Genomic DNA, 57,671 nt, shown 5'->3' on the forward strand with positions numbered 1-57,671 from the left:
GGAAAAACATATCTAACTCTAAAATTGTTACCTGTTGTAAAATTGTAATAGTTCGGCGGAACATTCTCATAAACTGTTCCTATTCCATCATATCCTGGAGGTCCTGGAGGCCCTTCTGGTCCTTCACAGCTAGAAAATGCAATTAAACCGATAACTGCAAATAAGGTAAGTATCTTTTTCATAATTATTTTTTTTAAGGATTATACTATAAAGGTATTCCAAAAATTAAACCAAAAAAAAGAAAAACATGATTTTCCTCTAACTTTTTTTAAATCTCATCTACATTTGCTGAATCATCTTACTCGTAAAACACTCTTAATTAAGAATAAACAAAAAAATAATTTTCAAAAAAAAGCACCCGATTTTAACGGGTGCTTTAAATAAGATTTATGAATTAATTTAATTACCGGCAGAAATGATTTTTTTAGTACTACTGCCTTTGTTAGTTGTAATTTGTAAAATATAAACTTGGAATTTACCTACGTAGAAATCAATATTAAAGTTATATTCTTTTCCAAAATAAGAATCTGTATCTGTTTTTGAAGATAACAGTTTTCCTGATAGATCAAACAATTCAATTTTTACATTGGTAGCATAATCAAAGTTATAACGAATCGTAATGTAATTTTTGAATGGAACAGGATAAGCATCAAAACCAGGTTTTTTACTTTCTTTTGCGCTACTGTCCACTACAGTCGTTTCCTGAGCAGTAGGTGCCTGAGTAACTATTGACTCTTGAGTAGCGACACAAGCAAGTGGCTGAATACTATATCCTATTGCGATTCTACATTCGTCAAATGCATTATTTATCAAATCTACTAAGCTTGCAATATCAGAAAGAGAAACTCCATAAGTGTTTCCTCCACCTAATGCTTGATTAGCCAAGTTAAACAAATCACCAACTGTTTTATCTCCTCCTAGTTTACTAACGACATTATTCGGAATAGTGTAATATTTGTATTCATTACTTACTGTTCCGTCAGGATTACAAGAACGTACTTTTGGAGTTTTAGATCCGCAACCGCCTTCAGGTTGGGCAACTGCCAATATACCTGCCTGCAATTTAAATTTACTCAATTCACTATCAATACCTAAATTAAGTCCTAAGGTAATGGTTTGAGCCAATAAGGTATTATCAATTTTTCCTTTTTTAAGATATGATGCAGGTAATGCGCTTATATGAGGATCTCCATTTGCCAATTTTTTACTTGCACCTCCTCCTGGTAAAACTGCTATAACAGCATCAATATCAGCTTGATTATTAGATACTAAAACAGATTTACCAACTAAACCAATTGTCATTGTTCCTCCTGGATAAGCACTTAATGCTTTCGCAATAAGAGCTTTGGTTGTGTAAGATTGTCCTCCTACACAGGCCATACCTCCAACATTTCCGTAAGCTCCTTGAGTATAAGTACAAATTGGTGTTGTACACGGAGTGATCAAAAATGTAGATACTTTTTTAATCGTTTCACAATTGTTAGAAACAACGTATTCAATAACTAATGCTGTTCCAATCTGAGGTTTCACAAATTGAGATAAATCTGTAGCCTGAACATTTCCAGCACATCCTCCCGTAAATTTAAATCCGGCAATCCAAGCTGCAAATGCACCATCTGGATCCTCACCGCAAACAACTGTTTTATTTGGAGGACTTAAAACATTAAGCAAGTTTACTTTAGTAATAGTAAAGTCTCGGCTGATTGTAGTTTCATAACATTTATCAGTTACTTTATAGCTAACTGTTGTTGTTCCACCCTCACATAATTTTGGTGCAACCGGACTGCCTTGAATAGCTCCTTTCGCATCACAACCGCCGCTTACTTTAAAGCCTGCTTTGAAGGTTTCAAAAGCAGCATCCAATGCAGCCTGATCAGCGTAGATACAAGCAGAAGCGCTTACTGCAGCAGGAGCCTCTGGTGTTACAGCTGCAGGAACGGTAATGGTAAAGTCTCTAGTGATTGTAGTTGTATAACATTTATCAGTAATCATATAACTTACACTGGTAGTTCCGCCCTGACATAAGTTTGGCGCTGTCGGATTACCTACAAATGAACCTTTGGCATCACAACCACCACTTACGCTAAAGCCTTGTTTGAAGATTTCAAAGGCAGCATTTATAGCAGCTTGGTCAGCATAAGCGCAAGCGGAAGCGCTAAACGGATCTGGCGATACAGGAACCACTGCTGAAGGAGCAGTAATCGTGAAGTCTCGGCTGATGGTTGTCTCATAGCATTTATCAGTTACTTTATAGGTAACTGTTGCTGTTCCGCCATCGCATAGTTTCGGAGCTGTCGGACTGCCTTGGATTTCCCCTTTCGCATCGCAGCCGCCGCTTACGCTAAAGCCTTGTTTGAATGTCTCAAAAGCTGCGTCCAATGCTGCCTGATCGGCATAAGCACAAGCGGAAGCACTAAACGGATCTGGCGATACAGGAACCACTGCTGAAGGAGCGGTAATGGTGAAGTTTCTGCTGATGGTTGTCTCATAGCATTTATCTGTGATTTTGTAACTTACACTAGTGGTTCCGCCCTGACATAAGTTTGGCGCTATTGGACTGCCAACAAACTCGCCTTTCGCATCACAGCCGCCGCTTACGCTAAAGCCTGCTTTGAAGGTTTCGAAAGCTGCGTCCAATGTTGCCTGATCGGCATACACGCAAGCGGAAGCGCTAAACGGATCTGGCGATACAGGAACCACTGCTGAAGGAGCGGTAATCGTGAAGTCTCGGCTGATGGTTGTCTCATAGCATTTGTCACTCACTTTATAGGTAACTGTCACTGTTCCGCCGTCGCATAGTTTCGGCGCTACGGGACTACCTTGGATCTCCCCTTTAGCATCGCAGCCGCCACTTACGCTAAAGCCTTGTTTGAAAGTCTCGAAAGCAGCATCCAATGCAGACTGATCGGCATACGCGCAAGCGGAAGCGCTAAACGGATCTGGCGATACAGGAACCACTGCTGAAGGAGCGGTAATCGTGAAGTCTCGGCTGATGGTTGTCTCATAGCATTTATCAGTCACTTTATAGGTAACTGTCACTGTTCCGCCGTCGCATAGTTTCGGAGCTACGGGACTGCCTTGGATTTCCCCTTTCGCATCGCAGCCGCCGCTTACGCTAAAGCCTTGTTTGAATGTTTCGAAAGCTGCGTCCAATGCAGTCTGATCGGCATACGCACAAGCGGAAGCGCTAAACGGATCTGGAGATAAAGGAACCACTGCTGAAGGCGCAGTAATGGTGAAATCTCGGTTGATTGTAGTAGTGTAGCATTTATCAGTAATCATGTAGTTTACACTTGTAGTTCCGCCCTGACATAAGTTTGGCGCTGTCGGACTGCCAACAAACTCACCTTTCGCATCACAGCCGCCGCTTACGCTAAAGCCTGCTTTGAAGGTTTCGAAAGCTGCGTCCAATGCTGCCTGATCGGCATACGCGCAAGCGGAAGCGCTAAACGGATCTGGCGATACAGGAACCACTGCTGAAGGAGCGGTAATGGTGAAGTCTCTGCTGATGGTTTCTTCATAGCATTTGTCGCTCACTTTATATGTAACTGTCACTGTTCCGCCATCGCATAGTTTCGGAGCTGTCGGACTGCCTTGGATTTCCCCTTTCGCATCGCAGCCGCCGCTTACGCTAAAGCCTGATTTGAAGGTTTCGAAAGCTGCGTCCAATGCTGCCTGATCGGCATACGCACAAGCAGAAGCGCTAAACGGATCTGGAGATAAAGGAACCACTGCTGAAGGAGCGGTAATGGTGAAGTCTCTGCTGATGGTTGTCTCATAGCATTTATCGGTCACTTTAAAGGTAACTGTCACTGTTCCGCCATCGCATAAGTTTGGCGCTATTGGACTGCCCACAAATTCACCTTTCGCATCACAGCCGCCGCTCACTTTAAAACCAGCTTTGAAGGCCTCAAATGCGGCATCCAATGCGGCTTGGTCTGCATACGCGCAGGCTGAAGCGCTGACTGTGGTCGGAGCTTCTGTACTTACAGCTACAGGAGCCGTAATTGTAAAGTCTCGGCTGATGGTGGTCTCGTAGCATTTGTCGGCAACTTTATAGGTAACTGTCACTATTCCGCCGTCGCATAGTTTCGGAGCTGTCGGACTGCCTTGAATCTCCCCTTTCGCATCACAGCCGCCGCTTACACTAAAGCCTGCTTTGAAGGTTTCGAAAGCTGCGTCCAATGCTGCCTGATCGGCATACGTGCAAGCGGAAGCGCTAAACGGATCTGGCGATACAGGAACCACTGCTGAAGGAGCAGTAATCGTGAAGTCTCTGCTGATGGTTTCTTCATAGCATTTGTCGCTCACTTTATAGGTAACTGTCACTGTTCCTCCGTCGCATAGTTTCGGAGCTGTCGGACTGCCTTGAATCTCCCCTTTCGCATCACAGCCGCCGCTTACACTAAAGCCTGCTTTGAAGGTTTCGAAAGCTGCGTCCAATGCTGCCTGATCGGCATACGTGCAAGCGGAAGCGCTAAACGGATCTGGCGATACAGGAACCACTGCTGAAGGAGCAGTAATCGTGAAGTCTCTGCTGATGGTTTCTTCATAGCATTTGTCGCTCACTTTATAGGTAACTGTCACTGTTCCTCCGTCGCATAGTTTCGGAGCTGTCGGACTGCCTTGGATTTCCCCTTTCGCATCGCAGCCGCCGCTTACGCTAAAGCCTTGTTTGAATGTCTCGAAAGCTGCATCCAATGCTGCCTGATCGGCATACGTGCAAGCGGAAGCGCTAAACGGATCTGGCGATACAGGAACCACTGCTGAAGGAGCAGTAATCGTGAAGTCTCGGCTGATGGTTGTCTCATAGCATTTATCAGTTACTTTATAGGTAACTGTTGCTGTTCCGCCATCGCATAGTTTCGGAGCTGTCGGACTGCCTTGGATTTCCCCTTTCGCATCGCAGCCGCCGCTTACGCTAAAGCCTTGTTTGAATGTCTCAAAAGCTGCGTCCAATGCTGCCTGATCGGCATAAGCACAAGCGGAAGCACTAAACGGATCTGGCGATACAGGAACCACTGCTGAAGGAGCGGTAATGGTGAAGTTTCTGCTGATGGTTGTAGTGTAGCATTTATCAGTAATCATGTAGCTTACACTTGTAGTTCCGCCCTGACATAAGTTTGGCGCTGTGGGATTACCAACAAACTCACCTTTCGCATCACAGCCGCCGCTTACGCTAAAGCCTGCTTTGAAGGTTTCGAAAGCTGCGTCCAATGTTGCCTGATCGGCATACACGCAAGCGGAAGCGCTAAACGGATCTGGCGATACAGGAACCACTGCTGAAGGAGCGGTAATGGTGAAGTCTCGGCTGATGGTTGTCTCATAGCATTTGTCACTCACTTTATAGGTAACTGTCACTGTTCCGCCGTCGCATAGTTTCGGCGCTACGGGACTACCTTGGATCTCCCCTTTAGCATCGCAGCCGCCGCTTACGCTAAAGCCTGCTTTGAAGGTCTCAAAAGCTGCGTCCAATGCTGCCTGATCGGCATACGCGCAAGCGGAAGCGCTAAACGGATCTGGCGATACAGGAACCACTGCTGAAGGAGCGGTAATGGTGAAGTCTCTGCTGATGGTTGTCTCATAGCATTTATCGGTCACTTTATAGGTAACTGTCACTGTTCCGCCGTCGCAAAGTTTCGGAGCTGTCGGACTGCCTTGTATCTCCCCTTTTGCATCACAGCCACCGCTTACGCTAAAGCCTTGTTTGAATGTTTCGAAAGCTGCGTCCAATGCTGCCTGATCGGCATACGCGCAAGCGGAAGCGCTAAACGGATCTGGAGATACGGGAACCACTGCTGAAGGAGCGGTAATCGTGAAGTCTCTGCTGATGGTTTCTTCATAGCATTTGTCGCTCACTTTATAGGTAACTGTCACTGTTCCTCCGTCGCATAGTTTCGGAGCTGTCGGACTGCCTTGGATCTCCCCTTTCGCATCGCAGCCGCCGCTTACGCTAAAGCCCGCTTTGAAAGTCTCGAAAGCTGCGTCCAATGCTGCCTGATCGGCATACGTGCAAGCGGAAGCATTCACTGCGGTAGGAGCTTCTGCGCTTACCGCCGCAGGAGCCGTAATGGTGAAAGTCGCAGAACATGATTTCTGTAATCCGCAAGAATCAGTAACATTATAATTTACGGTTACAGTTCCTCCGCATAAAGCTGGAGGAGTCAAATTCTCTAACCCTGTAATTGTTAAAGTTCCATTACCTCCTGAAGCTGTAAAGCTTTGTTTAAAAGCATCAAAAGCAGTATTAACCGCGGCTTGATCGGCATAAAAGCAAGAACTTTTTATATTATCTTCAGGACAAGTTATATTAATAGGCGTTGGCGGAGTACTTGTCACAACTACGTCATCTGCTTTTTTACATCCGTTTACAGGATCGGTAACTGTTAATGTATATGTTCCTGCCTTATCAATTGTTGGTGTGAGCGTTGTACCGCCCGATACAATGTTTCCGTCCAATGTACTCCATAAATAGGTCGCATTAGGCGTACTTGATGAGCCAGATAATTTTATTGATGTTATTAAACACGTTAAAACTTTATCTTCTCCCGCATTAACATTTGGCGGTTCTTTATTTTCAAGGACTGTGACCGTTTTTTTAGCAAAACAGCCTTCTAAATTTGTATAAGCATATACCGTATAAACTCCCTTAACCGATACAACAGGAGCATTTCCTGGTATAAAAGGGCCATCGGCTATGCCATCAGGTGAAGGTCCGTACCATTTTATAGTGGCATTGGGTGGAGTTGGTGTTGCTGTTAAAGTAGCTGTTGGATTATTACAAGTCAATGGATTGCTAACATTACCTACTACAGCTACATCTGTAATATTTCCAAATAAATAAGGCCCCGAAAAATCTTTTAATTCTGCCGTAAATGAAGATGACGATCTTGTTTTTACTATCAGACTACCTAATAAATTTGAACAAGGACTTTGGTTAACATTTCGGCTATCCAAGCCTAACGCTGTCAAATTAAGTCCGAACTCTGTAAACTGCAAAGCCTTATAATTATCTTGAAAATTGGCTTGCGAACCTTCTAAAGTTCCCCAAGGCGGACCTAATGTTGCAGCCGTTACATTAACAACTGCAAAAACATTGGTAAGTATCCCTCCTCCTTTTGCTTTTATTTCGGCATATCCGTAAGGAGGTGCACCATTGCCTTGGTCAAAAACACCAGTAAGATCAAATGGTCTGTTAGGTCTTGAGTTAAAATTAGCAATATCGGCACTAGACATCCAGACTCTTACACTACCCAGTGGTTTTGTACCACCATTTTCAAAATCGATAGCAACAAGTACGTCACCAGGAACAAGTATTTTTCCTGTAGCATCAAAAGTCCATGCAGTGTGTCCTGCTTGACTACCTGTACCAACTAATGCACTACCGTTGAAGCTAACTTCTGTTCTAAAAAATTCAAAATCAAAATGTGAGTTCCCATCAGAAGAAATTTTAGATGCTCCTCCATAGCCCCATAAAATTCCATTAGGATTAATTGCTAATGCGGCTGGAGATAAGTCTCTCCTTAAATAGCCGTAAACATCAACAATATCATCCTTTTGAGGGATACTACCTGAACCTAAAGCCCAAGTAGTCGGGTTATCACCGTTCTTGTTGGAATTTCCAGAAAAAGTATTAGAGTCGTTGTTACTTTGCGTTGAATTTCCGTCCCGCCCGTAAACAGCATCAATCCACAAAAAATTACCAACCATGGTATTTTTGGGTTTCGACATTCTTTTTTCGAATGTAAAATTATTATTAGCTTGGATTGATGTTTTCAGTCCCGCCGCATTAGTCTGATCTATAACATTTTGACCGGTTCCATTTGCAAAAGCAGAGCTAAAAAACCAGTCATCATAGATGCCCGAAACCGTTGGGGGAACTAAAAATTGCTCTTTGTTTGCATAAACGTCAGCATCAATACCAAAATTAGCCTGTACAGCCGCTCCAGATATAGCTTGTGAATGCAAGGAAGGATGGATAGCAAATAGCATAAAAAGTACCATCACATAAAATTGATACTTTTTGTGCACAATAATTTTCGTCAAATTAAAATTTGGAAAAATTAAATCGATAAAAGAACAACGAAAGATTTTACAAAATTCATGTAAAATCATGATGTGATAAAGAATAGTTTTTTTCATAATAATAGTATTTAGAATACCATTACATTAGCAAAAAACCAGATAGTCTGCAGATTTGGTAATTACATGTAAATAATAAACCATCTTCAAAAGTTATGAAGCACAAAATCTAAAACTCTTATAAAAAGACTTGACCCTCAGAAATTAATCTGACATTGACGATCAGGGGGGATAAACATTTGTTAAAATTAGTTAATAACCTAAATGCTCTCAATTAAAAACGAGTAAAATCGATATCATTCAAAAATAATCGATGAACGGAAAATAATAAGAAAGAAAAGTAGTACGAAGCACTTTTTCAAATAAAAAAAAGACCTTTCATTTTTCAAAAACAAAAGGTCTTTTTTGTCAATTTCCTAAAAACATATTAGCCAAACAACACAATAACACGCATGTTGATTAAAAAATATGAATTTCGCAATTACTTTGTTTTAGTTTTAAACAATATTTTACTAAAAAATAATGCATGATACGGAAGCGAGTTTTCCCAATAATCCCATGTATGAGCTCCTGGACGTTCTGTATAATCGTGGTCGACTTTGTTATAAACTAATCTTCTGTGTAACTCTCTATTGGGTTCAATTAAAAAATCATCTACACCGCAATCTATTATTAATGGTAACTTGTTCGCTTTTAGTTTATCTGCCATTCTTAAAACAGAATTTTGCTCGTACAATTCAGTATTTCCGCTTTTATCGCCAAAAACAGGCTGCATTAATTTGACAATTTGAGCAGACGAATCTCTGTTAAGCATTGTACTCATATCTACGGCACCGCTCATACTTCCAGCTGCACAAAACAAATCGGGATGTCTGGCTGATAAATACAAAGCGCCATGACCGCCCATTGAAAGCCCCGTGATTACTCTTCCGCCTTTATTGGCAATTGTTCGGTACGTTTTATCTACTTTCTGAATTACTTCCTGCGTAATAAAAGTCTCAAACTGACTTTCTTTATTTACAGGACTATCAATATAAAAACTAAACGTCTCACCTTCTGGCATTACGATTATCATATTATATTGATCTGCAAGATTGTGAACCAGTTTTTTGTTTGGAGTATTTTTTAGCCAGTCGCTAAAATGTCCGTATGCGCCATGCAACAGATACATAACTGGAAAAGTGGTTTTGCTTTTAGCATAAGAATTGGGCAAAACTACCGCTGCTTTATAGGTTTTTCCCATTGCAGTGCTGGCAACTTGAAGTGTGTCTACTTTTGCAGCGTATGTCATGGTGGTAAGACAAAGCAAAAATGCAGACAATAGCATTTTAAATTTCTTCATTTTAATATTTTTTTTCTGATTAGGGTTTGTAAATATACCTTTTTTCAGAATAAAATATATGAAAAATCCGACCTCTTCTTGCACTTAAAAAAGATAGCCACGAATTCACGAATTTTATTAATATTAATTCGTGACTCGAGCGACAGCGAACAGGCGAAGCAATTCCTGGCTAAAAAAATTTAACTAAAAAAATCAGCTAATTATTATCTTATGCTCATGACGGTATTGCGAGGCGCTTTTACCGGTGTATTGTTTAAACGATTTGCTGAAGTGGCTGAAATTATTAAAACCGCTTTCGTAACAAACCTCATTAATACTCATAGGCTGTTCTGCCAAAAGCTTTGAAGCATGCACTAAACGATATTCATTTACAAACTCAGTAAATGTTTTGTTTGAAATTTTCTTGAAATAACGACAAAAAGAAGGCGTAGTCATACTCACCAAACTCGAAACCTCGTCTATAGAAATAGATTCCTGAAAATGATCTTTCACAAAGTTGAAAACCACATTCATACGATCATTATCCTGAGTCTGAAGTTCCATCGTAAATCCGTCAGCATTTAAAATGGTATATTCTTCAGCTGATTCTAGTTCGTCTAAAACAGTCAAAAGAGTCATTAATCTTTGAAATGGCGGTTCATTTTCCATCATTTCAATTTTTTCTCCAATACGTTTTTTCGTTTCACCGCCAAAAGCGATACCACCTTTAGCTTGTTTTAATATATTCTGAACTTTTTTCATTTCGGGAGCAACAAAAAAATCGCTTCCTAAAAATTCAGGTTTTATATGAATAACAGTTTCATTTGTATTTCCTGTCTGCTCATTTGTAAAACCGCAATGCGGTAAATTAGCTCCTATTAAAAGTAAACTACCATTGGTATAATAAGAAACATGGCTTCCTATTTGTCTTTTTCCAGCCCCGCCATTTATATAAACCAATTCAATTTCTGGATGATAGTGCCATAAATGAGCTTTGCTATTGGTCTTTTCGGCGTGTTTAGTGTAGGTAAAAGAACTTCCGTATGAGTTAGTTATCACTTCTAGAGCTGGGGCAATAGTCTTCATGATAATTTCTTTAAAAAATAATAGCAAATTTAACAAAATCACCTAAAATAATTTAAATTTTAACCTACAACGGTTTCGTAAATGCGAATTTTACATTAAAATAACGTTCTTAACACTGAAAAATTTATATCAAAATCGGCATTTTTTTAAGGTCTTATTTTTTTTCTCTACTTTTTTTTTATTTATCCCATTTAAAACCTGATTTTATACCAATATGTTAAAAATTGTAAGAAAGATGGAAATTTTAAGAAGTATTAAGTTTTCGAAAAACTTTGAAGAATAACAATCAAATTAACAAAAACATAAGATTTAAATCAAATTTTAACCTATAACGGTTTCGTAAATGAGAATATAGCATATAAATTGGAAAATATAGATGTTAAAATAACACACATGCTGCTATAACTTTGCCTCAGAGAAATGAACGAAAAAAATTTAATACTATAGAATATGAAAAAGATTATGAAATTAAGTTTAGTATGTGCAGTACTTCTAACAGGAATGAGTACTTATGCAATTGATGGAAATGAAACGTTAAATCTTCATGTATTAAAAGGAAATGGCAAGGTAATTGCTTTTGGAATTAATCAATTACAAAAAGCAGTTATTAGTATATATGATGATAATGATGAATTAATCTATACTGAAACCGCTTCTGGTAAAGACGGAATCTTAAGAACTTTCAGTTTAGAACAGTTTCCAGAAGGAAAATATATTTTAGAAGTTGCTGACAGCTTCAAAAAAGTAAAATACGATATTACTGTTAACGCTAATAGTTCTGTTTTGTCTTCAAAAGGAACAGTTTCTGTTAACTAAGAAAATATAAACGTTAAGTGCAATTCTTCACGGCACTTAAAACTTTATACTCTAATACAGTATAAAAAGTGAGGTTAGATAGTTAGTAAGTTAAAAACTTTCAAAAGTTTTAAAAACGGCTCTTTGTGGTTACTGAGCCGTTTTTTTTTGCTTTATACTTTCTTAACAGTAAAGTTTTTTTTTACCGCAAAGACACAATCCCGATAGCTATCGGGAACGCAAAGTTCGCAAAGTTTTTTTCGATAAAGCTTTGCGAACTTTGCGTTTGTATTCACAATCGTAAGTAAAAATCTTTGCGCCCTTTACGGTTAAACACATCATCCAAAAAAACTTAGATTCTTAGTATCTCAGAACCTTAGCATCTTTCAAAACTTCCTACATTTTTTAAAGAAACCGTTATGATATTGTAAATTAAAAACCATCAAAAACGTTGAAAAATAATAACCAAATCAACCAAAACAGTAAAAAATAAATCAAATTTTAACATATAACGGTTTCGTAAATGAGAATATAGCATCGAAATTGGCAAATATAGTATTGTTTTTTTACTTACAACTGAAGTAATTTAGCATCAGAGAATTAGAACTATTAATTTAAAAACTAAATACCATGAAAAAGATTGTTAGATTGAGTTTAGTAGCAGCGTTGCTTTTCACAGGAATAAGCACTTATGCAATTGATGGAACAGCAGATTTTAACCTGCACGTTATTAAAGCTAATGGCAAAATGATCACTTTTGGCCTTAACCAAACACAAAAAGCCTATTTAGCTATTTATGACAAAGACGGATCTCTAATTTATTCTGAAACCGCTTCAGGTAAAGATGGAATTTTAAGAACTTTCAGCTTAGAAGAATTTCCAGAAGGAACTTACTTCTTAGAAGTAGAAAACGATGCAAAAAAAGCAAAATACGAAATCACAATAACTGACGATTCTTCTGTTTTATCTCAAAAAGCAGTTTCTTTGGTTTATAAAGCAGGTTTCGCTAAAAATACAAGCGTGGCAGCACGCTAAAAAAGTTTATGCTTTTCATAAGTATAAAGTGAGGTTAGATAGTTAGTAAGTTTAAAAACTTTCAAAAGTTTTAAAACAGCTCTTTGTGGTTACTGAGCTGTTTTTTTTTTACAACAAGATTTTTTACCGCAAAGACACAATCCCGATAGCTATCGGGAACGCAAAGTTCACAAAGTTTTTCACAAAGCTTTGTGAACTTTTCGTTTTTATAAACTTCTCGTGTAATAATTCTTAGCGTGCTTTGCGCTAAATCCTAGCACTCTTTGCGGTTAAATTCATATTGTTTTTTGTAAATAAATCCTTAAACCATTGTAAATTTAAAAACAAGCAAAACATTAAAAAATAATAACCGAATTAACAAAAACGTTAAAAATAATTCAAGATTTAACCTATAACGGTTTCGTAAATGAGAATATAGCATAGAAATCAGAAAATACAGTTGTGCTTTTTCATGTAATACATAAGTAATTTAGCATCAGAGAATTAGAACTATTAATTTAAAACCTAAGTACCATGAAAAAGATTGCAAAATTGAGTTTAGTAGCAGCGTTGCTTTTCACAGGAATAAGCACTTACGCAATTGATGGAAATGGAGAATTTAATCTTCATGTATTAAAAGCTAATGGCAAACTGATCACTTTCGCTCTTAACAAAGTACAGAAAGCCAATTTAGCTATTTATGACAATGACGGAACTTTAATCTATTCTGAAACTGCATCTGGAAAAGATGGAATTTTAAGAACTTTCAGTTTAGAGCAATTTCCTGAGGGAACTTATTACTTAGAAGTAGAAGACAATGTGAAAAAAGCAAAATATGAAATTACAATAGATGATACTGCGTCATTATCCAGAACTGCAATTTCTTCAGTTTACAAAGCTGGTTTTGCCAAAAATTCAAGTGTTGCTGCGCGCTAAGAATTTATACGCCCCAAAAAGGTATAAATTGAGGTTAAAAAAATTAAAAATTACGTTTTAAGAAACAGCTCTTGGTGGTTATGGAGCTGTTTTTTTGTTTTATAATAAATCCAAAATTGCAAAGCAAAACCATTTTCTGAAAATTATTCTTATTAATTACAACCCACTGATTTTTAAGGACTAAAAAATATTCAAGAAAAAACAATCCGTAAGCCCAGTAATTACGTACATAGTTCAAACAAAATGCAGAAATAATTACAATTCAATAACTTATGGATTTAAAAATGCCATTTTATTGCTAAAAATTAAATTTGTATTTGTAGTTTTACGCGTTCCACATTTAGTAATTAACAATTTAAAAAAAACATGACAAAATTTACCAAAGCTGGTTTAGTTGCTGCCTTTTTTTTAGCGACTGTGTTTACCTATGCCATTGATGGAAAAGGTGATTACATTTTAAATATCAAAACAGGAAACGGAAAAGTAGTTAGCTTTACTTTAGACACTGTAGAAAATGCATCTTTCTCTATCTATGATGAGAATCACAACTTACTTTATGCGGGAGAATCTGCAGCAGACAAATTGGAAGTTTCTAAAACAATTAGTTTAGAAAGTTTTCCTGCTGGAACGTATGTTCTTGAAGTGAAAGCCAACGACAAAATTGAGAAGCACGAAATTAAAGTTGCTGCTAAAAAAGTAAAGACTGTAAAGTTAGACCAATCTGTAAATCAGAGTCCAGCTTTCCGTCGTTAATTTTTTGCCCCTAAAAATTAGAAAAGCAGCTCGTACCAGGAGCTGCTTTTTTTGTTTTATTTCTCGATAAAATCTAATTTATATATTCAAAACTTTCAAAATCAATTGATTCTAAAATGCAATACAACAGTTTTTATTTACAAAACGTCGTCTAAAATCAATTCATGTTACTGATTTCCATATATTTGTAACCAAAATTGCACCAAGCATACAATAAAAATAAATTAGTGAAGTTTATAACTGTTTCTTGCAGTGAAAGATTTTCAAAAACAATTAATGAATACGATTAAATACCACAACCAAAACTAAAAACCTATGCAGAAAAAACTAGCTCTTTTAGTATTGTTAATCGTATTTTCATTTCGTGCAGCTGCGCAAAATGAAACTTATTATAAAACCGATAAGGTCGGCGAAAAGTATGCCTATGTCGACGTTATAAAAACCTACGAAAAAGTTGCTGCAAAAGGCTACAAATCTGTAGACTTATTTCAAAAACTAGGAAACTCATCGTATTCGAATTGCGAACTCGAAAAAGCAGCCGAATGGTACACCAAACTTTTTTCTCTTACCACAGATTTAGAACCTGTATATTATTACCGCTACGCAGAATCGTTACGTTTTATTTGTGAAAATGCAAAAGCCGATGCTCTTATCGAAAAATTAAAACGTAAACCGAAAACAACAATAAAAAAGAAAGTTTAAAACTTAAATCTATAAAAACCTCTCATTTCTGAGAGGTTTATTTTTTATTCTGCCTAATTTTCTGCAACATTATCATTTTGAAAGAGGAAACCAGCTAGCTGGAGAAATTTATTTTCAATATATTTGAAATATGAATGAAAACCCAAAAGACATAACGATCAGGCGAGCTGTAATTGCAGATTTACCTAAACTTGCCGAATTTCTACAATTTTTAGTAAATGCAGAAAGACCCTATGACCCAACATTAAAAGAGGGTGAGATTTTTTATTATGACATAAAGGAGCTTATTTTAGACAGCAAGAGCGAAGTTTTGGTTGTAGACTTTAACAATCAAATTGTTGGTAGTGGATATGCTCAAATTCGAACTGCTCTTCCCTATCAAATACATGAACTATATGGATATCTCGGTTTTATGTACGTTGATCCAGAATTTAGAGGAAAAGGCCTAATTAACCTATTAATTAACGAACTTAAAAAATGGGTTTCATCCCAAGGAATAACCGAGGTTAGATTACAGGTTTATTCTGAAAATGAAGCGGCAGTCAACGCTTACAGGAGAGCAGGATTTGCACCAATAACGACAACCATGAGGTGTGATATGAGCCAATTAGATGATAATTAAAATAGAAAAGCATTCGTTAATACGAATGCTTTTTTTATATTCTTTATAATTATTATTTCTGATTTAGCAATTTCTCCAAATATTCATTTTTATCTTTTTCTGCCTGAAGCAAACGTTCGTAAAGCTTTTTATTTTCTTCTACCGTTTCCATTAATTTATCTAATGGATTGAAAGTGCATTCATTATTACACGCTCCATTTCCAAAACTACTATTTGAAACAGTTTCATTAAAAGTATTAAAGTAATTAATCACGCCTTCTTCTGAAAAGTTTTTAATTGCTTCTGCTGTTACACCCAATGCTTTTGCAATTGCGATAAGTTTATCTTCATCAATCGTTTCACTATTTTCTAAAATAGAAATCGCTTGCTGATTTGTTCCTAAAGCCTGCGCCAAAGCTTCCTGCTTCATATCACGAAGTTCACGAATACGGCTTATTTTTCGCCCTATATGATTTGGTTTTGTTAGTGTGCTCATAATTCAAAGATAATAATTTAGTGTAAGAATCTGCGAGATGTAAAAAACATATTTAATCGTGTACCAAACACAAAAAATTGATAGTACACATGAAAATCTATTTCTTCCTTCGCTGAATCAAACAAAAGTACAATTTTTCTTATAATAATTTCATAAAAGTCAAATTGTAAATCATTTAAAAATATACGCCTTATGGAAACGAACGAAACAGAAAAACTTCAAAAACTGCAAAAATTAACCGCTAAGTATTTTACAACGCTAAAACCAACCAATGAAGCCAATTCTTATACCGTACAATTTAAAGTGGTAAATTATTTAGAACTCGGCTGCCTCATTACCGATTTGCTAAAATTATGCATTCTAGCCCTTGATAACGACATGCATAATTTTTCTAAAAAAGATAAAAGTGCAACTATTAATGTGAGTCTGATTTTGGAAACGGTTCTGCATTTGTTTCCTATGGATGAAATGGAGTTTTTGGGATTTGTTGGGGAGGTTGCTGGAGAATGATTGTCTTTTTGCTATTCCAAAACGGTATAAACATAGCCCGTGGTTTCAACCACGGGAACATAATATTGTCTTGCTCGCATTGTGTACCCGTGGTTGAAACCACGGGCTATGTTTGACAATTGGATTTTTGTTGTTTTGCTGGCGTGAGCGTATGGCTCATGAATTTACTTTGCGTTCTCGAGCGAGAGGATCGCGCTAGCAATGGACGCTCCGCACTAGTTCGAAAAAATAATACTTTTTAAATAATATTAATTTTTCATTGTCGCTTTTTTAGCTTTATTATCCTGGCTAAGTTTAATAAAGTTTACAGGCGGAAGCAATACAGCTTTCATACCAGCTTTTAAAGATGTTCCTGCAATGTGTTCCCTAATAAAAGGATAGATAATAGCAGGACCATTCGCTTCAACAAATTTCTCTACAGGCAAAATATCTTCATTTCCTATTTCAAAAACTCCAAGGTAATTCGTCGTAAATCTAAATAACTTTTTCCGTTTATATTTCCCAATCAAATCAACTTTCAAAGATATTATAACATCCCCTGAGATTAAAGTATGCTGGATATCAATATCAACCTGATTATCTATTTCAGCAGAAAAATCTATTTCTGCTTCTCTTCTAAAATTACTTTCAATTAGAGATAAACTTTTAAGTTTATAGGTTTTATTGTCACTCATCTTAAGCTGCTAAAGGGTAATCATTGTCCATGGAATCACAATCATAATCAATTTGTACAGTCGGTAAAATAGTGTCAACTGTAGTATAAAGCTCTGGGTTTTGAACCTTTTCTGTGTTATGAATCATTTTTTTCGAAATTAAGTTTTGAAAAATGGCATCATACTTTAAGTTAATACCATCATTCATAACTTTAAAATTAATATTCGATTGCCAATCAACTATATAATCTTCAAACAAAGTAGAAATAATATCTTCTAAATCGAATTTCTTGTATATTTCTTTATTTTTAGATTTTCCTTTAATGACAATAGGAGATTCTAAATCAATACCATCTTCTTCATTAATAAAAGTTAGAATATCAAAAGGAAATAGATTTATAAATTCTAAGCTTATCTCTTTTTCTATTTCTATATATTTTTTGTTGTTTTCAAATTCATATATAGGCGATACTTCTACAAAATGCGAATCACAAAATTGATCATATTCGTATCTAATTGTTAATTGAGGAATAGCATTAACTAAATCTTGAATTTTTTTTAATATGTAGGCTTTTGAATTCATAAGGCAAAATGTTTAATTAATTCATCATTAATCGTTCTTGATAAATCTAGTGAGATTGTTGCTGTTCTTGTGTCTATAGCATCTTCTTTGTAGTCAGCTGTATGTCTATAACGTTTTAAAATTCCTATTTTACTATCAAATAAACGTCCAAAAGTTTCATTTGTAGTCGTTATATTTTCTTTTATAAATGAAATCGTTAAATTATGAGAATCTTCTTTAAAGTTTTTACTATTTAATGACTCAGCGTATTTTCTTTCCTGAAAAGAATCCCACTCGTTATTTAATTTGTATTTTAATATGTATAATATTATTTGATAAGTACTGTAATAAACGCAATGTATACTTGATGAATATTTTTCATTATCAAATAAAAGTTCTGCAGACTCAAAATTATTTAAAGACTTCGTAATATATTCACTCATAGATATTATATAGAATGCAATAATACATATTTAAATAACTTATATAAAGTTAAGTTTTTTTATTTAAAATTATCAATTGTATAAGGTTATAATTTCCTCAAAATGAACATTCTCAACAATTAGTTAAAAATTTGACTTGCCAAATATATGAATATATTCGACATTACAAATCATTTCAATATTATTCTCACAATTTTTAACAAAAAATAAAACGTATCAAATTTGCATGGATATATTTTAATAAAAAATTATACTTCAATAGATATTCCTCAATGAATATCCATCACAAATCTATGATGCTTTTTTCATTTATCAATAGGTATAATTACCCTATTTATCTCAAATATAATTTTTGATATGTCGAAAGTATTATAATATTGAACATTTCAAAAGTACCTGCTTAGTTGTATTACAACTATGTTCGGGTACTGAAAGATTGTGAGTAGCATTTTGACAAACCACACCATTTTAATTTTGCAAATGCTTTTAAATAAAAAACCTCTCAAATGAGAGGTTTTCCATATCATTAAAAAATCAAAAATTACATATTCCTTCTATACTGCCCACCAACTTCAAACAACGCCAAAGTAATCTGACCTAAAGAACAAACTTTTGTAGCTTCCATTAAATAATCGAATAAGTTTTCGTTTTTAATTGCGGCTTCTTGCAATTGGCTTAAATGCTCGTTTACTTTTGCTTCGTGGAAATTATGCAGGTTATCCAGCATCGTGATCTGGTATTGTTTTTCTTCTTCTGTGGCACGAATTACCTCAGCCGGAATAACAGTTGGCGAACCTTTTGAACTTAAGAAAGTATTTACACCCACAATTGGGAAATCTCCGTTGTGTTTTAAGGTTTCGTAATACAGACTTTCTTCCTGAATTTTAGAACGCTGGTACATCGTTTCCATTGCGCCCAAAACGCCTCCTCTTTCTGTGATTCGGTCGAATTCTTGTAAAACGGCTTCTTCAACTAAATCAGTTAATTCTTCGATGATGAAAGAACCTTGAATTGGATTTTCGTTTTTCGCCAAACCTAATTCTTTATTGATAATCAACTGAATCGCCATTGCTCGACGTACAGATTCTTCTGTTGGTGTTGTAATGGCTTCGTCGTAAGCATTTGTGTGAAGCGAATTACAGTTGTCATAAATCGCGTATAAAGCTTGCAAAGTCGTTCTAATATCGTTGAAATCAATTTCCTGCGCGTGTAACGAACGTCCAGAGGTCTGAATATGATATTTCAGCATTTGCGCTCTTTCGTTGGCTCCGTATTTGTTTTTCATGGCTTTTGCCCAAATTTTACGCGCCACACGTCCAATAACAGAATATTCAGGATCAACTCCGTTCGAGAAGAAGAACGATAAATTCGGACCAAAATCGTTGATATTCATGCCACGGCTCAAATAATATTCCACGTAAGTGAAACCATTTGAAAGCGTAAATGCCAATTGCGTAATTGGGTTTGCTCCTGCCTCTGCAATATGATATCCAGAAATCGAAACCGAATAGAAATTACGAACGTTTTTAGTAATAAAATATTCTTGAACATCTCCCATTAAACGCAACGCAAATTCAGTTGAAAAAATACAAGTATTCTGCGCCTGATCTTCTTTTAAAATGTCAGCCTGAACCGTTCCGCGAACTTGCGATAACGTTTTGGCTTTTATTTCGTTATACACTTCCTGAGGTAAAACCTGATCTCCCGTAACACCCAAAAGCATTAATCCCAAACCGCTGTTTCCAGCTGGAAGTTCGCCTTGATATTTCGGTCTTTCGATTCCTTTATCTTTATAAAGTTTGTTGATTTTAGCTTCAACTTCTTTTTCTAAACCATTTTCTTTGATATAAATCTCACATTGCTGATCGATTGCGGCATTCATAAAGAAACCTAACAACATTGGTGCAGGTCCGTTAATGGTCATACTTACCGAAGTTAAAGCATGCACCAAATCGAAACCTGAATATAGTTTTTTAGCATCGTCCAAACAGCAGATTGAAACTCCTGCATTACCAATTTTCCCGTAAATATCCGGACGTAAATCTGGGTCGTTTCCGTATAAAGTCACACTATCAAAAGCTGTAGAAAGACGTTTTGCTGGCATTCCTGCGCTTACATAATGAAAACGCTTGTTGGTTCTTTCTGGTCCTCCCTCACCCGCAAACATTCTTGACGGATCTTCGCCTTCACGTTTAAACGGATATAATCCCGAAGCAAACGGAAATTCTCCAGGAACATTTTCCTGTAAATTCCAACGCAAGATATCGCCCCAAGCTTCATATTTAGGCAAAGCAATTTTTGGGATTTGTAAATGTGATAAACTTTCAGAATGCGTTGCAATCTTGATTTCTTTATCACGAACTTTAAACGAGTAAACCGGATTTTTGTATTTCGCTACTTTTTCGTCCCAATTCAGGATAATCTCCCAATTGTATGGATCTAAGTCCATTTTTACTTTATCGAATTGATTCAGTAAAAGGTTTAAAAAGATTCTGTTTTCGTCGTGTTCTTGAAATCCTCCTGTTAAAACAGAAGAATCGTCGATTCCCGCTTTTGTAATTTGAGGAACTTTACCCGAAACCGATTCAATGGTTTTGAAGATTCCATATAATTTCTGAGCTACTTTTTGCTGCGCAATTGCAGTCTCGTCATAATTTCTATTATTCTCGGCAATTTCAGATAAATAACGTGTTCTTCCTGGCGGAATCACGAATATCTTTTCGCTCATTTCTTTTGTGATTGTAAAAGTCGACTTTAAATCTGAAGCCGTTTTTTCAACCACTTTATCCATAATCGCTTTGTAAAGCGTGTTCATTCCCGGATCGTTAAACTGCGAAGCAATCGTTCCGAAAACTGGCATTTCGTCTGGGCTTTTATCCCAAAGACCATGATTACGCTGATATTGTTTTTTTACATCTCGCAAAGCGTCTAAAGCTCCACGTTTATCAAATTTATTTAAAGCCACTAAATCGGCAAAATCAAGCATATCGATTTTCTCCAATTGTGTTGCCGCTCCAAATTCTGGTGTCATTACATATAAAGAAACATCAGAATGATCCATAATTTCTGTATCAGACTGACCAATTCCTGAAGTTTCCAAAATAATCAAATCGTATTTTGCGGCTTTTAAAACCTGAATCGCTTCGGCTACATATTTAGACAAAGCCAAATTCGACTGACGTGTCGCCAGCGAACGCATATAAACACGAGGATTATTAATCGCATTCATTCGGATTCTGTCTCCTAAAAGTGCTCCTCCTGTTTTTCTCTTAGAAGGATCAACAGAAATTAATCCGATTGTTTTTTCTGGGAAATCAATTAAAAATCGGCGAACCAATTCGTCCACCAAAGAAGATTTTCCGGCGCCTCCCGTTCCTGTAATTCCTAAAACTGGAATTTTAGAACTTGCATTGCTTTCGTGAATTTTATCAAAAACTGGCTTTGCAATTTCAGGGAAGTTTTCGGCAGCAGAAATCAAACGCGCAATTGCCGTTGGAACTTTATTTTCGATATGATCGATTTCTCCGTTTAATTTATCTCCAATCGGAAAATCGGCGCGTTCAACCAAATCATTAATCATTCCTTGTAAACCAAGAGAACGTCCGTCATCTGGAGAATAAATTCTTGTAATACCATATTCATGTAATTCCTCGATTTCGCTTGGCAGGATTACACCGCCTCCTCCACCAAAGATTTTAATGTGCCCCGCTCCTTTTTCGCGAAGCAAATCATACATATATTTAAAGTATTCGTTGTGTCCGCCTTGGTACGAAGTCATGGCAATAGCATTGGCATCTTCTTGAATGGCGGTATTTACCACTTCTTCCACACTCCTATCGTGCCCTAAATGAATTACTTCAACACCCGTAGACTGGATAATGCGTCGCATAATATTTATGGCTGCATCATGTCCGTCAAAAAGCGAAGCAGCAGTAACAATTCTTACTTTATTTTTAGGAATATATGGTATTTGTTGTTCCATTTTATGAATATGATAATTTTATGCGACCAATGTACAAAATATTTTAATATTTGATTAAGACAATAGCTTTATGTTAACAAAAATAAATCGATTTCGTAAACCAAAAGGGTAACAAATTACGTAACTAATTGATATAGTTAAAGAAAGCTTAAAGACATGGCAATTTCGCAACATTTAAATAAAATCAGAAAACATATTTTGAGCCTTCCTAAATTAATTTAGCAGTGTAGAAAAGCCCCAAATTTTTACCTAAAAACTTACATAGAAAAGTAATAACGTAAAAATTAAAAAAATGAGAACATTTTATTCATTCACCGTAATTTTAGGTTTGAGTTTTTTTGTATTTTCTTTTAACAGTTTTGAAAAAAGTGATTTCATATATAAGGATACAAAAGCTTCAAATCATTCAACCGTTTACTATAATTCAGATGATGTAAACGAAATTTCGAACGACTTCTTTAAAAGATATTCTGATTTGAAAAAATATAAATCTGAAGTTATGTCGTTGTATAAAAACCGAACGCTTGGAACTATTTGGTTTGACGAAGATGAAATTAACGAGTTTGGTTCTGTTTTGTATGAAAAAGCAAAAAAAACAAATGACTTAATCATTCCTTATCAAAAAGAAATTGATCAATTGTTTAGCGCTTCATCAGATAAAAGCACTCTTTCTCAAACGGATGCAGATATGCTTTTAAGTTCATTGTATGTATTGTACACTAAGAAAAATAATGCTGATAAAAAAAGAATTGCTTATGATGCCATGCTGAAAGATTTCTTAAACTATAGCACATTAGAAGAAGAAACAACAGCAGTTGCAACAAATGAAAAAGTTGAATTTGATCAGTATTACAAATTGCAGGATGCTTTGAAAAAATACAAAAGATTAGAGAAATCCAGCAAATACAAACCTATTGTTCCAGAAGAATCTCCATATAAAGAGTTGCGTCCAGATGCAGTTTCAAGCACCATTTCACAGGTTAGAACTCGCTTGTACTTATTAGGAGATTTAAAAACCGATTCTAAAAGCAAAGTTTATGATCGTGAATTGATGGATGCTGTAATGAAATACAAAGTCCGCAACGGATTTAAACCTAATTATATCTTGGCTCAAGAACATATTGATGAAATGAATATTCCGCTTGAAGACAAGGTTGCCACTTTAAAACTTAACATGGAAAGATGTCGTGAAATTTCGGCTAAAATTGCTGCGAGCGACGAATATGTTTTGGTTAACGTTCCTTCTTATGAATTGTTTTATGTTAAAAACGGAAAAGTAGTTTTAACTTCTCCTGTATTTGTTGGAGCGCCTTTGACTAAAACCACGATTTTTAATGGAGAAATTGACCGAATTGTTTTCAGCCCATATTGGACAGTGCCTCAAAGCATTGTGCAAAATGAGTTAAGATCTAAAATTGCTGCAGATCCAAATTATCTTGCAGAAAAAAATATGGAGATGGTTAACGGCCAAGTAAGACAAAAACCAGGACCAGACAATTCTTTAGGATTGGTAAAATTTATGTTTCCAAATCCTGATGATATTTATATGCACGATACGCCATCTAAAACTTTGTTTGACTTTGAAAAAAGAACTTTCAGCCACGGATGCATTAATGTAAAAATGGCGAAAGAACTTGCTGTGGCCATGCTGAAAGATTATCCAGAATGGACTCAAGCAAAAATCGACAAAGCTATGGCGGGTAAAGTAGAAAACAGTTTTAAGCTGTCTAAAAAAGTGCCTATTTTCATTACGTATTTTACTTCATTAGTAAATGAAAAAGGTGAAATTGGCTTCTTTCAGGATGTATATGAAAAAGACGCCGATCTAAATCGTGAAGTACTTCCTGACGCAGCAACTGTAAATCAATAATTTACGCCAATAATTTTTGAGGGAATTTATCGAAAGTATATTTGATAGATTCCCTCTTTCTATTTTAGCCTCAATTCAAATATACCGTAAAGTATTATTCTTAAATCTTTTAAAGGCAATTGCAATATTAGAATCGTATTTATTTTGTAATATAATTCAGTTCCATTTTTTTTATAAATGTTTAAAACTAAACTATTATGAAAACAAATAATATCGAAGGACTCACATTGTTTGAAATAAACGTTTTAATTCAGCAAGGAGGAAAATTTATCATGTTTCCTTTTATTGTTTCTGAAATGGTAAAAAGAACTAAAGAACCCAACGTCTATTTTATTCGCCCAAATGAAGGCACTTTTAAATATGCTATAAAACATTTTTTTCTTAATCTGTCTTTAAGCTGGCGCATTTTTCCATACACACCGATTTATGTGGCAAAATCTTTATTTTACTTAGTGAAAGGAGGAAAAGATTATACTCAAAATATATTAAACGAGCTAAAAAAGAACCATCCCATATATTGTCCTGATTTACAATACTTGCAGTAAAATACCTTTTTGTCTTAAAATGATATTTTAAAAGCCTTTTGAGGCTCATACGGTGATGCTTTAAAAAGAGATTTGCAAATCTTTTTTTAATAAAAATTACAATGAAAAAATGCATTTTAATTCTTTCTATTTCAGTCCTTTTTAACTCATGCAATAATTTTACATCTGAAAATTCAATTGCGTCGAATGGCAATAGGAAACCAAAAGCACCAAAAGCAATAGGACCACCTCGTATATTATTTATTGGAAATAGTCAAATTGAATATTTTATTAGTGCTCCTACTTTATTGCAAGAACTTTGCAATGCTAATAATCAAAACATAAACATTCAACAGTTAACCACAATGGGAGTAGGTTTAGATAAAGTTTATATTACAAATAAAACAGAAGCTAATCAGAATTTCTCAAATATTGATAAGGATGGAAATTATTATGATTATGTTGTACTCCAAGAGTCAACATCAATCGCGTTAAAAAATATTGAAAAATTCAGATCAAATCTAAAAATGCTCGCTGAAAAAATACACAAAAACAGTCCAGATGTTGCGATTTACGTGTACCAAAACATGACTCCACTGCCCTATAAAGATTCAGATTACAACAATTATTATAAAGAATTACGCAGAAATACAGTTTTAGCCACTGCATTTATAAAAAATGCAGGATTATTAAGGATTGGCGATGCTGTTAAAGATGCTTATAGTGGTAAGAATGGCTACAATTATTTAAAAAACAATAGAGATAACCTTTGCTACGGTTTAAATACACGCCACTTTTTAAATGATGGCGGGTTTTTACAGGCTGTTTTATTATATGCTACAATTTTCGAAAAAAAACCAATAATTCCTAAAAAGCTAATTTTAAGCACTGGAACAGGGGATAATGACAATATGAGAAAACAAGAAGTTTCAAAAGCTATAAGTGATCCTATAGCACTTGAAGAAATTGCCTTTAGCAATAAATAATCTTAAACATTTATAATTTCTAAATCTTCTTGGAACTACAAGAAGTTTTTTTTATATAAAACTCTCAAAACCAACAGATATTATAGTTATTTTAGCTTAGTCATTTCACTTAAAACCTCTGACACATGGAAGATTCTCACGATTTAAGAGCAAAACAAAGCTGGTTAAGCCGAAACTGGAAATGGCTTATTCCAAGCGGATGCTTAACTCTTATAATATTAGTCGCTTTATTTATTGGGGGAATTTTCTATGAAGTAACTTCCGTATTAAAAGATTCTGAGGCTTATAAAGAATCTATGACATCAGTACAAAATAATAAATTAGTAGTTGAGAGGCTCGGATCTCCAATAGAAACAGACGGACTCGTTTCTGGAAGTGTCACTTCTTCCAATAATGTTAGAACTTGCGATGTGCAAGTTCCGATAAAAGGCCCTAAGGGCAAAGCAACATTATTTGTTGTTGGTGAAAAAAGAGGAAAATGGAAATACAGTGAAATGTCTGTCTATATTGAAAAAACAAATGAAAAAATAGATTTATTGCAGCCATAAAAATCTATAGCCCTAATAAAAATTATAAATGAAATCTTTTTTTAGTCTATTCTTAGGACTTTTTCTGTGTGTTTCTTCTTTCGCACAATCTGCCGAAAATTATCACGTTTACCCCAATCAAATCAAACGGTTCTCAAAACCTGCTAGAATATTACACAATGATATTAATGCAGAGGGAAATGGCTCTATTGAATTTACAAATGCCAAAAACCAAATACTGCGTTTTAGATTGCAAAACAATAAACTTCAACTAGGATCTTGTAGGATTGCCTTTGAAATATATTATTATGAAAATAATTATTTGAGAAGAATTGAATCGCTTGACAGCAACGGAAATTTGATTGATTGTAATTTAAAACTAAACGGAGAAGCTGTTACTGAATATATTGTCGAAAAACCTTACTTGTATCTCCAAAAAAAGAAACTGATTGATGATGCTGAAGGAAACATTGATATGAAAGATGATTCTAATGAAAAAATCATTCGAGTTCAATATTTTGATGCTCATAATAAACCTATAATACTTTCAAAACCCGTTTATATTTCTAGTAAAACCTACTGGCAAGATAATATTCGAATGGGATGGCCATAAATTAAGATGGAAAAAAAGGAGGTTCTAAGTCGCTAAATCCTCTTATGTTAAGTTTACAACAAAATGTTAGTTTGCTTAAAATAAAATTGTGGCGTTATTTTTGAATAAGTAGTATTTTTGAAACTTAAACAAAACCCCCATAATGAAAAAGATTTTACTATTAGCCGTTACATTTTCTCTTATTTCGTGCGCACAGGTACAACAGACTTTAAATCAATTGCCACAAATCGCATCCCAGATTCCAACCACTGGAACTGTTGATATTGCTTCCGGATTAAAAGAGGCTTTAAATAAAGGAATTACACAACAAGTAAGTAAATTAACCGCCGTAGATGGTTTTTATAAAAACGAAGCTGTAAAAATTTTAATGCCTGAAGAATTACAAAAAGTAGATGCAACTCTACGTAAAGTGGGATTGAGCTCTCTTGCAGATGAAGGAATCAAAATGTTGAACCGCGCCGCAGAGGATGCTGTAAAAGAAGCTACTCCGATTTTTGTTACCGCAGTAAAAAACATGACTTTTACAGATGCTAAAAACATTCTTTTAGGAAGTGACAATGCAGCAACAAATTATTTGCAAACCAGTACCACAACTGCATTATATGCCAAATTTAATCCAGTAATAAAAAACTCTTTTGCAAAAGTAGGCGCAGATGCTGTCTGGACAAAAATTATAACAAAATACAACACTATTCCATTAGTAAAAAAAGTAAATCCTGATTTGACTGATTATACAACCAATCAAGCTTTGTCTGGTGTTTTTAAAATGATTGCTGTTGAAGAAAAAGAAATCAGAAATAATATTACTGCAAGAACAACGCCTTTATTACAAAAGGTTTTTGCAATGCAGGATGGAAAATAGTTTTTTCTTGTAAGGTTCAAAGGAACAAAGTTACAAAGGGACAAAACTACCTTTGCAACTTTGATCCTTTGTAACTTTGCAACTAACCAAAACCAAAAGACCGTAATGCAAAAAATTACCATACTTATTCATTGCAAAGACCAAAAAGGAATTATCGCTGCAGTGACTACTTTTATTGCTAAAGTAGAAGGAAACATTACTTATATTGACCAACATGTTGATGTGGAGCAAAATGTGTTTTTTATGCGTTTAGAATGTGAATTTAGCAATCAAGGCAATAGCATTGAAGCCATAAAAGAAGAATTCAGCCAGACGCTTGCTGCCGATTTTAATATGTCTTGGGATTTGTACAATCAGGAGCAGAAACCTAAAATGGCTTTGTTTGTTTCTAAGTACGACCACTGTTTGTTTGACATTTTAGGACGTTACAGTGCTGATGAATTGGGTGTTGAAATTCCGATGATTATAAGCAATCATAATGATTTGCGATCTATTGCTGAACGTTTTGACATTCCGTTTCACTATGTTCCATTTACAAAAGACAATAAAGAAGAAGGTGAAGCAAGGCAAATTGAGCTTTTAAAAAGATATCAAATCAATTTTATCGTTTTAGCGCGTTACATGCAGATTGTAACTCCAAAAGTGATTTCACTGTACGAAAATAAAATTATCAACATCCACCATTCATTCTTACCTGCTTTCCCAGGTGCAAAACCGTATCATTCGGCTTTTAAACGAGGCGTAAAAATTATTGGTGCAACAAGCCACTATGTAACAGAAGAACTGGATGAAGGTCCGATCATCGAACAAGATATTGCACGTGTTTCTCATATTCACTCTGTAGAAGATTTCATCATGAAAGGCCGTGATTTGGAACGCATTGTTTTAGCAAGAGCCATTAAACTGCATGCTGAAAGAAAAACAATGGTTTATAGCAATAAGACAGTTGTTTTTTCTTAGTTTTTAAGTTTCTGAGATACTCAGTTTCTGAGTTCTTTTATATAATAAACCCGACAGGTTTTAAAATCTGTCGGGTTTTCTTTTTATAAGCTCAAAAGTTGGCAAGAAAAACAAATCCATAACTTCTTATTTGACTCTTTTTCATTGTCAAAAAAGGGAGTTTATGCTACAGTTGTTAATTTTTCACTTGATTCTATTTCATTGATTTTTAACATTTTATCATATACCGAGACTTATCCTTAGCACATTTATAAACAAAATTGATTGTTATTGTATTATAATAATAAAAAATTATTTTTCGTTGCACAAAGCTCAAAACAGCTATTTTTCAAATCTTAACGTATGACCAACAAAGTAATAACAAAACCTTAACAGCATAAAATTGATATATGTCGGACATTTGTAATGTAATAAACTGGTTATTTATTATTTTGGTTTTGGTTAGTTAAATGATGCCGGCGTCTTCGAGATGCCGGCATTCTTTTTTTATAGTCTTTTGTTTCAGGTTTCAATTTTTTTTGTTTCAAGTTACAAAGCTATACGCTTAGTTTTATTGCAAAGAGCGCAAAGCTTTTTTAATAAAAGAAGTTTTAAATTTCGAAAGCTTTAAAAAAAAATTTTATTCCTATGACTGTCTGAAATGTCTAAACTTTTGCATTTATTCCGTGCATGCATATGCTACAACAACTTGAAACCTGAAACTTGAAACAACTGTTTTTACTGCAAGCTTTAGACATTAACTTATATCCAACAAAGTAATAACAAGACCTTAACAGCATAAGATTAATATATGTCGGATATTTGTACTGTAATAAACTGGTTATTTATTATTTTGGTTTTGGTTAGTTAAATGATGCCGGCGTCTTCGAGATGTCGGCATTCTTTATTTGTGAAAGTTGGGTTTATTTTGTTTCATGTTTCATGTTTCTTTACTTTGAACATAGTTTTAACGCAGAGAACGCAAAGTTTTTTCTCAAGAAGTTTGTATAAAAACACAAAGTTCGCAAAGCTTTGTCTAAAAAACTTTGCGAACTTTACGAACCTTGCGTTAATCTTAGCGCTCTTTGCGGTTAAACTTTCAAGCCTCAAGTTGCTTCACTTTGAAAATAATTTTAACGCAAAGAACGCAAAGTTTTTTCTCAAGAAGTTTGTATAAAAACGCAAAGTTCGCAAAGCTTTGTCTAAAAAACTTTGCGAACTTTGCGTTCCCGATAGCTATCGGGATTGCGTTCTTTGCGGTTAAACTCTCAACAACTTGAAGCTTGAAACTGAAACAAAAAGCTAATTCTTCAATCTTTCGTGCAGTAATTTGAAATACGAAAAAGCTTTTAGCAATCTACTGCCGTGCCAAGAGAACATTTCGCCGTCAACAAAAATAGTTTTGGCGTGATGTGTAAATCTTCCTATTTCGAAAGCATCTTCTTCTTTAAAAGGATAAGGTTCAGAAGAAAGAAAAACAATATCAGGATCACCTTCTAAACGCATTTTCTTTAATTCGATTTCAGGATAGCGACCTTTATCTTCGTAGATGTTTTTAAAATGATTCAGTTTAAGCAACTCATTGATATAAGTTTCATTTCCAGCTACCATATATGGATTTTTCCAAATAAAGTAGGCTGCTTTCTTTTCTTTTATATCCTTTATATAATTTTTGAAATCGCTCAAGGCGAAAGCTAATTTGTTGTTCCATTTCTGAGCTTCGGTTCTGCAATTGAATAATTGTCCAAAATCTGAAATCATTTGGAAATTATCTTCGACAGAAACAATATTAGTCACCCAAACAGGACAAATTGCGCTTAACCGTTCTACAATCTCAAGCGTGTTTTCTTCTTTATTGCAGATAATAATGTCTGGTTCTAAAAGCTTTATTTTTTCGAAGTGAATTTTCTTTGTTCCGCCAACAATCTTTTTGATAGATTTAAGATGAAACGGATGGACACAAAACTTCGTTATTCCGATAATTTTTTCTTCTAAACCTAAATCATATAATAATTCAGTTTGCGAAGGAACAAGAGAAATAATTCGTTTTGGAGCTGTTTCGAAAGTATGAATAGTACCAAGCTGGTCTGCTAATTGTTTCATGTTTCAAGTCTTTTTTGTTTTCAAGTTATTTGGGCTTGTGGTTTTTAACCGCAAAGTTCGCAAGGTTTCTTTACGCAAAGTTCGCAAAGCTTTGCGCTCATAGCGTAACTCTTTGCGAACTTTGCGGTTAAATTATGTTCAAAGCAAACTTTAAACCTGCAACTTCAAACCAATAATCTCAGCCATTTCCTGCTGCACTTTTAAAGCTTCTTCTCTTGCTTTTTCAGCAAAATCGGTTCCTTTTGAAGCGTAAATAATAGCTCTTGCAGAATTTACCAAAAGACCTACCTTATCATTCATTCCATATTTGCAAACTTCAGATAAGCTTCCGCCTTGAGCACCGATTCCTGGAACCAATAAGAAACTGTCTGGAACAATTTTTCTGATTTCTGTAAAGTATTCTGCTTTGGTTGCACCAACAACATACATTAGGTTTTCGCTGTTTTTCCAAGTTTTAGAAGTTTCTAGAACTTGTTTGTACAATTCCTTTCCGTTTGTATTTAAAGTTTGAAAATCGAAAGCTCCTTCATTTGAAGTCAAAGCTAGCATGATGGTGTGTTTATTTTCGAAAGCTAGAAAAGGCTCCACAGAGTCCTTTCCCATATAAGGAGCAACGGTTACACTATCAAAATTAAGGTCTTCAAAAAAAGCTTTGGCATACATGCTTGAAGTATTCCCGATATCACCTCGTTTTGCATCTGCAATCGTAAAAATATCAGGATAATTTTCGTTGATATAATTAATTGTTTTTTGCAGAGACATCCACCCTTTTATTCCGTATGCCTCAAAAAAAGCGGTGTTTGGTTTGTATCCAACAGTCAGATCATGAGTGGCATCAATAATGGCTTTATTAAATTCGAAAATAGGATCTTCGGTTTCTAATAAATGTTGCGGAATCTTAGTCAGATCAGGATCTAAACCAACGCATAAAAATGATTTTTTTTGAAGAATTTGTTCGTGTAGTTGTTGTGTTGTCATATTCTTTTTTTCTTGTGCGGCAAAATTACAAATTATAATGGTTAATGAGTTAATGGTTGGTGGTTAATTGTTGGTGGTTGGTGGTTGGTGGTTGATGGTAATTGCTAATTGTTGGTGGTTAGTTGTTGTTGTCAGGCTGAGCGGAGTCTAAGCCCTTGCGCCCTTCGGGCTTCACTGTGAGAATATTTATTTATGCCAACATTAAATTCTATAAAATCAATAGAAAATTGTGTAATAAAAAAATTGTAACCAAAAGTAACTTTGAAATAAACCATTTAAAAGACAATTATGAGCCCAAATATCGGAATCACACCGAAAAACTTAAAAAAAAGCGCTTCTATCTTAGCTACAATTTTATCAAACGAAATGACTTTGTATGTAAAAACAAGAAAATTTCACTGGAACATTTCTGGAAATAGTTTTATGGAACTGCATAAATTGTTTGAAGAGCAATATCGCATTCTTGAAGCCCAAATTGATGAAGTTGCAGAACGCATTAATCAATTGGGAGAAAAAACAATAGGGACAATGAAGGAGTTTATAGACAATTCTACTCTTAAAGAATCTCCAAAAGAATATGCTTCTCAAAAAAATATGCTTTCTGAACTTTTAGAAAACCACGAACAGCTGGTAACAGAATTTAGAAGCTACATTCCGATTTTTGAAAACGAAACTAACGATGCCGGTTCTGCGGATTTTGTAACAGGATTGCTGCAAGAACACGAAAAAATGGCTTGGATTCTTAGAAGATACCAAGTATAATCGTTATTGGTTTATCTAACTGTTAATTTATACTTTACTTTCGGATTGAAGTGAAAATTATGCAACAGTCAGAAAAATAAATGTAACAAGAGGCTAATAGAAAATTTGCAATTTTACAATACAACAAAAAAACTAAAAAAGACATCATGAATACGACTGAAATAAAAGGAAACTGGAACGAGTTGAAAGGAAAACTAAAGCAAAAATATGCTGAGTTAACAGATGACGATTTGATGTTTGCTGAAGGAAAAGAAGACGAAATGTATGGAAGACTTCAGCAGAAACTGGGAAAAACAAAAGAAGAATTTCATCAAATCCTGTCAGAATTGTAAATCCTTGCAACTCAATCAGGGAAATACCGTCTAGTACAAAATATTAGACGGTATTTTTTTGAAAATTTTATTTTAAAATCACATTTACTTGTAATTCTATATCATTTAAAAGCAAAAACACCAAATAAAATAAGTATCTTTAACCAAATTTCTATAAAATGAAACTATTTATAAAGTTCGACATTAATACCATTTGCTCTCTTTATTTAAAACAAAATCTGGAACAAAACAATGTAAATTTTACTACTCTAGGTTTTGGCGAAATTGAGATTGAAGACAATCTGGATGCCGAAGCATTGGAGAATTTAAAAGCTAAATTGGCTCCATGCGGTTTTGAAGTAGTTGAAAATCAAAAAAGTGTATTAGTACAAAAAATAAAAGATGCTATTATTGAACTTGTATTTATGGATGATAACAATAATTACAAAAGTTCTGTATTTTTGGCAGAAAAACTAAATCACAGTTACGGATATTTATCGAATGTTTTCTCAGAAGTAACGTATTCTTCTATAGAAAACTTTATCATTTTACAGAAAATCGAAAGAGCAAAACAATTGATTATTATCAACGAAATGAGTTTAACCGAAATTGCTTTTTTACTCAACTACTCGAGTGTGGCGCATTTGAGTACGCAGTTTAAAAACACAACCGGAATTACTCCGTCTGCTTTTCAGAGAATTATTAAGAAACGAAGAGAAAATTTAAAATAAAACCCAAATACCACATTAAAAATGCAAAAAAACGCATTACACATTTTATTGGCCGATGATGATGAAGATGACCGTCTTTTCTTTAAAGATGCATTTGAAGAAATAAAGATACAAACAAATGTAAGTTTTGTTCATGACGGTATGCAACTTATGGATCATTTAATGAACCCAGACAATAAACTTCCAGATATTTTGTTTCTAGATTTAAACATGCCTAAGAAAACAGGTAAAGAGTGTTTAATTGAAATCAAAAAAACGGATCATTTAAAAGATATAATTATTGCCATTTACTCCACGTCTTCCTCTGAAGAAGATATCGAAGATACCTTTATTCAAGGAGCCAATATTTACATCAAAAAGCCAAGCGATTTCAATACGCTCAAAAAAATAATTAATGAGGTTGTGACTGTAAACTGGCATTATCATACTTCTGGTTTAAACCGTGATAATTTCTTGTTGCGACTAAAATAAAAGCATACCAACAATGAAGTGGATACCAAATTTTAATTCTTCAAACTCTTTGAGAGTTATTTTTGTAATCGCAGTTTTCATTCTGTTATTTCTTTCTTCAATTGCTTACAAACATAATCAGGACTTGAACGAATCGAGCAAACTGGTTATGCATGCTTACGAAATCAACATACAGCTCGAACGATTAATGTCGGCTATTAAAGATGCAGAAACGGGTCAGCGCGGGTACATCATTACCCGCAATGCCCGTTTTTTAACTCCCTATATTTATTCTCGCGACAAGGTAAATACTTCATTTATTACCTTAAAAAAACTAACTGCTGATAATCCTAAGCAGCAGGAAAACCTTCAGAAACTCTTCAAGCTCATTACCCAACGTTTTATTTCTTTTGAAAACTGTTTAAAATACAGCGATCCTAAAACATACGATAAAAGAAAACTGGACAATCATATGTTTGGCGGAAGAATCTTAATGGAAAATATCCGTTTTAAGGTTGACGAAATGAACGATATCGAGAAAGATTTCTTAAAGAAACGACTTAAAATTTACGACTCCGAAATCTCTTTGAGTCCGCTGTTTTCGATTTCATTATTCTTGGTGGCTTTGAGTTTTATTTTATTGGCTTACCGCCAAATTAGCCGCGATTTTGAACGTTTGAAAGTATTCAATAAAAAACTTCTTATTTCTAGCGGTTTAATTTCTGAATCTGAAAACATCGGTAAATTCAGCACTTGGCAATGGGATTTGGATTCTGATAAAATTGATTTTTCAGACAACCAATTCCGATTATTAGGCCTTGAGCCAAAATCTTTTGCTCCTAACAAAGCAACACTTATCAAATATGTTCACCCGGACGACAAAGAATCTGTTGCCAAGGCAATAGACGAAATTGTAGAAAAGAAACATCTTCCGTTTGTATATTATAAAATTGTACGTCCAGATTTTGAAGTTCGTTATTTTAAAACAACGGGAAAATTGGTGACCGATCAGCAAGGCAGTAAAATTTTGCTGGGAATCAATTTTGATATTACAGACGAGCACCTTCTAAATATCGAACTTCAGGAACGAAATAAAGAACTCGAAAAAAGCAACAAAGAACTAGCTTCTTTCAACCATGTGGCAAGCCACGACTTACAGGAACCTCTTAGAAAAATACAAACTTTCATTTCGAGAGTTTCGAGTGCCGACAAAGAAGTTATGTCTGAAAGCGGTAAAAATTACATTACCAAAATAGAAAGTTCGGCAAAAAGAATGCGTGTTTTAATAGACGATCTTCTTTTATTTTCAAGAACCAATACGACCAAAAAGGAATTCATCAAAATGAATCTGAATGAACTTTTGGATAATGCCGAATCTGAGTTGGGTGAAGTAATTGAAGAAAAGAAAGCTACGATTCAGCGTATTGGCAAACTTCCGAAGCTTTCTGTTATTCCGTATCAGATCGAACAGCTGTTCATTAATTTAATTGGAAATTCATTAAAATACAGTCAGCCCGATGTAAATCCTGAAATTTCTATTTCGAGCGAAAAAGTAAATTCTGCCGATTATCCAGAAATATTAGAACAGTCTATAAAGAAGTACCACAAAATTACTTTTACAGACAACGGAATGGGATTCGATCCACAGTTTAAAGAAACTATTTTTATTCTTTTTCAGCGTCTTCATTCCAAAACAGATTATCCAGGAACCGGAATCGGATTGGCGATCTGCAAGAAGATTGTCGAAAACCATAAAGGCTATATCACAGCCGATAGTATTTTAGGAAAAGGCTCAGTGTTTACAGTGTTTCTACCCGATTAAACCTCATTAAAAAAACACATAAAAAACGTTATATAAATCCACTATGGGAATTATATAACGTTTCTTTTTTATGCTGTAAAGTAAAATCTTTCATTCGTTAGCATCTTTGTAATGTAATACTTTAGGAAGTAATAATGAAAGCAATTCCCTCTTTAAAGGCTGCATATTTTAGAGTCTTTTTCTTATTCGTATTAGTACTATGCGCGACGTCTTGCAGAAAAATTAATCCGATTGAAAACAATTTTAAAAATCAAGCTTTTGCAAAAAATGACAGAGAAGAAACAGAAGTCTTCTTTTTTATTTCGACGGCGAATATTAGCAAATCAATTATTTCTAAAAGTCAAATTGCACAGAAAAAAAGTTCAGATGTTATTGTTCAGGAATTAAGCAAAAGAATTGAAGTTCAAGAAAATCAATTATTGGAGGAAATTACCAAAATGGCGACATCAAAGCTCATTGTCATTACTGAAATAAATGCCACGCACAAACGAGACCTGTACAACCTTATTGATGCCAGCAGCAATGACTTTAACAATATCTATTTAGATGCAATGACAGAAGCAATTTGTGACCAGATTGAGTTACTCGAGACAATTTCTAGAGAAACCAACGATAAAGAAATTCTAGAACTGGTACTTCGCTTTTTGCCACAACAATACAGGCTCTTACGAGAGACTGAACGAATAAAAAAACAAAATGAATAAATGCCTAATTAATTATCTATTAACTAAATTTTTAACTATGAAATTACAAGCCAAATTTTTATGCGCCTTAACACTTTTTTTAACAGCATCATTCGGAATGCTGCACGCTCAGGACAATAATGTAAATACCGAGTTCGGTGTAAAAGGAGGATTCAACATGTCCAACCTATATGGTAGCGGAGATGATGTAGATGACAACAATATTTTATACGGATTTAATGCTGGGGTTTACGCCACACTTCCTATTTCAGATTTTGTTGCCATCCAGCCAGAGCTTTTGTTTACCACAAAAGGAGCAGAATTAGAATATAGCAATGCTTTTGCAAGCGGAAACACAAAATTTAAACTAAACTATATCGAACTTCCACTTTTAGTGAGAGTAAATGTAACCAAAAATTTTAATATTCACGCGGGTGGTTACGCATCGTATTTAGTAAGTTCTAAGGTAACTGGAGATGGAACTTTCGATTTTGATGAAGAAATTGATGCAGATGATCTAGCAAGATTTGATGCCGGTATTTCAGCAGGTATTGGAGTAGATTTTAGCCCAATTAGTGTCGGATTACGTTACAACTATGGTTTAACAACTGTTGGTAAAGAAAGAACTATTGCTGGGACAACTTACACAGTGCCAGATGCAAAAAACAGCAACTTGACCTTATACCTTTCTTATAAGTTAAACTAAACAAGAAATTGATTATTAACCGCTAAAATAAAAAACCATGTCAAACTTATTATATACCATCGCAGTGATTCTGGTAATACTTTGGGCTCTTGGGTTCTTTGTTTACAGTTTCGGAAGCATTATCCATATTTTGCTCGTAATTGCCATTATTGCCGTATTGCTTCGACTAATTAAAGGTCGAGAAGTTTAAAATCACAACTATTAAATCAACAAATTATTAAATATTAATCCATTAAATTAAATATTATGAAAACTAGTAGCACAATTTTAGGAATTTTAGGAGCCGCAGCGGCGGGAGCATTCATAGGTGTTTTATTTGCACCAGACAAAGGATCAAACACAAGAAAAAAAATCAAAGATAAATCAAGAGATTATGGTGATAACTTGAAATCAAAATTTGATGGCATCGTAAACACAATTACTTCAAACGGTAAAGAAATTATCGAAGAAGGAAAATCTAAACTTAACCAAGTTAAAGAAGATTACAACACGTTGAAAGACGATGCTAAAACAGTAAAATCAAACTATTAATAGCAATCTATTGATTAGTGAAATTTTCAAACCATAAAACCTTATATCATGGAACCAAATGCAACAACAAACGAGAATTTAAATCTTTATGAAAAAGCAGAAAACTATGCTAAAACAAGTTTAGAATTATTAAAACTAAAAACAGTGTGTTCTGTTGCTGATGGTGCTTCATCATTGGCTTCAAAGATAGCGATTGGTATTGTTGTTGCATTTTTTACATTGTTCTTAAACATCGGGATTAGTTTATGGATTGGAAAAGAACTTGGAGAGTATTACTACGGCTTTTTTATCATGGCACTATTCTATCTTATTTTAGTGATTGTGGTGGTAAAATCACACCATAAATTGATAAAAACCCCAATTGGAAATACAATTATCTCCAGCATTCTAAAAGAAACAAAAAACTGATTTAATTTATTAATAAACATAAAAGACTATGGAAGCCATTTACAATATTGATCAATTAAATCGAAAAATTGAGGAATTAGAAGTTCGCCAAGATAAAGAATGGTGCGCTATAAAAGACCATATCGACGAAATTAAAGACAATTTAAAGCCGATAAATCTGATTAGAAATACGGTTGAAGAAATCAACGAAACGGTTGGTTTTAAAAGCCATATCGCGCAATCGGCAATCAGTATCGGAATTGGTTATCTGGCCAAAAGATTTATTGTCGGAAAAGGCGATTCGATGTTCAAAGGCGTTTTGGGCTCTCTCGTTCAGCTCATTGTCACCAATCTGGTTTCGAAACCTCATCATGAATCTTCTGAAGATGAAGAAGAAGATTCTCAATATGAACCATCAAGAGAGTAATTGTTAACTTAATTTAATTATTATGGAAAAGCTTAGCGAAATAGTAATAAAAAATGGTGTATACGTTTACTCGAATCTATATAAATGTTTTGAATATACGAGAGTATTTTTAGGAGTATAGTTTTTTTAGCTTCTAAGATGCTAAGACACTAAGTTTCTAAGTTTTAGATTCTTCGAATCTTATTTTATTATTGAAACTCAAAATCATAAAAAAACAGCATCACAAAGTGATGCTGTTTTTTTATGTGTTAAAGTAAAGCTTAGAAACTTAGTATCTTAGAATCTCAGCATCTAAGAAGTTTACGTTAGTAAACCTCAGAAGCTTCCTTCAATTTCTCCATGTTATTAACCAACTGAAGTTCAGAAACGATTTTCTGAATATCACCATTCATGATATTTCCTAAATCGTAAAGCGTTAAACCAATACGGTGATCGGTTACACGTCCTTGCGCGTAGTTGTACGTACGGATTTTAGCCGAACGGTCTCCAGAACTTACCTGAGAACTACGTTTTTTAGCATCTTCCTCTTGCTTTTTGGCCAATTCCATTTCGTACAAACGAGAACGTAATACCATCAAAGCTTTATCTTTATTCTTGTGCTGCGATTTCTCATCCTGACATTGTGCCACCAAACCTGTTGGAATGTGCGTTAAACGTACAGCCGATTTCGTAGTATTTACAGACTGTCCTCCAGGTCCAGACGAACAGAAGAAATCTACACGAACATCGTTCATATCTACCTGAACATCAAACTCCTCAGCTTCTGGTAAAACCATGACCGTTGCAGCCGATGTATGCACACGTCCTTGAGTTTCTGTCTGCGGAACACGCTGTACACGGTGAACACCCGCTTCAAACTTCAAAGTTCCGTATACATCTTCTCCTGTAACTTCAAAGATAATCTCTTTGAAACCTCCAGAAGTACCCTCGTTCATATCTACAACAGATGATCTCCATCCCATAGATTCGCAATATTTCGTGTACATTCTAAACAAGTCACCTGCAAAAATACTCGCTTCATCCCCACCCGTTCCGGCGCGGATCTCCACCATAACGTTTTTCGCGTCTTCAGGATCTTTAGGAATAAGCATAAATTTGATTTCCTCCTCCAATTCTGGCAGACGTTCTTTTGCTTCATCCAATTGCATTTTGGCCATTTCCACCATTTCAGCATCACTTCCGTCAGCAATAATTTCGTTTGCTTCGTCGATGTTTGCTAAAACTATGATGTACTCTTCTCTCTTTTCAACAAGCGCTTTTATCCCTTTATATTCTTGGTTAAGCTGCTTATAACGTTTTTGATCAGAAATAACATCCGGCTGAATAATCAAATCCGAAATCTCATCGAAACGCTGCTTTACATATTGAAGTCTATCTAACATTTTCTAATTCCTTTTATTGGACGGCAAAATTACAAAATTTTTATCGAAAATTCTAGTGTTCATTTTTTGGGGAATATAAGTTGAATATTTAGTGGAATTATGATTGTTTTCAGGAGCTGTTTCCTGCTATCCGCTTTATCTTTTCCTTGCTAAAGAAGCAAGAAAAAGGATGCCGCTACTATCAGGGCTAGGGCATTTTACTTTCAAAGTACATAAGACAACACAAAAAAGTTTCATAAACAAAAGCCCTTTTGATTGCTTATAATATTTTATTTATACATTAGTAAATTAAATATTACATGTATTTAAATAAGACAAACTTATGAGTTTTTTTACGCATATAAACATCTTTTTTAAGCAAGACTAAAGAAACTTTACGAAAACAATCAATGTATGAACTTAAACTTAAGATTTGCAACTAGTATAATTCGTCCATGGGAAAAATTAAATTCCGAATTAATAAATCAAATTTCAATAGATTCTAATATTTCTGATTTCATTACAATGGCAGAAGATCTAGCTGTTCGATTGAGCCATTTCCCTGAAATCGCTGGAAAAAAATCTGTACGAACGATCAAAAACTCTATTGAATACAATATTATTGTTGATATTGCGGATGCCACAAAACATGAATCGTTAGGTAATGAAGAACGAAATAATAAATTATCAATAAGTTCGCTGTTTGAAGGAAAAGACGATGATACATTTCGTTTCATTAGAAATAAAATAGTTGTTAAGCATTCGAAATATGGAATAGTTGATTTTTTAGAAGTCTCCAAGAAAGCTGCTGAATTTTTGTTTTCACAATTAGGTTTAAATATTTCTTGGAGAGCGAACATTCTTGAAGCACCAAATTTATTTTCGAATAAAGTTGCTCTAGATATTTTTTATAACCATCAATTTATATGGAACGGTTTGCAAATAGAATTTCTTCGAAAAAACGAAACTGGAGAATTTATACATTATAATCCATCTAAATTTTTATTCGAACTTCGTTCACATGATACACTACCTGCAACAGATTTTTTTAGATATAGTTATGAATTACTAAAAACTTCAATAGATCAGGAATCTATTATTTCAAAATCTAATAATTTTGACGAAACAGAATTTAAGATTACTAACATAGTAAGTAAAAAGGTAATATTGGTTAAATTAATAACTGAAGATTACGTCACAAATATTGGAAAATTCAAAGAATTTTTCAATAATTTAGAATATGAAGATCTTATTATTATTTCCAAAATAGATTTTTCTCAAGATGTAAAAGAATATGTTTGTAGTTTAGAGAATGTTTCTTTAGTGAGCGTAAATAATAATTATGATGCTATTAATATTCCTATTGATTGTTTTAAAATAAAAACTTCACATTCAAATTTAAAACTAACATCAGTAAGCAAAACTATTATAGGAGTACTTCAGGAAGATGCTCAATTATTTTCAAGCTTGCGTAATAAGCCAGTAAATGAAGTAGGGAAAATTTTTTCTTTAGACAAAGTCAATCTAATTGATTTTAAAGAGTTATGCTTGAGTCAAGTTGTAATTAAGAATGGAAAAACACAAGGAAAAATGAGTCTCAATTATAAGCCTCGAGACAAAAAAGATTTTTTTATAAAAATAGATGACACATTTTTAAAAATTGGAGTTGAAGTAGATTTTGAATGGGAAACAGAAAACTCTGAACTAAAATCACCAATTTTAACTTTTGACAAAACTCAAATGGGTATCTCTCTATGGTATTTAGAAAATTATCTTATTAAAGGCGAAGAAAAAATTCATATTAAAATTCCTGTAATAAAATATGGAAACACATCAGCCTTTGGATTTGTATAAATTACAATCCAGCCTAAAACAACGTATTTAAGATATTGTCCTCAGCCTAGAACTCCGCGAAGAATTCTCCCGCTCCACGAAATGTTGCTTCACAAGTGCTACGCAAATGTCCCCAGCTACAAGAAGTCTTCAACTGAAACGCTACGCAAACGTCTCAGACTTTGTGTTTTTTTAGTTTCTTAGAAACCCGAAAACTCGATAGCGCGGATTTGCAATCTGTACCCGCAACAGTGAAACACAATTAAAATAGTAAAAACAAAAAGCCACAAAATCACGTGCCTTTTTTCATATATTTATAAACAAAAAAAATACTTTTTGCTATAGCTAGCAGTTAAATAATTAAAATGAACCTAAAAAACCATCCCTTCTTCAAAAAATACAAAATTATCAAAATTGTATTATTAGTTCATTTAATATTTTCGCTCGTTATTTTTGTTTCAATGCTAGTGCATGGCATTGCAGACAAGGATATTTTAGGAACTTTTGCAAGAGCTTTTGAAAATCATAAAGCTTTTGAGAATCCTGAAAAATACCTCAAAAAAGAGATTTTTGTAATAGATTCCGTTTTTATTGACATAGAAACATCTTCTAGTCAAGGAAAATCTACTTCTAAAGACATCACAGTAATTAGAGGCAATCTATTACATTCTGCAAAGAAAAAAGAATTAAGATTTACAGGAATGAATCTTAACTTCTTTGATGACATCTACAATGTAAACAAAAATATAAAACCAATTAAAGTGTGGAGAAACACTATTAATGATGAAGTTTTTTTGGGAAACGAAAGAGAGTTTGAAAGGGCGAAAACGAATGCTGTTTTGCACATATACTTTTATCTTTCTATTATTCCGCTTTTTATTATTCTGTTAATTTTAAAAAAGAAATCAGAATAAAATAGCCCGCCCGCTCCACGAAGTCTTCAACTGAAAAGCTACGCAAATGTCTCTGACTTTGCGTTTTTTTGTTTCTTAAAAACTCGAAATCCACTCAAAAGTCTCCCGACTTTTTACGAATCATTCTAAAATGATTATTTTTATAAGCACGATTGAAGTAAAGTCAGAGACTTTGAGACGTTTCTGTTTTCAAATTAACTATAGCAAAAATGGCGCAAAGTCAGTCCCGAAAGCTTTCGGGATTGCGCAGCAACGAGAAGTAATAAAACAATCAAAAAATTAATTTATAACAATTTTTAAAAATGAACGAGACTAAACCAAAAGAGAAAAATTGGCTCAAAATTTTTATTGAAAACTTACTTGATTTTATTTTAATGTGGAAATAAAAAATATGCGCAAAAATCTAAAAAACTTCTTACGTTTTTTCACATCATAATTTCACAACTGAGCTTTACACAAATCATCCAACAACTCCATTTCATCTTCTGGCAATAACTGCAAGGCAATTTCAAGCAAAGTCATTACATTGACATTATTGTCTTTTGTAAAACTCGACAAACCGTTTGCATCAGGATTAAGCAAAATTAAACTTGCTTTTAGCAAATCTGAAACCATTAGATTTAATTCGTTATAAGAAGATACTTTTAGCGGTATTGTAAACGAGTTGGTTTCTTTTGGCTCTGGTTTTAGTTTGCTGAAGTAGCTTCCTTTATTTATTAATTTTAACAATTCTTCGGCTCTTTCTTTATTTTGTGCTTCCATTATTTTCTGTTTTTTATTTCAAAAACGAAATTAGAAATAACGAATTGTTTTTAAGTGATTGTAAACAATCAGGCGTATACAACCGAATTTAAAACTTACGCGAAATATCTTATATTTGAAAAAACTAAACCTATCCAAAATGAATAAGCTAATCAAACTAAATCTTGTTGGAGTGATTTTATTTCTTACTTCTTGTACTTCAATGTCTCCACTTCAAGTACATAACACACTTCCGACTTTAACCAAATCAAAATATATTACACAAGCAGAAATAGAAACAAGTAATTGCAAACCCTTAACAAAAAACAGAAGCTATGTTGCTCCCATTGGAATGACTCCAAAAAACGATTTGACAAATGCCGCTAAAGGAATCGATGAATGGGTTAAAATTGATGGAGGAAATGCCTATGTTTTAAGAAATTTTAATTGGGTTAATATTGACCAAGATACAAGTCAACTTCATGTTGATTTTGATACTTTGTTGTGTGAGTAAAATTGCACAAGCTTTAAAAATTCATCCAAGTGAATTAATTAAGGATTTGTAATATCCTGTTTTTTATACAACCCGATAGCGGATTTGCAATCCGTGCTGTAACAGCAAGACACAATACAAATAATTTAAAAAGTCAATCCTCAGCTAACGCGAGCGTCTCGCTCGTGAACGCAAACCAAACAATCAAACTCATAAAATTAAATGACAGAAATAATAACAATTAAAAATAAAGCGAACTGGTTCCTTGCAATCTTTCTACCTTTTGGTCTTTTAATTTTGATTTTTGCAATGTTTATTTTTCTGCCCATTGCGTCAGCTCAAGATACTTATCTGCTTTCAATTTTACGTTATATTACGTTATTAATTCCTTTTTTAGGATTCTTTATCTTATTCCTTAATATCTGGTTATGGAATACTTTTGGCAAAGTTGTTTTAGAAATTTCATCAGAAAAAATAAAAATCACTAATAAAAATCGTCTTTTCAATAAACCAAAAGAATATCAAGTTTCTGAAATTGAAAAAATCAGCATTTTAGATCTGGGAATTGAAAAGACTAAATACTACGTTCGATTTAACTCTTTATTTTCGAAATCAAATTATTCTATTGCTTTTAAAAAAGGTTCTAAGACAATAAGAATCATTGATTGGTTAACTATTGAGAGTGCAAATAATATTCTTCAAAGAATTAACAAAAACCGATAGCGCGGATTTGCAATCTGTGCCCTAAACGCTATACAAATTCCGATAAAAAAACTTAAATGACCAAATCCAAATTTAAACTGATTGCAGTTATCGTGGTAGTTCTTTTCATTTCTTATAAGGTAATTTCGTTTTTTTCTATATTTCATTTTTATGCTGCGGGAACATATCCTTATGCAGAAACCTATTACATTAGATGTTCTGAAAAGAAAATTCTTGATGCTCTGGAAAAAATGAATCTTACAAATCTTGATTTAAAAGATCAGGATACTACCGATTATTGGCACAACATTTATTTTGATTTACATGGCAAAAGAATAGAAGCTTGGACAAGACCTTCTGTTGATGACGGAACAGACTTCGCTCTCTTGGCGGTACACGAAAGCAGAAAAACAGGCTGGCAGTTGGTTAATCAGGAATTAGGTTTATTTAAAAATATAATGGTGAAAAGAGAATTTGAAAAGGAAATAGTAAATAAACTTAAAGCTGAATTAGAAAAATAAAATGTTATACAGATTTTTTCTTTTCACCTGTTAGCGCGGATTCGAATATCATTAGAAAATAGAAACCTGTCAATGAACTTTAACAACAAATACTGGGGACTACAGATTGTATTTGCAATACTTGTAATCTTCTTCATGTTTTACAATCCCATAATCTGCATTTTGATAATTGGAATAGCTTTACTTTTGTTCGCGTTTTATGCAATTTGGTTTGTCAACAACCTTAATAAAAATGGAATAGAAAGTACTGGAAAAATTGTATCTTACGAATCTGATAATGAAGGCTATAAAACACCCATAATTGAGTTCACTATAGCAGAAGGAAAAACTTTTTTGGGAAAGCCTTATATACATGGATCGTCAGACTTAGATAAATTCAGGACTTATAACCAAAATATAAATAAAGCAGTAAAAATAATCTACAATCCAAAAAGCCCTGAAAAATTTATACTTAAAGGCAGTACAAATGGTTTTGTGATATTCTTTCTTATAATTGTTGGTTTAGTTTTTATTTATTTTTCTGTTATAAATCTGATGGGCTATAATGCCATATTCTGAAAACGACATTTCATTAAAATTTAGTTTGAACAATTAAAAAATTAAAAATGGAAAACTTCGACTGGACTTCTTTCACCAAAAAAATAGCCGTTAAAGCGCCACTTATCGATATTTACAACGCTTGGACAATTGCGAACGAACTAGAAAAATGGTTTCTAGAAAAAGTATCTTTTTTTGATGCGAATCTAGAACCAATCAGCAAAGACCAAAATGTTTCGGAAGGCAATGCTTATGAATGGCTTTGGTATTTGTATGATGATGCCATGAAAGGAAAAATCACTTCTGCCAACGGTAAAGACTATTTGCAGTTTACGTTTGAAGGTACGTGTCTGGTTGATATAAAATTGAGCGAAACAAATGGCTACACGATTGTAGAACTTCGTCATCATAACATTCCAACAGATGATAATTCGAAACAATATATCAGACTGGGCTGTTCCAATGGATGGCATTTTTATTTGACCAATCTGAAATCGGTTTACGAAGGCGGTTTGGATTTGAGAAATAAAGATGAGAATCTGAATCCTATGATTAATAATTAAATAATGGATTTAACAGAAATAACATCGGGTCGTATTATTTTAGAGTTTTTAGGAGCTTCGGTTCGATTTCTTGGCTACAATTTATGGACGCTTTCCAACCAAAATGATTTTAAAACATTTTCAAGTTTCTGGTCATCAGGCGGAAGTATCAAAAAAAGAGATGATAACAGCGATCGAAATCACATGATTGGAGACATCGTTTTAGGAAGTTTTGTAATGTTGTTGATTGTTTTTAATGCCTAATTTATCACGCCACAACACATTCCATCTTTTTCTCTTCCATAATCTGCATATCGATTATTTTTTGAGCAACGGTTCCTCTTTCAAATAAACGAATAAATTTGAAAACGGCGCTCACAAAATATCCTGGGTTCGAAACCAATCGGGCAACTTCTGTTATTCTTTTGTCTCTTAATTGCGTGCAGGCTTCTCTTTCGTTTTCTGGAACTGCTACAAATTCGTTGGCAAATTTCCATGCGCCATTTCTTGCGGTTTCCATACTGAAATCTATAAAGAAATTGTCTACTTTGCCCGTAAATTTTAGAATCCACGTAAGTGTTGGCCAAATTTTGATCAAGCACTTTTCGACACCGCCAACCAAATCGCTAAGAATAAAATTTATTTGGTCAAAATCATGTTTTAAATCTTCGATGTCTTCAACTGTACTGACTTCTGCCGAGGCAATTCCTAAATCGAGATTTATATGCGCGTTGATTCCGAGCAATAAATGCTGCAACACAATAGGCCAGAACTTTTCAGCTTGTTCAAAGGCAAATGCCCAGCATTCAGATGGTTTTTCTTTGGCTTGATATTGATAATACGCTTTCAAGTATCGATTGGCAAAAATAACATCAAGTTTTTCCATTCTCTCTCCGTTCTGAAAAGAACCAGCCAGAATGCCTTCTTTTACTCGTACCGTAACTTCGCGATAAAGAATAGCAAACAAACCTAAATTGCTTTGGTTTATTTTTGATTTTTCTATTATTTGATCTAACAACAGAATTACCTCGTCTATAGTTTCAGCTTGTTTCATACTCATTTATAATTGGTTATGTTTTAATTGAGAAGAACGAATTTAATTATTTTAAGCTTTCAATGAACGTTTTTGAAGTAATTCTCTTATTATTTAATTATTATTTACTTATTATTTACTTATTATTTACTTATTATTTACTTATTATTTACTTATTATTTACTTATTATTATTTACTTATTATTTACTTATTATTTACTTATTATTTACTTATTATTTACTTATTATTTACTTATTATTTACTTATTATTTACTTATTATTTACTTATTATTTACTTATTATTTACTTATTATTTACTTATTATTTACTTATTATTTACTTATTATTTACTTTCTATTATTTCAAAAAAAATCCCAAAAGAAAAACTCTTTTGGGATTGTTGCTGACTTTAAAACGAAAACGAACAATATATATATTACTCCTCTACTTTAAGAATTTCTAATTTAAGATTTCCTTTTTTAGCAGGCCATTCAATAATATCGCCTTCTTTGTAGCCCACCATGGCAATTCCTTCATCTGAAAGAACCGAAATTTTATTTTTACTCACTTTGGCTTTTTCTGGACCAACAAGAAGAATTGTTTTTTCTTCGTTTTTGATGTGATCTTTATAAGTCACTTTTCGATCTATCGAAACTACGTCTTCAGGCAGATTTTTTCGCAATACTTGCGTAGCATGTTTTAGTTGGTCTAATAAAAGTTCTTCTTCTTGAGCGGTTACTTTTTTTCTCCTCACGTGATCTTTAATTAAATCGTATGTTCCTGTTGTTAAAATTATATGTTGTGACATGACTTTCTTGTGTGTTTCATTCTTTCTAAGACATGACACAACTCTACAGTGAATAGCACGCAAAACGGCATATTCAACGATATCATATCCGGAATAAATGAGATTAAATAAATAAAAATTAAATAGAAAAGAATCCCCTGCCTAGAGTTGTGACAGGGCTAAAGAAATAAACTCTTTTGAGCTTTTTAAGAAAGTATCGTCATGCAAATACAGCAATGTGCATATTAAGCACATCAGACGGCTGTTTATTAAATAAAAATTTGCAGTGATCATTGTAGTATCAATTCTAATCTTTTAGCAAGATACATTTTTTTCTTACAATAAAAAAAATATAAAATGTACAATACGGTTTTACGTAAGGATTTTGATTTTAAACCATTTATTTTTGAAAAAACTCTTAAAACTATACGAAAAACAAAACCAATGAAGCTAACAATAACGGCATTACTTTTAATTTTAAACTTGAATTTATTGGCACAATCCAATCAGTTTGTTGGCGATTATACTCGTTCTCTTTCCAGCGAAAATCATAAAATTGAATATAAACTGACTTTAAATCCAGACGGAACATTTGAGTTTCATTCTTATTCTAATATACAAGGCGGAAACCCAGAAGAAGGAAACTTATACGGAAAAGGAAAATGGAGCGCAAAAGACAATCTGATTACTTTTTCTTCCGATAAAAAAACAGATTTAGACCAAAAATATACTTTAGATTTTACAAATTCTACGGCAAGATTTATCGTCAAAAATCCGAGAGACAAAAGCGATAAAATAGTCAAGACCAAACTTCAGTTTTTAGAATCGGAAATCTTCTGGATGCGAAGAATTGATATTTTTAAAGTATAAATAAAATGAAAAAAATATTTGTTTTGATTTTTCTTCTTCTATCAATTGTTACATTTTCACAAACCAAAAAAGAGAATCCAATTGATGTTTTAGAATCAAAATATCTTAATAAAGACAATATTTCTAATGCCGACATGTGCAATTGCACCATACAAGCTCGTGAATCTTGGGACAAAGAATTGAACAAATATTACAATTTATTGAAAACGAAACTCCCAAAAGAAGCCTTTGAAACTTTGAAGGAATCTCAAAAACAATGGCTTGTTTATCGCTATAAAGAATATAGCTTTATTTCGAAATACTTTTACGAAGTAAAGCAAGGAACCATGTGGTATGCTGTTGCCGAAAATTTGCTTTTATTTACTTATTCTATTTTGCAGTAGTTTCTAAAATGCAAGTATTAGGACATTGATTTAAGGAAATTATTTGTTTGTCAAAAACCTCAAGAAACAAAGCTCCTCCATTAGTTTTGTATTCTTTTACTGGCGCACTAAAATTATTTTTTTCAAAAACACTGATACGTCCATCACCTGGAACTGCAAAATAAATACGATTGTCTGAAGTAATTTTAGCATCGGCCAAATTAAGAGTCGACGAGTAACTTTTGGTTGTAACCTCTGTAAAATTTTCATAATTAACATCTGATTGAAAACCAAAATTGGTGCTTACAAAGAAACTTTTATCTTCTGATAAAGCAAATAATCTACTGTCGGCAACAGACTCATTCCAAAGTAAATCTGTAGTGACTTGATCTCCGTTTATATTCAGTCTTCTAATTGCCGAAGAACTTCCATATTCACGTCCATCACCATCTAAAATGAAAAAGTAATTATCTTTTCCATAAAATAATTTTGCATTTGAAGCAGCGCCAAAAGAACCATTTCTGTTTAAAACCTTATCATTTTCAACATTATAAACAAAAAGGCCTCCAATTTCTGCATAAGGGTGTTTCTCTATAAATAAGATGTGTTCATTTATTGGAATTGCAGTTAAGATATCGTAATCTGTCTTAAGGTTTATAGTTTTCTTAATCTGATGTGTTTTTAAATCTACTAAAAAGACATTTCCATTTATACTTGGAACATATAAGTCTTTCACTCCATTATACTCACCAATAGAGCAAAAGAATATGTAGCCATTTGTTGAAATCTTAGTACTGGTGAGGGAATTTATATCGTAAAACACAATTTCGCCTTCATTATTAATAATGATCATCTCATTTTCAACGTATGGATTTTTAAATGTTTGCCCAGGTCTAAATTTCAAACTTCTAGGATTATCTATCAATCCTAAATTTTTGCTCCAAATTGTTTTTCCATTTATAACTTTAGACACGGCATAATATACTATTTGATCTGTATATTGAGCAGTATCAGAAATACTATTTTCGTTTTGAATAGTAATACTCTTAAGTTTGTTTTTATCATTCATAACATCTTCATGAGATAAAAACGGACTACTCAAGGCATAAACTTTATAACTTTCAAAACCAGCATTAGAGTCTTTATCCCAGGTTACTTTCAAACTCCCATCTGCTGACTTTTCTACAGATGTAATTGCAAATGACAAATCCTTATTTTCGAAAGATAAATGGTTTTTACTTACTACAGCTATAACATTCTTTTCTTCATTCAAGTATTCTGTAACAACAGCATACATTACAAAAGAATTATAGGGCACTTTTGTGTCGATAAAACTTGTAGTCCTATTATTTGTAGCTTCAAATACAAGCTCTCCCAAACCTACAACTCCTTCTGGTATAAAAGATTCATTATTATAAGTATCAAATCGATAGACTTTATAACTCTTAAATTTTTCTATGAAAACAGGTTTCCAATGTACCTCTAACTGATTTTGATTTCCTTCTAAACTTATTAATTCGGTTTGTGGCTCGAATACTGCATTTTCAGGAATTGGATCTTCGTCATTGGAGCAATTAATAAATAATAATAAAATAAAAAAACAATAAAAGAGCTTTTTAAACTGATTGATATTCATATTTCTTATTGGTTGTAGTATTACTATAGTAGGATCGAATTAAGCGCCGAAGTTATAAAATTTATCCTCTTACTTCTTTTCTTATTATTAAATATTTTCATTCAAAAAAATATCCCTGTTTTCTTGCCCAATTGAAGTAAAAAAGAATGCATTAGATCAACTTCAATTTTTATAATAAAAGCGTATGATAAAATACCTTTGTCTCTTTGTTACTAACAACCTTTGCCCCTTTCTTCAAAATTCCCTACTTTCGCCTATTAATCAAGAAAGGAAAAAATGAAGGTCTGTATTGCTGAGAAACCAAGTGTAGCGCGTGAAATTGCATCTGTTTTAGGCGCCAATACCAAGCACGATGGTTATTACGAAGGCAATGGCTATGCTGTGACTTACACTTTTGGGCATTTATGCACCTTAAAAGAACCCAATGATTACAAACCGCACTGGAAAAGTTGGGATCTGAATAATCTGCCAATGCTTCCTGAAAAATTTGAAACCAAAGTGGTTCAGAATTCAGGAATCCAGAAACAGTTTAAAATTATTAAAAGCCTTTTCGAAAAAGCCGACGTGGTCATAAACTGCGGGGATGCTGGACAGGAAGGAGAACTGATTCAGCGCTGGGTAATGAACGAGGCGAATTACAAAGGCGAGATTCAGCGTTTATGGATTTCGTCACTTACAACTGAAGCCATCAAAGAAGGTTTTGAAAACTTAAAACCATCAGCCAATTACGATAATTTATATTACGCCGGATTTTCCAGAGCCATTGGCGACTGGCTATTGGGCATGAATGCCACACGTTTGTATACCGTAAAACACGGCGGCTACAAACAGGTTTTGTCTATTGGGCGCGTGCAAACGCCAACGCTGGCAATGGTTGTAGATCGTTTTAGAGAAATCGAGAACTTTAAGCCTCAGCCGTATTGGGAATTGCAGACATTGTATAGAGAAACACTTTTTAGCTATGAGGAAGGTCGGTTTCTAAATAAAGAAGACGGAGAAATTGTAGCCGCAAAAGTAAAAGAAAGTGATTTTGAAATTGTTTCTGTGGATAAAAAGAACGGAAACGAATATGCTCCAAAACTTTTTGATTTAACAGGTTTGCAGGTATATTGCAATCAGAAATTTGGGTTTTCGGCAGAAGAAACGCTGAAAATTGCGCAGACTTTGTACGAGCAGAAAGTAATTACTTATCCCAGAGTAGATACAACTTTTTTGCCCAATGATATTTATCCGAAAGTGCCTGGCATTTTGCAGAAATTGACTAATTATGCAGAATTGACCCAGCCAATTTTGGAGAAAAAAATCAAGAAATCGCCAAAGGTTTTCAACGATAAAAAAGTAACCGATCACCATGCGATTATTCCAACGGGAATTCAAAACAATCTACCGTTCAATCAGCAGCAGGTTTATGATATTATTACAAGACGTTTCATTGCTGTTTTTTATGATGATTGTCTCGTTGCCAATACAACCGTAATCGGAAAAGCTGCCGATGTAACTTTTAAAGCAACAGGAAAAGAAATCCTTAAAAAAGGTTTCCGCGTTGTTTTTGAAGATCCAAATGCGAAGGAAAAAGAACCTGATTTATTGCCGAGTTTTACTGTGGGCGAAAAAGGGCCACATGAACCGTCTTTTCTGCAAAAAGAAACTAAACCACCCAATCAGTTTACCGAAGCGACTTTATTGCGTGCGATGGAAACCGCGGGAAAACAAGTTGACGATGAAGATTTACGCGAATTGATGAAAGAAAACGGAATCGGGCGTCCGTCAACTCGTGCGAATATTATTGAAACGCTTTTCAAGCGCCAGTATATTGTTCGAAATAAAAAACAGGTTTTACCCACTTTAACTGGAATTCAATTGATTGATACGATTCAGAACGAATTGGTAAAATCGGCTGAACTTACCGGAACATGGGAAAAACAGCTAAAGGATATAGAAAAAGGAACTTTCACCGCTGCGGCATTCATTAGAAACATGAAACGCATGGTGGAAGCTTTAGTGTATGAAGTGCGAAGCGAAACCAAACATGCTAATATTTCTCATGCTGCAACGATTCAGAAACCCGTTGTAAAAGCAGAAAAAGAGAAAAAAAAAGCTTCTGGAATTTCTGCAGAAACTTGTCCGAAATGTCAAAAAGGAAATATACTGAAAGGAAAATCGGCTTTTGGATGCAGCGAATACAAATCGGGTTGCGATTTTGTATTGCCTTTTGTTTTTCACGATAAAAAAATTACAGAAAGCCAGTATTTACGATTGGTTCAAAAAGGTTCAACTGTAAATATAAAAGGTTTCAAAACTGATTCTGGAACTGTTGAAGGTTTAATCCGTTTTGAGGAAAATTACAAACTGAAATTAGAGCCAAAGAAAACAGATAAAAAAACCGAAGCAAAAGAAAATTCAGATGCTTTGATGTGTCCGAAATGCAAAAAAGGGACTATTCTAAAAGGCAAAACGGCTTATGGCTGTGCCGAATACAAATCGGGCTGTGATTTTAAGGTTACTTTTGATGAAGTTCGAGCAAAATTAAAAGACCAAAAGCCAACTAAGGAATTGGTGTATTCTATTTTGAGCGAAAGCTTTTAAGTTTTTTTAGCCACGAATTCACGAATTAATTTTTAAAAATTACTGTGTCTATATTATTTGCCACAGATTGAGCGGATTAAAATGATTCTTTACTCTGTGCATTTTACCAATAATTACATAAATTTTTTCTCGCAGATTTAGCAGATTTGACAGATTTTTATAATGCAGAGTACAAAATAAAGCTGCTAAATCTGCGTGAGACAAAATCATTTTAATCCGCTCAATCTGTGGCTAAAAATAATTTTGCTTTCAATAATAACTCGAAAAATTCGCAGAAAACTTCCATTCCTTTTATCAAGAAAAATTCGTGAATTCGTGGCTAAAAAAAAATTCATACATTAGTACCACATTACCAAACCAAAATATCAAAAAATATGTTTCAGAAAATTACTCTTTTAGCTCTTGTATTAGCCGCAGTTTCTTGCCAGAAAAAAGAAACGGTTGAAAAAGATAAAATCAAAAAAGCCGACTGGTTAATTGGGAATTGGGAAAATAAATCTCCTGAAGGCGTTTTATCTGAAAACTGGCAAAAGTTAAATGACAGTACTTTCAGCGCTTCTTCTTATTTCATTAAAGGAAAAGACACTTTACATTTTGAGACTATTATTTTGGCTCAGCTAGGCGAAACGCTTACTTACAAAGCAACTGTAAAAGGGCAAAACGACGACAAACCTGTTTTCTTCCCTTCAACTTCTGAAACAGAACAAAAATTGGTTTTTGAAAATCTGAAACACGATTATCCTCAAAAAATCACTTATACAAAAGGTGCCAATAATACTTTGACAGCAGAGATTTCTGGAAATCTGAACGGTAAACCAAGTTCGGAGAAGTTTGTGATGACGAAGAAGTAATACTATACATACTTATTTTAAAACATGAGCTACGATCTGTACTTTTTCACGAGCAAAGAAAATCCAATAACTTTTGAGGAAATTGAGAATTATTTATCTTTTAATTTAGTTCCAGAAGAGAACAATCAATGGTTTTTTCATAATCCTGATAGCGAAGTATATTTTACTTTTTTAAAAACAGAAAATGATGAAGAAAATACCGAAAGTTTTCAAAATTTAAAAGATGTAGGTATTTCTTTCAATCTAAATTTTTTACGCCCTAGTTTTTTTGGAATTGAAGCTTTTAAATTTGTAGAAAAATTAATTAATGATTTGGATTTATATGTTTTCAATCCGCAATCTGAAAACGAAAAACCATACAAACCAACTCAAAAAGAATTGTTTGACAATTGGAACAGTACAAATTTGAACGCAAGTTCCATTCATTTTTCTGATCAAAACACTTATTTGGAAATTGAAAAGTCAAATCAAATTTGGAGCTATAATGTTGAACGAAATTCAATTCAACAAAAATTAGGGAATGGATATTTTGTTCCTAAAATGTTTTTCTTTAAAACTAAACAGAATAACGAGGTTGTAACTGTTTCAAGTTGGACAGAACATATTCCAAATATAATTCCCCCTGCTGATTATTTTTTATTGACCAAAGTTCAAAAAAAATGGTTTAGAACCAAAACAGAAAATGCCTTGATTTCTAGGGAAAAATTATTGTCCACTTTTGGCTACTATCTTGACGATTATGATTTTGCAGGTTGCAAAATCATTCATCCTGAAAATGCACAAAAAATCAAAACCCTCTTTAATAACATTTCCTCAGACTTAAATCTAGAAACTTTTGCTGAAAGAATTCAAATTGAAAGCTTATTTAATTCCAAATAATAAGTATAAAAAAACTTAGAACCTCAGCATCTCAGTCCCGATAGTTATCGGGATAGCAACTTAAAAAAACTACTCATTCTCCCCGATCTTATTCACCATAAAAATCATCAGAATACCTAAAAGCGCCATAATAAGAAACGCCCATTTCATGCTTAAATATTCGGAGATAAAACCAACCATTGGCGGAACCAATAAGAATCCTAAATAACCAATTGTAGATATTGAAGTTAATGCAGAACCTGTGCTTAATTTAGATGATCTTCCGGCAATGCTAAACACCAACGGAACTACGCAAGAAACCCCAAATCCAATTAAAACGTAACCGAAAATAGTTGGGTAAGCATACGGCATGATAAAACAAATTCCGAAACCTGCTGTTATTAATATTCCGCTGTAAAGGAGGATTTTTTTAGTTCCAAATTTCATTACGCCATAATCCCCAAAAATACGTCCTAAAGTTACTGCCGAAGCAAAAAACACGAATGCAGCACTAGTTAATTTGGGAGAAGCTTTTAGGATATTTTCGAAATAAATTCCGCTCCAATCGTACATCGTATTTTCGCAAGCCATTGACACGAAGCAGATCAAGGCAAATTTTACCAGATTCTTTTCTGGCATAGAGAAGAACTTCTTTTTAACCGGAACAGGTTCGTTGTGAATACTCATTGGGTAAAAACAAGCCGTCAGCGCCAACATAAAAATACTCACTCCTAATAAATGATGAGATGGTGCAATATGCTGCGTTACCATTACATACCCTAAACCTGCACCCGAAAAAACGGCAATACTCCAAACGGCATGAAAACGCGTAATAATCGATTTTGGATATAATTTCTGCACTTCAAGAGATTGTGCATTTATAGACAAATTGAAAATATTTCGAGAAGCTCCAAAAAATAAAAGTATAATAACCAGCTGCCAGACAAATGCTGCCAGACCTGGCAATGACAGCGCAACATTAAACATAACTGCTCCAAGCAACATGATATAACGACTGCTGTATTTATTTAACAGCTTTCCGGTAAATGGCATTGTAAGCATTAGCCCTATTGGGAAAGCAAATAAAACAGCTCCGAATTCGGCTTCAGAAAGTTTCAATTGGGCTTGTATATGCGGAATTCTGGAAACCCAAGAAGAATAACCGAAACCAGAAAGAAAGAAAAAAACTGTATTGGCAATACGATATCCTCGAGGCGTATTCTGAATCTTTTTAAAGAATGGTAAAATCATGAAATCGTTTTTCAGACTGCAAAATTAAGCCTTTTTAAAGTTTATCTCACTACAACTTCTAATAAGAATTTTGATTAATCGCTCTAAAATCAACATTTAACAATTTCATTCATAAATGATAAAAAAATAAAATTGTTAAAGTTATTTTAATTTCTACATTTGCACTGTTTTTATTTATTCTAAATAAAATTATTATCAACCAAATTTAAAATAGTAATGAATTATCTCAGTTTGAAAACTTCGCGTTTTCTATTTTCAATCAGCTTTCTATTTTCGTTTTTATCTGCCTTTGCACAAAACCATGGAAAAATTAAAGGAACAATTGCAACATCTGATGGCGATGCCGCTGCTGGTGTAAATATTATCCTCAAAAACACTAAATATGGCACCGTTTCTAATGATGACGGTTCTTTTGACTTCAATAAAGTAAAAGCCAATTCTTATACCTTACAAGTATCTTTAACCGGTTATGAAACTTTAGAAACCGAAATTACGGTTACAGAAAATGAAACTACTACAGTTAATTTACAACTGAAAGTTTCAAACAAAGAATTAAAAGAAGTTATCATTAGCAGTCCAAAAAGCATTGTTTCCAAAAAAACAGATTATGTTGCTAGAATGCCCCTTAAGAATCTGGAAAACCCACAGGTTTATAGCATAATCCATAAAGAACTTTTACAGGAACAAGTTGCGGTAGACATTAGAAGTGCTGTGCAAAACTCTCCTGGAGTAGTTTCAATTAGTTATCCATCCGGAGGAGTTGGCGTAATTTTTAGAGGATTTTCTACAGGAATAAATGCTAGAAACGGAATGGAAACGGTTTCGGGGCGTTCTTCTGTTGATCTTGGAAATGTAGAACGCATTGAAATCCTAAAAGGCCCGTCTGGAACTCTATTTGGTTCAACTGTATCTTCATTTGGAGGCGTTGTAAATTTAGTGACTAAAAAACCACACGAAACTACTGCTGCCGAAATCTCATACACAACCGGAAGCTATGGCTTAAATCGTTTAACGGCTGACGTTAATACTCCGCTAAACAAAGATAAAAGTGTCTTGTTCAGAATAAATATGTCTGTTAACAGAGAAAAAAGTTTTCTTGATTATGGTTTCAATAATGCTTTGCTTTTTGCCCCTAGCCTTACTTACAAAGCTTCTGAAAAGCTTACTTTCAATATTGATGCTGAACTTTATAATGTAAACAATACAAGACGCACTTATAATACTTACGCTGCAAATTCTGGAATTACAAATCCGAATGACTTAAAGATAGATTATAGAAAATCTATGTTCCATGATGATAATGATGCTAAAACAAAAGCAACAAAAGTTTTTGCTCAGGCCGAATATGAAATATCAGAAAACTGGAAATCTACTACTGTATTTTCATTTGTTGGAGAAGATGTAGAACGCAGTTATCAGAGTTATGCCGTTTGGAGTTCGCCAACTCAAGTCGCTAGAAGAGTTGGTCTTTGGGGACCGATTTATAATAACTACACTAACATTCAGGAAAACTTAAACGGAAAATTCTCGACTGGAAACATTAAGCACAAATTTCTTGCGGGTATAAACTATCGACTTTACAGCGGTGCCTTTTCTGGAGGAAGTACTTTTACTCTTGACAATATTGATGTTACTGCACCATTT

The 57,671-nt window shown here is 33.9% G+C and carries 56 protein-coding genes (2 of these 56 cut by a window edge); 39 read left to right on the top strand and 17 right to left on the bottom strand.

Annotated features, from left to right (window positions below; all coding sequences use genetic code 11):
• From BB050_RS01440 to BB050_RS01455, 4 genes are all read right to left on the bottom strand, one after another.
• Window positions 1-182, bottom strand: partial view of a hypothetical protein gene (locus BB050_RS01440; RefSeq protein ID WP_066032331.1) — the 5' portion only. The gene continues 337 nt to the left of window position 1, outside the view; only the first 182 of its 519 coding nucleotides appear in the window; the start codon lies at window positions 180-182; the stop codon falls past the left edge of the window.
• A gap of 217 nt (window positions 183-399) precedes the next feature.
• Window positions 400-8,142: a T9SS type A sorting domain-containing protein gene (locus BB050_RS01445; RefSeq protein ID WP_066032332.1), complete on the bottom strand. Its 7,743-nt coding sequence runs from the start codon at window positions 8,140-8,142 to the stop codon at window positions 400-402.
• 421 nt (window positions 8,143-8,563) lie between these two features.
• Window positions 8,564-9,424 carry an alpha/beta hydrolase gene (locus BB050_RS01450; RefSeq protein WP_008462394.1) on the bottom strand — a complete coding sequence of 287 codons (861 nt, stop codon included), beginning with the start codon at window positions 9,422-9,424 and terminating at the stop codon, window positions 8,564-8,566.
• Window positions 9,425-9,616: 192 nt separating this feature from the next.
• On the bottom strand, window positions 9,617-10,489 hold the full coding sequence (locus BB050_RS01455) for an AraC family transcriptional regulator (RefSeq protein WP_008462391.1): 873 nt from the start codon (window positions 10,487-10,489) through the stop codon (window positions 9,617-9,619).
• 450 nt (window positions 10,490-10,939) lie between these two features.
• Between BB050_RS01455 and BB050_RS01460 the strand changes: the two genes are divergently transcribed.
• The 6 genes from BB050_RS01460 (at window position 10,940) to BB050_RS01485 (ending at window position 15,311) form a co-directional block, all read left to right on the top strand.
• On the top strand, window positions 10,940-11,305 hold the full coding sequence (locus tag BB050_RS01460) for a secretion protein (protein WP_066032333.1): 366 nt from the start codon (window positions 10,940-10,942) through the stop codon (window positions 11,303-11,305).
• Window positions 11,306-11,914: 609 nt separating this feature from the next.
• On the top strand, window positions 11,915-12,319 hold the full coding sequence (locus tag BB050_RS01465; protein WP_066032334.1) for a secretion protein: 405 nt from the start codon (window positions 11,915-11,917) through the stop codon (window positions 12,317-12,319).
• 513 nt (window positions 12,320-12,832) lie between these two features.
• Window positions 12,833-13,234, top strand: a complete 402-nt coding sequence (locus BB050_RS01470; protein ID WP_008462386.1) for a T9SS type A sorting domain-containing protein — start codon at window positions 12,833-12,835, stop codon at window positions 13,232-13,234.
• 366 nt (window positions 13,235-13,600) lie between these two features.
• Window positions 13,601-13,987 carry a hypothetical protein gene (locus BB050_RS01475; protein WP_008462383.1) on the top strand — a complete coding sequence of 129 codons (387 nt, stop codon included), beginning with the start codon at window positions 13,601-13,603 and terminating at the stop codon, window positions 13,985-13,987.
• A gap of 315 nt (window positions 13,988-14,302) precedes the next feature.
• Window positions 14,303-14,689 carry a hypothetical protein gene (locus BB050_RS01480; protein ID WP_008462381.1) on the top strand — a complete coding sequence of 129 codons (387 nt, stop codon included), beginning with the start codon at window positions 14,303-14,305 and terminating at the stop codon, window positions 14,687-14,689.
• 130 nt (window positions 14,690-14,819) lie between these two features.
• Window positions 14,820-15,311 carry a GNAT family N-acetyltransferase gene (locus BB050_RS01485; protein WP_008462379.1) on the top strand — a complete coding sequence of 164 codons (492 nt, stop codon included), beginning with the start codon at window positions 14,820-14,822 and terminating at the stop codon, window positions 15,309-15,311.
• A 52-nt stretch (window positions 15,312-15,363) separates the two neighbouring features.
• Here BB050_RS01485 and BB050_RS01490 read toward each other — a convergent pair whose 3' ends face one another.
• A complete protein-coding gene (locus tag BB050_RS01490; RefSeq protein ID WP_066032335.1) occupies window positions 15,364-15,786 on the bottom strand; it encodes a helix-turn-helix domain-containing protein in 423 nt (140 codons plus the stop codon).
• Window positions 15,787-15,978: 192 nt separating this feature from the next.
• On the opposite strand from BB050_RS01490, the gene BB050_RS01495 reads away from it, so the two are divergent.
• Window positions 15,979-16,296: a hypothetical protein gene (locus BB050_RS01495; RefSeq protein WP_066032336.1), complete on the top strand. Its 318-nt coding sequence runs from the start codon at window positions 15,979-15,981 to the stop codon at window positions 16,294-16,296.
• Window positions 16,297-16,544: 248 nt separating this feature from the next.
• On the opposite strand, the gene BB050_RS01500 is transcribed toward BB050_RS01495, so the two are convergent.
• From BB050_RS01500 to BB050_RS01515, 4 genes are all read right to left on the bottom strand, one after another.
• Window positions 16,545-16,970 (bottom strand): protein-export chaperone SecB, encoded by a 426-nt coding sequence (locus BB050_RS01500; protein ID WP_066032337.1) that lies wholly within the window; start codon window positions 16,968-16,970, stop codon window positions 16,545-16,547.
• A gap of 1 nt (window position 16,971) precedes the next feature.
• Window positions 16,972-17,532 (bottom strand): hypothetical protein, encoded by a 561-nt coding sequence (locus tag BB050_RS01505; protein WP_066032338.1) that lies wholly within the window; start codon window positions 17,530-17,532, stop codon window positions 16,972-16,974.
• The gene (locus BB050_RS01510) at window positions 17,529-17,954 is read right to left on the bottom strand and encodes a hypothetical protein (protein WP_066032339.1); all 426 of its coding nucleotides are present in this window, start codon (window positions 17,952-17,954) and stop codon (window positions 17,529-17,531) included. The genes BB050_RS01505 and BB050_RS01510 overlap by 4 nt, the downstream gene beginning before the upstream one ends.
• A 541-nt stretch (window positions 17,955-18,495) precedes the next feature.
• Window positions 18,496-21,936 (bottom strand): methylmalonyl-CoA mutase family protein, encoded by a 3,441-nt coding sequence (locus tag BB050_RS01515; RefSeq protein ID WP_066032340.1) that lies wholly within the window; start codon window positions 21,934-21,936, stop codon window positions 18,496-18,498.
• Between the two features lie 292 nt (window positions 21,937-22,228).
• On the opposite strand from BB050_RS01515, the gene BB050_RS01520 reads away from it, so the two are divergent.
• The 7 genes from BB050_RS01520 (at window position 22,229) to purU (ending at window position 28,278) form a co-directional block, all read left to right on the top strand.
• Entirely contained in the window at window positions 22,229-23,806 is a 1,578-nt protein-coding gene (locus BB050_RS01520; protein ID WP_066032341.1) for a L,D-transpeptidase family protein, read from the top strand.
• 197 nt (window positions 23,807-24,003) lie between these two features.
• On the top strand, window positions 24,004-24,351 hold the full coding sequence (locus BB050_RS01525) for a hypothetical protein (protein WP_066032342.1): 348 nt from the start codon (window positions 24,004-24,006) through the stop codon (window positions 24,349-24,351).
• Between the two features lie 101 nt (window positions 24,352-24,452).
• Window positions 24,453-25,316 (top strand): hypothetical protein, encoded by an 864-nt coding sequence (locus tag BB050_RS01530; RefSeq protein WP_066032343.1) that lies wholly within the window; start codon window positions 24,453-24,455, stop codon window positions 25,314-25,316.
• Window positions 25,317-25,441: 125 nt separating this feature from the next.
• Window positions 25,442-25,864, top strand: a complete 423-nt coding sequence (locus BB050_RS01535) for a cytochrome c oxidase assembly factor Coa1 family protein (RefSeq protein WP_066032344.1) — start codon at window positions 25,442-25,444, stop codon at window positions 25,862-25,864.
• A gap of 28 nt (window positions 25,865-25,892) precedes the next feature.
• Window positions 25,893-26,456: a hypothetical protein gene (locus BB050_RS01540; RefSeq protein ID WP_066032345.1), complete on the top strand. Its 564-nt coding sequence runs from the start codon at window positions 25,893-25,895 to the stop codon at window positions 26,454-26,456.
• 142 nt (window positions 26,457-26,598) lie between these two features.
• Window positions 26,599-27,318 (top strand): DUF4197 domain-containing protein, encoded by a 720-nt coding sequence (locus BB050_RS01545; protein WP_066032346.1) that lies wholly within the window; start codon window positions 26,599-26,601, stop codon window positions 27,316-27,318.
• A gap of 105 nt (window positions 27,319-27,423) precedes the next feature.
• On the top strand, window positions 27,424-28,278 hold the full coding sequence (gene purU, locus BB050_RS01550) for a formyltetrahydrofolate deformylase (RefSeq protein WP_066032347.1): 855 nt from the start codon (window positions 27,424-27,426) through the stop codon (window positions 28,276-28,278).
• A gap of 1,281 nt (window positions 28,279-29,559) precedes the next feature.
• Here the strand turns inward: purU and BB050_RS01555 are convergent.
• Together BB050_RS01555 and pyrF are read right to left on the bottom strand one after the other, a co-directional pair.
• Window positions 29,560-30,360 carry an ABC transporter substrate-binding protein gene (locus BB050_RS01555; protein ID WP_066032348.1) on the bottom strand — a complete coding sequence of 267 codons (801 nt, stop codon included), beginning with the start codon at window positions 30,358-30,360 and terminating at the stop codon, window positions 29,560-29,562.
• Between the two features lie 150 nt (window positions 30,361-30,510).
• Window positions 30,511-31,338 carry an orotidine-5'-phosphate decarboxylase gene (pyrF, locus tag BB050_RS01560; protein ID WP_008462356.1) on the bottom strand — a complete coding sequence of 276 codons (828 nt, stop codon included), beginning with the start codon at window positions 31,336-31,338 and terminating at the stop codon, window positions 30,511-30,513.
• Between the two features lie 288 nt (window positions 31,339-31,626).
• Here pyrF and BB050_RS01565 point away from each other — a divergent pair, with 288 nt between their 5' ends.
• The 11 genes from BB050_RS01565 (at window position 31,627) to BB050_RS01610 (ending at window position 38,148) form a co-directional block, all read left to right on the top strand.
• The gene (locus BB050_RS01565) at window positions 31,627-32,100 is read left to right on the top strand and encodes a Dps family protein (protein ID WP_008462353.1); all 474 of its coding nucleotides are present in this window, start codon (window positions 31,627-31,629) and stop codon (window positions 32,098-32,100) included.
• Window positions 32,101-32,246: 146 nt separating this feature from the next.
• Entirely contained in the window at window positions 32,247-32,432 is a 186-nt protein-coding gene (locus BB050_RS01570; protein ID WP_008462351.1) for a CsbD family protein, read from the top strand.
• A gap of 158 nt (window positions 32,433-32,590) precedes the next feature.
• A complete protein-coding gene (locus tag BB050_RS01575; protein ID WP_008462349.1) occupies window positions 32,591-33,142 on the top strand; it encodes a helix-turn-helix domain-containing protein in 552 nt (183 codons plus the stop codon).
• A gap of 21 nt (window positions 33,143-33,163) precedes the next feature.
• Entirely contained in the window at window positions 33,164-33,613 is a 450-nt protein-coding gene (locus tag BB050_RS01580) for a response regulator (RefSeq protein WP_008462348.1), read from the top strand.
• A gap of 13 nt (window positions 33,614-33,626) precedes the next feature.
• Complete coding sequence (locus BB050_RS01585) at window positions 33,627-35,414, top strand: CHASE3 domain-containing protein (protein WP_066032349.1); 1,788 nt, start codon at window positions 33,627-33,629, stop codon at window positions 35,412-35,414.
• Between the two features lie 134 nt (window positions 35,415-35,548).
• Window positions 35,549-36,118 carry a DUF4142 domain-containing protein gene (locus BB050_RS01590; protein WP_066032350.1) on the top strand — a complete coding sequence of 190 codons (570 nt, stop codon included), beginning with the start codon at window positions 35,549-35,551 and terminating at the stop codon, window positions 36,116-36,118.
• 37 nt (window positions 36,119-36,155) lie between these two features.
• Complete coding sequence (locus BB050_RS01595) at window positions 36,156-36,803, top strand: porin family protein (RefSeq protein ID WP_066032351.1); 648 nt, start codon at window positions 36,156-36,158, stop codon at window positions 36,801-36,803.
• 37 nt (window positions 36,804-36,840) lie between these two features.
• Window positions 36,841-36,993, top strand: a complete 153-nt coding sequence (locus BB050_RS21705; RefSeq protein WP_111365189.1) for a lmo0937 family membrane protein — start codon at window positions 36,841-36,843, stop codon at window positions 36,991-36,993.
• Window positions 36,994-37,049: 56 nt separating this feature from the next.
• Entirely contained in the window at window positions 37,050-37,334 is a 285-nt protein-coding gene (locus tag BB050_RS01600; protein ID WP_008462340.1) for a YtxH domain-containing protein, read from the top strand.
• 48 nt (window positions 37,335-37,382) lie between these two features.
• Window positions 37,383-37,742 carry a hypothetical protein gene (locus tag BB050_RS01605; RefSeq protein WP_008462338.1) on the top strand — a complete coding sequence of 120 codons (360 nt, stop codon included), beginning with the start codon at window positions 37,383-37,385 and terminating at the stop codon, window positions 37,740-37,742.
• Window positions 37,743-37,770: 28 nt separating this feature from the next.
• Window positions 37,771-38,148 (top strand): hypothetical protein, encoded by a 378-nt coding sequence (locus tag BB050_RS01610; protein ID WP_008462337.1) that lies wholly within the window; start codon window positions 37,771-37,773, stop codon window positions 38,146-38,148.
• A 305-nt stretch (window positions 38,149-38,453) separates the two neighbouring features.
• Here the strand turns inward: BB050_RS01610 and prfA are convergent, their stop codons facing one another.
• Window positions 38,454-39,530, bottom strand: a complete 1,077-nt coding sequence (gene prfA / locus BB050_RS01615) for a peptide chain release factor 1 (RefSeq protein WP_008462336.1) — start codon at window positions 39,528-39,530, stop codon at window positions 38,454-38,456.
• Between the two features lie 393 nt (window positions 39,531-39,923).
• On the opposite strand from prfA, the gene BB050_RS01620 reads away from it, so the two are divergent.
• Window positions 39,924-41,363 carry a hypothetical protein gene (locus tag BB050_RS01620; protein WP_066032352.1) on the top strand — a complete coding sequence of 480 codons (1,440 nt, stop codon included), beginning with the start codon at window positions 39,924-39,926 and terminating at the stop codon, window positions 41,361-41,363.
• Between the two features lie 344 nt (window positions 41,364-41,707).
• Complete coding sequence (locus BB050_RS01625; protein ID WP_066032353.1) at window positions 41,708-42,256, top strand: hypothetical protein; 549 nt, start codon at window positions 41,708-41,710, stop codon at window positions 42,254-42,256.
• Window positions 42,257-42,694: 438 nt separating this feature from the next.
• Here BB050_RS01625 and BB050_RS01630 read toward each other — a convergent pair whose 3' ends face one another.
• Complete coding sequence (locus BB050_RS01630; protein ID WP_066032354.1) at window positions 42,695-43,018, bottom strand: hypothetical protein; 324 nt, start codon at window positions 43,016-43,018, stop codon at window positions 42,695-42,697.
• A gap of 139 nt (window positions 43,019-43,157) precedes the next feature.
• Between BB050_RS01630 and BB050_RS01635 the strand changes: the two genes are divergently transcribed.
• From BB050_RS01635 to BB050_RS01660, 6 genes are all read left to right on the top strand, one after another.
• Window positions 43,158-43,511, top strand: a complete 354-nt coding sequence (locus BB050_RS01635; protein WP_066032355.1) for a hypothetical protein — start codon at window positions 43,158-43,160, stop codon at window positions 43,509-43,511.
• Between the two features lie 201 nt (window positions 43,512-43,712).
• Window positions 43,713-44,213, top strand: a complete 501-nt coding sequence (locus BB050_RS01640) for a hypothetical protein (protein ID WP_066032356.1) — start codon at window positions 43,713-43,715, stop codon at window positions 44,211-44,213.
• Window positions 44,214-44,269: 56 nt separating this feature from the next.
• On the top strand, window positions 44,270-44,713 hold the full coding sequence (locus BB050_RS01645; RefSeq protein ID WP_066032357.1) for a hypothetical protein: 444 nt from the start codon (window positions 44,270-44,272) through the stop codon (window positions 44,711-44,713).
• 72 nt (window positions 44,714-44,785) lie between these two features.
• Window positions 44,786-45,271 carry a DUF3592 domain-containing protein gene (locus tag BB050_RS01650; RefSeq protein WP_083219797.1) on the top strand — a complete coding sequence of 162 codons (486 nt, stop codon included), beginning with the start codon at window positions 44,786-44,788 and terminating at the stop codon, window positions 45,269-45,271.
• A gap of 47 nt (window positions 45,272-45,318) precedes the next feature.
• Window positions 45,319-45,813, top strand: coding sequence for an SRPBCC family protein (locus BB050_RS01655; RefSeq protein WP_066032359.1), 495 nt, complete (start codon window positions 45,319-45,321; stop codon window positions 45,811-45,813).
• A 3-nt stretch (window positions 45,814-45,816) separates the two neighbouring features.
• Window positions 45,817-46,056, top strand: a complete 240-nt coding sequence (locus BB050_RS01660) for a hypothetical protein (protein WP_066032360.1) — start codon at window positions 45,817-45,819, stop codon at window positions 46,054-46,056.
• Between the two features lie 4 nt (window positions 46,057-46,060).
• Here BB050_RS01660 and BB050_RS01665 read toward each other — a convergent pair whose 3' ends face one another.
• Both BB050_RS01665 and BB050_RS01670 read right to left on the bottom strand, forming a co-directional pair.
• A complete protein-coding gene (locus tag BB050_RS01665) occupies window positions 46,061-46,852 on the bottom strand; it encodes a DUF5995 family protein (RefSeq protein WP_066032361.1) in 792 nt (263 codons plus the stop codon).
• A gap of 410 nt (window positions 46,853-47,262) precedes the next feature.
• Window positions 47,263-47,634: a GreA/GreB family elongation factor gene (locus BB050_RS01670; protein WP_066032362.1), complete on the bottom strand. Its 372-nt coding sequence runs from the start codon at window positions 47,632-47,634 to the stop codon at window positions 47,263-47,265.
• Between the two features lie 423 nt (window positions 47,635-48,057).
• On the opposite strand from BB050_RS01670, the gene BB050_RS01675 reads away from it, so the two are divergent.
• Window positions 48,058-48,483 (top strand): copper resistance protein NlpE N-terminal domain-containing protein, encoded by a 426-nt coding sequence (locus tag BB050_RS01675; RefSeq protein ID WP_164085574.1) that lies wholly within the window; start codon window positions 48,058-48,060, stop codon window positions 48,481-48,483.
• Window positions 48,484-48,488: 5 nt separating this feature from the next.
• Window positions 48,489-48,866, top strand: coding sequence for a lysozyme inhibitor LprI family protein (locus BB050_RS01680; protein WP_066032364.1), 378 nt, complete (start codon window positions 48,489-48,491; stop codon window positions 48,864-48,866).
• Here the strand turns inward: BB050_RS01680 and BB050_RS01685 are convergent.
• A complete protein-coding gene (locus BB050_RS01685; RefSeq protein ID WP_066032365.1) occupies window positions 48,853-50,481 on the bottom strand; it encodes a fibronectin type III domain-containing protein in 1,629 nt (542 codons plus the stop codon). The two genes, BB050_RS01680 and BB050_RS01685, sit on opposite strands and share 14 nt — an antisense overlap.
• 276 nt (window positions 50,482-50,757) lie before the next feature.
• Here BB050_RS01685 and BB050_RS01690 point away from each other — a divergent pair, with 276 nt between their 5' ends.
• The 3 genes from BB050_RS01690 to BB050_RS01700 all read left to right on the top strand — a co-directional run bounded on the left by BB050_RS01690 (window position 50,758) and on the right by BB050_RS01700 (window position 54,797).
• Window positions 50,758-53,067, top strand: a complete 2,310-nt coding sequence (locus BB050_RS01690; RefSeq protein WP_066032366.1) for a type IA DNA topoisomerase — start codon at window positions 50,758-50,760, stop codon at window positions 53,065-53,067.
• A gap of 374 nt (window positions 53,068-53,441) precedes the next feature.
• Window positions 53,442-53,918, top strand: coding sequence for a DUF6265 family protein (locus BB050_RS01695; protein ID WP_066032367.1), 477 nt, complete (start codon window positions 53,442-53,444; stop codon window positions 53,916-53,918).
• Window positions 53,919-53,942: 24 nt separating this feature from the next.
• Entirely contained in the window at window positions 53,943-54,797 is an 855-nt protein-coding gene (locus tag BB050_RS01700) for a hypothetical protein (protein ID WP_066032368.1), read from the top strand.
• 69 nt (window positions 54,798-54,866) lie between these two features.
• On the opposite strand, the gene BB050_RS01705 is transcribed toward BB050_RS01700, so the two are convergent.
• A complete protein-coding gene (locus tag BB050_RS01705; RefSeq protein ID WP_066032369.1) occupies window positions 54,867-56,027 on the bottom strand; it encodes an MFS transporter in 1,161 nt (386 codons plus the stop codon).
• A 216-nt stretch (window positions 56,028-56,243) separates the two neighbouring features.
• Here BB050_RS01705 and BB050_RS01710 point away from each other — a divergent pair, with 216 nt between their 5' ends.
• A protein-coding gene (locus BB050_RS01710) for a TonB-dependent siderophore receptor (protein WP_066032370.1) crosses the window boundary here: on the top strand, window positions 56,244-57,671 show its 5' portion. It continues 894 nt past the right edge of the window; the window shows 1,428 of its 2,322 coding nt (coding positions 1-1,428); its start codon is at window positions 56,244-56,246; the stop codon falls past the right edge of the window.

Source organism: Flavobacterium anhuiense, from assembly GCF_001705175.1.
In the GTDB taxonomy this organism is placed as follows: Bacteria; Bacteroidota; Bacteroidia; order Flavobacteriales; family Flavobacteriaceae; genus Flavobacterium; species Flavobacterium anhuiense.

Coding starts and splice junctions, on each gene's coding strand:
- BB050_RS01445 (WP_066032332.1), bottom strand. CDS start 8,142: ATGAAAAAAACTATTCTTTATCACATCATGATTTTACATGAATTTTGT.
- BB050_RS01450 (WP_008462394.1), bottom strand. CDS start 9,424: ATGAAGAAATTTAAAATGCTATTGTCTGCATTTTTGCTTTGTCTTACC.
- BB050_RS01455 (WP_008462391.1), bottom strand. CDS start 10,489: ATGAAGACTATTGCCCCAGCTCTAGAAGTGATAACTAACTCATACGGA.
- BB050_RS01460 (WP_066032333.1), top strand. CDS start 10,940: ATGAAAAAGATTATGAAATTAAGTTTAGTATGTGCAGTACTTCTAACA.
- BB050_RS01465 (WP_066032334.1), top strand. CDS start 11,915: ATGAAAAAGATTGTTAGATTGAGTTTAGTAGCAGCGTTGCTTTTCACA.
- BB050_RS01470 (WP_008462386.1), top strand. CDS start 12,833: ATGAAAAAGATTGCAAAATTGAGTTTAGTAGCAGCGTTGCTTTTCACA.
- BB050_RS01475 (WP_008462383.1), top strand. CDS start 13,601: ATGACAAAATTTACCAAAGCTGGTTTAGTTGCTGCCTTTTTTTTAGCG.
- BB050_RS01480 (WP_008462381.1), top strand. CDS start 14,303: ATGCAGAAAAAACTAGCTCTTTTAGTATTGTTAATCGTATTTTCATTT.
- BB050_RS01485 (WP_008462379.1), top strand. CDS start 14,820: ATGAATGAAAACCCAAAAGACATAACGATCAGGCGAGCTGTAATTGCA.
- BB050_RS01490 (WP_066032335.1), bottom strand. CDS start 15,786: ATGAGCACACTAACAAAACCAAATCATATAGGGCGAAAAATAAGCCGT.
- BB050_RS01495 (WP_066032336.1), top strand. CDS start 15,979: ATGGAAACGAACGAAACAGAAAAACTTCAAAAACTGCAAAAATTAACC.
- BB050_RS01500 (WP_066032337.1), bottom strand. CDS start 16,970: ATGAGTGACAATAAAACCTATAAACTTAAAAGTTTATCTCTAATTGAA.
- BB050_RS01505 (WP_066032338.1), bottom strand. CDS start 17,532: ATGAATTCAAAAGCCTACATATTAAAAAAAATTCAAGATTTAGTTAAT.
- BB050_RS01510 (WP_066032339.1), bottom strand. CDS start 17,954: ATGAGTGAATATATTACGAAGTCTTTAAATAATTTTGAGTCTGCAGAA.
- BB050_RS01515 (WP_066032340.1), bottom strand. CDS start 21,936: ATGGAACAACAAATACCATATATTCCTAAAAATAAAGTAAGAATTGTT.
- BB050_RS01520 (WP_066032341.1), top strand. CDS start 22,229: ATGAGAACATTTTATTCATTCACCGTAATTTTAGGTTTGAGTTTTTTT.
- BB050_RS01525 (WP_066032342.1), top strand. CDS start 24,004: ATGAAAACAAATAATATCGAAGGACTCACATTGTTTGAAATAAACGTT.
- BB050_RS01530 (WP_066032343.1), top strand. CDS start 24,453: ATGAAAAAATGCATTTTAATTCTTTCTATTTCAGTCCTTTTTAACTCA.
- BB050_RS01535 (WP_066032344.1), top strand. CDS start 25,442: ATGGAAGATTCTCACGATTTAAGAGCAAAACAAAGCTGGTTAAGCCGA.
- BB050_RS01540 (WP_066032345.1), top strand. CDS start 25,893: ATGAAATCTTTTTTTAGTCTATTCTTAGGACTTTTTCTGTGTGTTTCT.
- BB050_RS01545 (WP_066032346.1), top strand. CDS start 26,599: ATGAAAAAGATTTTACTATTAGCCGTTACATTTTCTCTTATTTCGTGC.
- purU (WP_066032347.1), top strand. CDS start 27,424: ATGCAAAAAATTACCATACTTATTCATTGCAAAGACCAAAAAGGAATT.
- BB050_RS01555 (WP_066032348.1), bottom strand. CDS start 30,360: ATGAAACAATTAGCAGACCAGCTTGGTACTATTCATACTTTCGAAACA.
- pyrF (WP_008462356.1), bottom strand. CDS start 31,338: ATGACAACACAACAACTACACGAACAAATTCTTCAAAAAAAATCATTT.
- BB050_RS01565 (WP_008462353.1), top strand. CDS start 31,627: ATGAGCCCAAATATCGGAATCACACCGAAAAACTTAAAAAAAAGCGCT.
- BB050_RS01570 (WP_008462351.1), top strand. CDS start 32,247: ATGAATACGACTGAAATAAAAGGAAACTGGAACGAGTTGAAAGGAAAA.
- BB050_RS01575 (WP_008462349.1), top strand. CDS start 32,591: ATGAAACTATTTATAAAGTTCGACATTAATACCATTTGCTCTCTTTAT.
- BB050_RS01580 (WP_008462348.1), top strand. CDS start 33,164: ATGCAAAAAAACGCATTACACATTTTATTGGCCGATGATGATGAAGAT.
- BB050_RS01585 (WP_066032349.1), top strand. CDS start 33,627: ATGAAGTGGATACCAAATTTTAATTCTTCAAACTCTTTGAGAGTTATT.
- BB050_RS01590 (WP_066032350.1), top strand. CDS start 35,549: ATGAAAGCAATTCCCTCTTTAAAGGCTGCATATTTTAGAGTCTTTTTC.
- BB050_RS01595 (WP_066032351.1), top strand. CDS start 36,156: ATGAAATTACAAGCCAAATTTTTATGCGCCTTAACACTTTTTTTAACA.
- BB050_RS21705 (WP_111365189.1), top strand. CDS start 36,841: ATGTCAAACTTATTATATACCATCGCAGTGATTCTGGTAATACTTTGG.
- BB050_RS01600 (WP_008462340.1), top strand. CDS start 37,050: ATGAAAACTAGTAGCACAATTTTAGGAATTTTAGGAGCCGCAGCGGCG.
- BB050_RS01605 (WP_008462338.1), top strand. CDS start 37,383: ATGGAACCAAATGCAACAACAAACGAGAATTTAAATCTTTATGAAAAA.
- BB050_RS01610 (WP_008462337.1), top strand. CDS start 37,771: ATGGAAGCCATTTACAATATTGATCAATTAAATCGAAAAATTGAGGAA.
- prfA (WP_008462336.1), bottom strand. CDS start 39,530: ATGTTAGATAGACTTCAATATGTAAAGCAGCGTTTCGATGAGATTTCG.
- BB050_RS01620 (WP_066032352.1), top strand. CDS start 39,924: ATGAACTTAAACTTAAGATTTGCAACTAGTATAATTCGTCCATGGGAA.
- BB050_RS01625 (WP_066032353.1), top strand. CDS start 41,708: ATGAACCTAAAAAACCATCCCTTCTTCAAAAAATACAAAATTATCAAA.
- BB050_RS01630 (WP_066032354.1), bottom strand. CDS start 43,018: ATGGAAGCACAAAATAAAGAAAGAGCCGAAGAATTGTTAAAATTAATA.
- BB050_RS01635 (WP_066032355.1), top strand. CDS start 43,158: ATGAATAAGCTAATCAAACTAAATCTTGTTGGAGTGATTTTATTTCTT.
- BB050_RS01640 (WP_066032356.1), top strand. CDS start 43,713: ATGACAGAAATAATAACAATTAAAAATAAAGCGAACTGGTTCCTTGCA.
- BB050_RS01645 (WP_066032357.1), top strand. CDS start 44,270: ATGACCAAATCCAAATTTAAACTGATTGCAGTTATCGTGGTAGTTCTT.
- BB050_RS01650 (WP_083219797.1), top strand. CDS start 44,786: ATGAACTTTAACAACAAATACTGGGGACTACAGATTGTATTTGCAATA.
- BB050_RS01655 (WP_066032359.1), top strand. CDS start 45,319: ATGGAAAACTTCGACTGGACTTCTTTCACCAAAAAAATAGCCGTTAAA.
- BB050_RS01660 (WP_066032360.1), top strand. CDS start 45,817: ATGGATTTAACAGAAATAACATCGGGTCGTATTATTTTAGAGTTTTTA.
- BB050_RS01665 (WP_066032361.1), bottom strand. CDS start 46,852: ATGAGTATGAAACAAGCTGAAACTATAGACGAGGTAATTCTGTTGTTA.
- BB050_RS01670 (WP_066032362.1), bottom strand. CDS start 47,634: ATGTCACAACATATAATTTTAACAACAGGAACATACGATTTAATTAAA.
- BB050_RS01675 (WP_164085574.1), top strand. CDS start 48,058: ATGAAGCTAACAATAACGGCATTACTTTTAATTTTAAACTTGAATTTA.
- BB050_RS01680 (WP_066032364.1), top strand. CDS start 48,489: ATGAAAAAAATATTTGTTTTGATTTTTCTTCTTCTATCAATTGTTACA.
- BB050_RS01685 (WP_066032365.1), bottom strand. CDS start 50,481: ATGAATATCAATCAGTTTAAAAAGCTCTTTTATTGTTTTTTTATTTTA.
- BB050_RS01690 (WP_066032366.1), top strand. CDS start 50,758: ATGAAGGTCTGTATTGCTGAGAAACCAAGTGTAGCGCGTGAAATTGCA.
- BB050_RS01695 (WP_066032367.1), top strand. CDS start 53,442: ATGTTTCAGAAAATTACTCTTTTAGCTCTTGTATTAGCCGCAGTTTCT.
- BB050_RS01700 (WP_066032368.1), top strand. CDS start 53,943: ATGAGCTACGATCTGTACTTTTTCACGAGCAAAGAAAATCCAATAACT.
- BB050_RS01705 (WP_066032369.1), bottom strand. CDS start 56,027: ATGATTTTACCATTCTTTAAAAAGATTCAGAATACGCCTCGAGGATAT.